This window comes from Microbispora sp. NPDC049633 (assembly GCF_040675265.1).
GTDB lineage: Bacteria > Actinomycetota > Actinomycetes > Streptosporangiales > Streptosporangiaceae > Microbispora > Microbispora maris.
On the sequence record NZ_JBFAOO010000053.1, the window covers coordinates 1 to 42,866 of the forward strand.

The window sequence follows — 42,866 nt, forward strand, 5'->3', positions numbered from 1 at the left end:
CTCTCCGCTTTGTGCTGCTCGGCTCCCCCGCCGGCGGCCACCACCCCCCCGCCGTCGGCGCTTACGGCGACGGCCGGCCGGGCCTGCGCGGGGTGGCCGCCGGCGGAGAAGCCGAGCAGCACATAGCGGCTGGGATCGGCGTTGAACATCGCCGCGTGCCTGCGCACGGCGCTGACGGCGGACATGACGTCGGTGCGCTGGGCCGGCCAGGCCGCGTCGCCCGACAGGCGGTAGTCGAGGTTGACGACGGTGTAGCCGAGATCGGAGTAGCTGCGGGTGATCGAGGTCATGTACTTCTTGTCGCCCGCGGACCACCAGCCGCCGTGAATCACGAACACGATCGGGCGCCGCGGACCGGCGGTGTGCCACCACACGTCCATGATCTGGCGCGCGTGCGAGCCGTACGCGTAGGTGCGGATCCTCGGGCCGTACGGCGGGGCCGACGGCGAGGTGGAGGCCGACGGGGACGGCGAGGGCGACGGGCTCGCGGAGGTCGTGGGGGACGGCGCGGGGGAAGCGGAGGGGCGGCGGACGGGGTCGCCCGCCGAGGCCGCCTGGGCGGCGGACGGGGCGAGCATGAGGGCGGCGAGGGCGGCGGTGCCCATGCCTAAAGCAGATCGGACCGCGGTGGCCACGGCGTGTTCCTCCCCGATGTAGCGTCGTGCGCCGACCGGTCGCCGGGACACGCTAGGTCGGCTGCTGGAAGGATGATGCCAGTAACAACGTCCGCAACGCATGTCAGGAGCCGCTCCTTGGACGTCCTCGAGGGTCTGGATCCCGAGCAGCGTGAGGTCGCCCAGGCGGTGCGCGGACCGGTGTGCGTGCTCGCCGGGGCGGGGACCGGCAAGACCCGCGCCATCACGCACCGCATCGCGTACGCCGTGCAGATCGGGGTCGTCGAGCCGCAGGGCGTGCTCGCCGTGACCTTCACCACCCGCGCGGCGGCCGAGCTGAAGCAGCGGCTGCGCGGGCTCGGGACGCCCGGCGTGCAGGCGCGGACCTTCCACGCGGCGGCCCTGCGCCAGCTCAGCTACTTCTGGCCGAGGGTGGTCGGCGGCGACCCGCCGCAGGTGGTCGAGTCGAAGCTGCCGCTGCTCGTGGAGGCGGCCCGGCGCCTGCGCAGGAACCCCGACCGCGGCGAGCTGCGCGACGTCGCGAGCGAGATCGAGTGGGCGAAGGTCACCCAGGTCGGCCCCGAGGACTACCCGGCCGCCGCCGTGAAGGCCCGTCGCACCCCGCCGATCGCGCCCGAGGAGGTGGCGCGGCTGTACGAGGGATACGAGAGCCTGCGCCGCCAGCGCAACCTCATCGACTTCGAGACGATCCTGGAGCTCACGGCGGCCGTCATGACCGAGCACCGCGAGGTCGCGACGCAGATCCGCCAGCAGTACCGCTACTTCGTGGTCGACGAGTTCCAGGACGTCAACCCGCTGCAGAAGCTGCTGCTCGACACCTGGCTCGGCGGGCGTGACGACGTGTGCGTGGTGGGCGACCCCAACCAGACCATCTACTCGTTCACCGGCGCGACGCCCCACTATCTGACCAACTTCGCCGTCGAGCACCCCTCGGCGGCCGTGATCAGGCTGGTGCGCGACTACCGCTCGACCCCGCAGGTGGTCACGCTGGCCAACCGCGTCATGACGCGCTCACCCCACCGGCTGGAACTGGTCGCCCAGCGGCCCGACGGACCCGAGCCGGTGTTCACCGAGTACGACGACGAGCAGGCCGAGGCGCTCGGCGTCGCGCTCACGGTCAAGAAGCTGATGGCGGACGGCGTGCCCACCCGCGAGATCGCCGTGCTGTTCCGGGTCAACGCCCAGTCCGAGGCGTACGAGCAGGCCTTCACCGACGCCGGCGTGCCGTACCTGCTGCGCGGGGCGGAGCGGTTCTTCGAGCGGCCCGAGGTGCGCCAGGCCGTGGTGCTGCTGCGCGGCGCGGCCCGCTCGGCGGGCGACGAGCCGCTCGCGCCCGCCGTGCACGCGATCCTGTCGGGGATCGGGCTGACCGCCGAGCCGCCCGGGGGCGGCAAGGCCAGGGAGAAGTGGGAGTCGCTCAAGGCGCTCGCCGACCTGGCCGAGGACATGGCGGCCGAGGGCGCCGACCTTCCCCGCTTCGTCGGCGAGCTGGAGCGCAGGGCGATGGAGCAGCACGCGCCGCCGGTCGAGGGCGTGACGCTCGCCTCGCTGCACGCCGCCAAGGGCCTGGAGTGGGACGCGGTCTTCCTCGTCGGCCTCACCGACGGCATGGTCCCGATCGTCTACGCGGAGACGCCGGACCAGGTCGAGGAGGAGCGGCGGCTGCTGTACGTCGGGATCACCCGGGCCCGTGAGCACCTGCACCTGTCGTGGGCGCTCGCCCGCTCGCCGGGGGGCCGCCGCGCCCGCAGGCCGTCGCGCTTCCTCGACGGGCTGTCCCCGCGTACGGCGAGTCCGGCCAGGGCCGAGCGGCAGGGAGGCTCGGGCGGGCGGTCGAAGCGGTCCGCGGCGCCGCTGCACTGCCGGATCTGCGGCCGGACCCTCGCCGCCGCGGCCGAGCAGAAGCTGGGCCGCTGCGCGACCTGCCCGGCGGACTACGACGAGGCCCTGCTCGAACGGCTCAAGACGTGGCGCACCGCGGCGGCGAAGGAGCAGAAGGTCCCCGCGTACGTCGTCTTCACGGACGTCACCCTCCAGGCCATCGCCGAGCGGGGGCCCACCTCTGAGGAGGACCTGCTCTCGATCGCCGGAATCGGACGCGTCAAACTTGAGCGGTACGGCGACGCGGTCCTCGAGCTCTGCCGCGGCGCCGATAGTGTTCCCGATAGTGGTACTGACGAGTAATATCCGCGCGTGCTGGAGGCTCCCGTGAATTCGGCCCTGAAGGAGCTGCTGGACCTGCTCGATCTCGAACAGATCGAGCTCGACATCTTCCGGGGGCGCAGCCCGGAGGAGCGCATCCAGCGGGTCTTCGGCGGCCAGGTGGCGGCGCAGGCCCTCGTGGCGGCCGGCCGTACGGTGCCGTCCGACCGGATGGTCCACTCGCTGCACGCCTACTTCATCCGGCCCGGGGACCCGGCCGTCCCGATCGTCTACAACGTGGAGCGGGTGCGCGACGGGCGGTCGTTCACCACCCGGCGCATCACGGCCATCCAGCACGGCAAGGCCATCTTCTCGATGTCGGCGTCGTTCCACATCGACGAGCCGGGCGTGAGCCACCAGGCCGCCCGCATGCCGGAGGTGCCGGCCCCCGAGACCCTGCCGACGTTCCAGGACCGGATGCTCGACATCGTGGGCGACGAGCCGGGCTGGCGTGAGCTGCTGGCCAGGCCGCGCCCGGTCGACGCGCGGTACGTGAACGCGCTGACCTGGGAGGCCGCTCACGACCCCACCCTGGTCACCGCCGAGAACAACGTCTGGTTCCGGTACGACGCCGACCTGCCCGACGATCCGCTGCTGCACGTCGTGCTCGCGGCCTACGCCAGCGACTTCACGCTGGTGGACACCGTGCTGCTGGCCCACGGCCTCGCCTGGGGATCCTCGGCGGTGTCCGGCGCGTCGCTGGACCACGCGATGTGGTTCCACCGGCCCTTCCGGGCCGACGACTGGCTGCTCTACGCCCAGGAGTCGCCCTGGTCCGGGGCGGCACGCGGGCTCGCCCGGGGGCAGATGTTCACCGCCGCCGGAGATCTGGCCGTCTCCGTGGTTCAGGAGTGCTTGGTTCGGGTGTCGCCCGCGCTCCATCCCGATGTCACGAAGTCGTGAAAATCGCAGGTAGAAAATAGGTTGCCCGCCCTGCCGCGGCGGTTTAGGGTCTTGGACAAGTCAGCCGGACGCTTCGGTCCGGCGAGCGCACTGAAATGGAGGTGAGTCCAGTGAGGAACATGACGACGTCCCGCACGCTGTGGCTCGCCTCCGCATGCCCGGCCGCCATTGTCACGCCGACGAAACTGCGGCGTGGCGAGGCCGCCCCTGCCCAGGCTCTGATCACCGGAGTCGCGGGCTCGGCCGCCTTCGGCGCGTTCGCACGCCCGGCCAGCCACGGCAACCCCGCCCACCGTCCGGTCTATGTGAACCGGCCGATGAGCGATGAGCAGATCCGCACCGCCGCTCTCGGCGGTGCGCAGGGTCCGCACGACGCCTGGAGAGGACCAGTCATACCCTGACCGGTCTCCACCTCCAGGCCGCGGATCCGCACCAGGATCCGCGGCCTTCTTGTTTGTCGGCCACGAATCCACACCCCACAACGAGGACACCCAGACCAAATCATTCGAAGAGGTGACGCAGATGGCGGCCCCGGTCATGGACCTGATCGAAGCCGAAATCCCCTGTCGTACCGACCCCGACCTGTGGTTCGCCGAGTCCCCCGAGGACGTGGAGTTCGCCAAGGCGCTCTGCGGCGGCTGCCCGATCCAGAAGGCCTGCCTGGCCCGCGCGCTGGAGCGCGAGGAGCCGTGGGGCGTCTGGGGCGGGGAGCTCATCCTGAGGGGGGTCGTCGTGCCCCGCAAGCGTCCCCGTGGGCGCCCGCGCAAGACTCCCGTCGCAGCCTGATCAGCAATTCCAGCGAATTTTCCGGAAGGAACCGATCCAGATGAGCATCTCCCCGACCACCGCCCTGTATCTGAATCAAGAACTGGCGCACGAGCGAATACGGACCCTGCACGAGGAGGCGGCGCAGGAGCGGCTGGCCGGCCGGATCAGGAGCGTGCAGAGGGCACGCCGACAGGCCGAGCGCGCGTCCCGGCGGCTGAGCTCCGCGCTGGCGCGCATGTGACGCGATAGCGTCCACCGCGTCGATTCGTCCACAGCTCGTTGAGATGGGCGGTCCCCCACGGGACCGCCCATCGTCGTGTCGTGGCCCGCTGTGGGTGGTACCGCTCTTCCTCACGTCGAGGCACGGACCGCCGGACGCCCGGCCGCGACCCCGAGGCAAAGAAGCGATCACCGGACGCACAGAAGATCGCCTGCCGTGAGAGACCACCGAGATCGCGGGGTATGAGCCCGAGCGTCCCGGGCCGCACGGCCGTACGGGGCGGGTGGAGCGATGCGCGAGCGGTGGGTGGGACTTGGATGGGCGAGCGGACGCCAGGTGCGCTTGATCACGCGGCGGGCGTGCGACGGCCCGCCGCCACCGCGCTCGTGATCGGACTCGTGATCGGACTCGTGATCGGCTTCGTGACGGCACTGTGGGGGACGGCCGCGCCGGGAGCCGAGGCCGCGCCGATGCCCGGAGCGCTCCGGGCCCGCCATGCGAACGGCCACGGTGACGGCCACGGTGACGGCCACGGCGGGACCCAGACCAGCGGCGGAACCGACACCTCGAACGCGCCCTCCATCAAAAGCCCTGTCAAGCAGATATCGGCGGGCCGGCGCAACGTGAACGCGCCCGCGGCCAACAGCGCCGTCACCTTCGCCGGCGTCCAGCAGGTGTCGAGCGTCAGCGTCTTCACCAACACCCTCAACGGCAACTGCAGGAAGGGGATCAACCGCTGCGTGATCAACCAGACCCTGAAGACGGTGGAGAGCCGGGGCGGCGCCGGCAGATGACGCTCAGCTCAGGGTGAGCGCGCTGTCCTCCGACTCGCCCGCCTCGTCGCCGAAGCCGGGCACCCAGCGCACGACCTCGTCGCGGAAGCGGGCGGTGGCGCCGAGCTGGCACAGCACGCCGACGCCCGCCGCGTGCACGCGATGGATCAGCACGTACGACGCGGGCAGGTTGAGCTGGCGGACCACGTTGTTCGGCCGCAGGTCGGCCACTGTCGCCGCCTGCTCGCGCAACCACTCCCTGCTGAAGGCGAACTCCTCGACCCGGGTCGGCTCGACGTACGGCGCGAGGAAGGCCCGCAGGGCGTCGGGGTCGACCTCGATGTGCGGGCGGATGAACCCCTCGTCGCGCAGTCCGCGCACGACGGTGTCCATGTCGCCCTGGTTGAAGATGCGCGTGAGCCTGCCGAACACGACGGGGTAGCCGCCCGGCATGCGGTTGACCGCGCCGAAGTCCAGCACGCCGAGCCGCCCGTCCTCCATCAGCCGGAAGTTGCCGGGGTGGGGGTCGGCGTGCAGCATTCCGACCCGGGCCGGGGAGCAGAACAGGAAGCGGACGAACAGCAGACCGGCGTGGTTGCGCTCCTCCTGTGTGCCATCGGTGATGATCTTGGACAGCGGGGTGCCCGTCATCCACTCGGTGACCAGGATCTGCTCGTTGGCCGCGATCACGGCGGGCACGTGGAAGTCCGGATCGTCGCGGAACTCCTCGGCGAACGCGTGCTGGGCCTCGGCCTCCTTGAGGTAGTCGAGCTCCTCGGCGACCCGCTCCTTCAGCTCGGCCAGGACCGGCTTGATGTCCAGGCCCGGCAACATGGCGCCGAAGAGCTTGCCGAGCCGCGCGAGCTGGTTGAAGTCGGAGATCAGGGCCTTGCCCGCCCCCGGATACTGGATCTTCACGGCGACCGGGCGGCCGTCGTGCCACACGGCGCGGTGCACCTGCCCGATGGACGCCGCGGCGCTCGGCCGGTCGTCGAACTCCAGGAAGTTCTCCCGCCAGTCGTCGCCCAGCTGCTCGGTCAGGACCCGGTGGACGGTGGCGGCCGGAAGCGGCGGCGCGGCGTCCTGCAGGCGCGTCAGCGTCGCCCGGTAGGGTCCGGCGATCTCGGGCGGCAGTGCGGCCTCGAAGATCGACAGGGCCTGCCCGAGCTTCATCGCCCCGCCCTTGAGCTCGCCGAGCACCTTGAAGATCTGGTCGGCCGTACGCCGCTGGATCTCCTGGGTGACGATCTCCGCGGAGGCGCCACCGAGCCGTCTGCCCAGTCCGAGCGCGGTGCGGCCGGCGAACCCGAGAGGGAGCGTGGCGAGCTTTGCCGAGCGGGTCACGGCACGGTGGGGAAGGTCACTCACTCGACCATTCTTAGCGATGGCGTGGACTTTCGACCACAATTTACTGTTCTGATCCCTACGGGACGGGCGGCGACGTCAACGGCAGCCGGGGATTGCGTCAAGTGTGTTCTTCCTCACACAGCCGTCCTCCGTCACGCGGTGCGGCCCGAGACGCCGCCGGGCAGGCAGTCGCACCCGTCGTGGGCGTCCAGGCGGCGGTGCCGCCAGCGCCATCCGGGCGACACCTCCAGCAGGCCCTCCGGCACGCGTCCCTCGTCGAGATAGGCCAGAGCCTGACCGGCCGCCTGCGCGGCCACGAGGCAGGACAGCACGACGTCGCAGGCGATCTCGCCCGCCGGATAACCCCCGAGCCGGGCGCCCACGAGGGGCCAGGACGGGTCCCGGTCACGGCGGGTGAGATCGAGGCAGCGCAGGCAGGGGGTGAGCCCGGGGACGACGAAGGGCCCCACCGATCCGTGGCCCTCGAACGCGCAGACGAGCAGGTGCGCCACCCCCTCGGTGACGATCTCGTGGACCAGCGTGGCGTCGAGCGGGGCGGCGGGCGCGAGGATCACGAGATCCGGGCGCACCCCGCCGTCGGACAGGCGGGAGGCGGCCCGGCCGGGCCAGGCGTTGACGGCGGGGGAGACCCGCCGGGCCGCGACCACGGCGGCCTCCTCGCGGGTCATCCCCGTCTCCGCGCGGCCGATTCCGCCCGGGACCACGTCGCCCGCGGTGGCCGTGCCGGGATCGACCACGCAGATGTGGCCCACTCCGGCGGCGGCGAGCAGGCTGACGATCCGGGCGCCGACCCGGCCCGCGCCGTACACGCGGACCCGCGCCGCCCGGCGCGCCGACAGCGCGCTCATGCCGCCGTCGGTGGCGGTCAGCGACAGCCTGTCCAGGTCGGGACGGAGGCGGTCCCGGTCGGCCAGGGGCAGGTCCGCCAGGGGCTCCGGACGGGCCGCGGCGTCCTCGATCAGGCCGTGCGCGGCGAGCCGGGCGACCACCTCCCGGGCGGCGGCCTCGTCGAGGCCGCTTCCGGCCACCGCCTGCCGGAGGGTGCGGGTGCCGTCCAGGCCGTCGATCAGGCGGCGCACGGGCGGCTCGACACCGGTAAGCACGACGGCCCGCAGCGGATGGACGCCGAACTGCAGCGTGCGGCCGTCCCGTTCGACCCGGCGCAGGACGGGCTTCAGGCGAGGTCTCATAGTCGCCAGACCATGCCATACGCCGGCCAGGCCGGGCGCCGGAACCGGTGGGGCTGTGGATAATTACCGGGGTGTTCGTGGTTGGTGAATATCCGCAACTCCGTAGTTTTCACGCCCGCAAGGTCACGTTCGCCCGATTGACCAGGCAGAACGTGTATCACCCCCTGTGGAATTCGGCGCGTGTCGGCTACCTTTCATATGTGCCCCCCGAGACAGTCGAGGTTCGTCGGAGCGCACGACGGCGGCGAACCGTTTCCGCGTACCGCGATGGAGACAAGACCATCGTGCTGCTTCCGGCCGGTCTGAGCACGACCGACGAGGAGCAATGGGTACGCCGCATGCTCGACCGCCTTGCGGCGAAGGAGCAGCGAAGACGCCCGAGCGACGACGACCTGCTCGAACGGGCGATGGAGCTCTCCGCGCGCTACCTCGACGGCAATGCCGTGCCGGCCAGCGTGCGGTGGGTGGAGAACCAGCTCCACAGGTGGGGCTCGTGCACGCCCGACCACGGCACGATCAGGCTGTCGGCCCGGCTGCGGGGCATGCCGGCCTGGGTCGTCGACTACGTCATCATCCACGAGCTCGTCCACCTGCTCGTGCCGAGTCACGGCCCGCGGTTCTGGGCTCTCGTCGAGCGCTATCCCCGGGCGGAACGCGCGAGGGGCTTCCTTGAGGGCTTCTCGATGGCGGCCAACGGCGTCCCGGAGGAGTGTTGACCCGGATCGTCGCGGTGCTCGTCACGCCGGGCATGGCGGACGCGGCTCCGCCCGGCGTCGATCCGGCCGCGTTCCTGACGGCGATCGCCGAGGACACCTACGAGATGGTCGCCGGGCTCGAACTGGTGCGGCCGGTGATCCTGTCGGCCGGAGTGCCGGGGCTCGAGGACATCGCCTGGCCGGGCACGCCCGTCGTGCCGATCGCCTCTCCCGCCGACGCGTTCGCGGCGCTTCCGCCGGGGGAGGAGGCGGTGGTCGTCAGCGCCGACGCCCCCGACCTGCCGCCCCTGCTGATCGGGAAGCTCTTCCGGGAACTCGGCCGGGCGCACCTCGCGGTCTGCCCGGCGGAGGGCGGCGGCGCGGTCGCCGTGGCGGCGCGGCTGCCGGTCCCCGGCTGGGCCGCGCCGGATCTCGACGAGCCCGACGTCGTCGCGGCGATGCGCCGCAGGGCGCCCGGTCCCCGCATGGTCGCCACGGGTCCCGGCTGGCACCGGCTCAGGAAGCCGCAGGACGTGGCCCGTCTCGACCCCGGCCTCGAAGGCTGGGACAACACCCGGGCCCTGCTGACCTGACTCACAGGCGGTTGGGCAGGCGGAGCTCGGCGGACAACGCCCGGTGGTCGCTGCCCGGGACCGTGTGGACCCCGGTTCGCACAGCCGACGCCCTCTCGTCGTACAGCACGTGGTCGATCGTGATCAACGGCGGGTGCCGCCTGTTCGCGGGCCAGGTGGTGGTCAGGCCGTCGCCGGTGGCGTCGGCCGCGTCCGCGTATCCCCGCCCGAGCACCGCGCGCAGGGCCGCGTGATCGAGGCTCGCGTTGAAGTCGCCTGCCAGGACGCGTACGACGCCGGGGGAGGCGGCCGGGAGCGCCGCCAGCTCGGCGGTCCACTGAGCGACGTCGTCATCGCTCAGCGGCGCGAGCGTGTGCACGTCGACGATCTCCACCGGCGGCCCGGACGGCAGGGCGAGCCGGGCCCTCGGCATCTTGTGACCGCCCTCGGGCGCGAAGCCGGGCGCCTCCGTCAGGGGATGACGCGCGTAGATCCCGCTGCCCGAGGGCCCGGGCCCGTCCTCCAGGTGCCGGTACGGCAGGAGCCTCCCCAGGCCCGCCGCGTCCAGCGCCCCGACGGCCTCGGGAGTGAGCTCCTGGGTGGTGAGGACGTCCGGTTCGAGCCGGCGTACGAGGTCCACCACGGTCGCGGCGTCGCCCGCGCCGAAGAAGAGGTTGACCGTGAGGATCCGCAGCGTCGGCCCGGTGGCCGTGGGGGCCGACCCGGCCGCGCGGGGCAGGACCACGGCCGCCAGGAGGACCGACGACGCCGCCGCCACCGCGATCACGGCCGGCCGCCGGGCGGTAAGCGCGGCCAGGACCGCCACGAGCGACGCGGCCGCGACGTACGGCGTGCCCGTCATCAGCGCCACGGCGGCGCCCCCGAGGCGATCGGCGCCGGCGAGCCGGGCCGCGGCCCAGACCGCGAACGGCGCCGCCGCGACCCACGCCAGGCGCGGTGGCACCCGCAGCCTCCGGCGCGGGGGAGAGACGATCTCGCCGCCCACGTCCAGCTTCGTCATGGGGGTGACCCTAGCCACCGGGTGTGCGGCGCGGTGTGCGGGAGACGTGCACGAACCGTGCAGAAGTCAGGCGCGGCACAGCGACCGGGCGCGGCGGGCCAGGCGCCGCGTGGCCTCGTCGCTCAGTTCCGGGATCTCCTCCACCGGGAACCAGCGCAGGTCGAGGGACTCCTCGCTGATCACCGCCTCGGCCCCCGGCGGCGCGACCGCGCCGTACTCGACATCGAGATGCCAGCTGTGCGGCGGGTGGCACCAGACCTTGTGCCGGTCGAGGGCGAGCGGCCCGTCCAGCAGGACCAGCCCGGGGATGCCCGACTCCTCGGTCGCCTCGCGCAGGGCGACCTGCGCGAGCGTGGTGTCGGACCTCTCGCAGTGCCCGCCCATGGGCAGCCACATCCCGGCCTTGGGGTGCAGGGTCAGCAGCACCCGTTCGCCGTCGTGCGACAGCACGGCCGTCGTCGCCGTGAGGTGGCCGGGAGCGCACTCCCGCCACATCGCGTCGTCGTGGTCGCGCAGGTGCGTGAGGAACTCCTCGCGGAGCCGCTCCTCCTCGGGGGTGGGCGCGACCCAATCGGCCAGTACGGCGTGCGCGTCACGGTGCAGGCTCACCGGCGCAGCCTACCGACAGCCGGCGGAGTCCTACTTGCCGGTCTCCTCCGGGCCCCGCTCCCCGGGCTCCCCGGGCTCACCGGGCTCGTCCAGGGCGGACAGGTCGAACTCGGCCTCGCCCTTCACGAACGACTCGGGGTTGTCCAGGTCGTCCGCCGTCGGCATCAGGTCGGGGTGACCCCAGACGGCGTCCCGGCCCTCGATCCCGCGCTCGTCGCCCAGGGCCTTCCACAGGGCGGCCGCCTCACGCAGCCGTCTCGGGCGCAGTTCGAGGCCCACCAGCGTCGCGAAGGTCCGCTCGGCCGGGCCGCCCGTGGCGCGGCGGCGCCGCAGGGTCTCGGCCAGGGCCACGGCGGACGGGAGCTTGCCCTCGGCGGCGGCGTCGACCACCGTGGCCACCCAGCCCTCGACCAGCGCGAGCGCGGTCTCCAGGCGGGTGAGCGCGGCCTTCTGCCGCTCGGTCTCCTCGGGCTTGAGCAGCTCGCCGCCCCCAAGGACCTCCTGGATCCGCTCCGGGTCGCTGAGGTCGAGCCCCTGCAGCTTGTCCTGCAGGGCGGACACGTCCACCGTGATGCCCTGGGCGTACTCCTCGACCGCGCCGAGCAGGTGCGCCCGCAGCCACGGGACGTGCTGGAAGAGCCGGTGGTGCGCCGCCTCGCGCAGCGCCAGGTAGAGCCGGATCTCGTCCGAGGGCGTCTCCAGGCCGCTGCTGAAGGCGGCGACGCCTCCGGGCAGCAGGGCGGCGGTGTCGGACAGGGGAAGGCCGATGTCGGAGGAGCCGACCACCTCGCGGGCGAGCGAGCCGAGGGCCTGGCCGATCTGCTGGCCGACCATCATGCTGCCCATCTGCCTGAGCATGCCCATGAGCGGCCCGGCCATGGCCTGCGCTTCGGGCGGCAGGCCCGCCCCGCCGAGCGTGCCGCCCATCGTCTCCACCATCTGGGCGGCGACGGGATCGCACAGCTGCTTCCAGACCGGGATCGTCTTCTCGATCCACTCCGACCGGCTCCAGGCCTGCGGGACGGTCACGCCGCTCGGCAGCGTGGTCACCTCGTTGAGCCACAGGTCGGCCAGGTTGAGGGCCTCGACGATCTGACGTCGCTCGCCCTCCATGACGCTCGGATCGCCCTCGGCGACCACGGCGTGCCGTGCGATGTTCTTCGCCATGTCCCAGTTGACGGGCCCGGCCTCCGGGGAGGCGGACAGCATGTCGGCGAACTGCCGCATGGCCGCGGCGATCTGCTCCGGGCTGCCGAACATGGCGAACGGATTGTCGTTGGGGTCGTTTTCGCGACCTGGCAGGTCAGTCACCGCGCCACCTCGTGCAGGATGGAGGAGTCCACATCCGCCACGTTATCCGCCGTGGGGCGGATCAGTGCAAAGTGAGGACCTCGTGCCTACCTCGAAACGCCTGCGTCCCCCCGTCGTCGCCGTCACCGGCGCCGCCTCCGGTCTCGGCCGGGCGTTCCTCGCGAAGGTGGCCTCGTCTGCGGAATTCCGCCGTGTGGTGGCCATCGACGAACAACGCGGCGACGTCCCGGACGTCACCTGGCGGGTCCTCGACATTCGTGATCCGCTCTTGGCGAACCGGATCTCCGATGTGGACGTCCTGGTGCATCTCGGCACGGACGAGTCGCTCGACAGCGACCCCGCCGAGCGCCGCCGCTACAACCTGCGCGCCGCCCAGACCGTGCTCACGGCCTGCGCCGCGGCCCGGGTGCGGCGGGTCGTGCTGGTGACGAGCGCGATGGTGTACGGCGCCGCCGCCGACAACCCGGTGCCCCTGCCCGAGGACGCCCCGGTCGCGGCCGAGCCCGACACCGGCCTGGTGGGCGACCACCTGGAGATCGAGGCGCTGGTACGGCGGTCGCTGCGGGCGCATCCGGGCCTGGAGGTGACCGTGCTGCGGCCCGCCGCCCTGGTCGGGCCGGGTGTCGACACGGTCATCACCCGCCACTTCGAGGCGCCCCGGCTGCTGGTGGTGAAGGGCTGCCTGCCGCGCTGGCAGTTCTGCCACGTCGACGACCTGGTCTCCGCCCTGGAGGCCGCCGCCCTGGGCAGGGTCGGCGGGGTCGTGGCGGTCGGCTCGGAGGGCTGGCTGGAGATGGAGCAGGTGGAGGAGATCTCCGGCCTGAAGCGGTTCGAGTTGCCGGCGGGTGTGACGTTCGGCACCGCGCAGCGGCTGCACCGGCTCGGCATCACGCCGACCGCCGCGACCGACCTGCACTACGTCGTCTACCCCTGGGTGGTCGACGGTGTGGCGCTGCGGGAGGCGGGCTGGAAGGCGGCCTGGACCAACGAGGCGGTCCTGCGGGAACTGCTCGAACTGTCCGCGGGCAGGCACGCGGTCGTCGGCCGCCGCCTGTCGGGCAAGGAGGCCACGATCACCGCCGCGGGCGCGACCGTCGCGGTGATCGGCACGGCGGCCATAGTGCGCGCCGCCCGCCGCAAGCGCCGCACCTGACCGCGCCGCATCTGATCGGGCTCAGGCACTAACCTCGGACCGTGGACGTCATCCGATTGCTGGGCATTCGCGACACCCCGCTGTCCGTGGACGAGGTGCTCGCCGCGGTGGAGGACCACGCCGCGGGAGGCACGGCGGTGTTCGTCGGCACGGTGCGCGAGCAGGACGGCGGCAGGCCGGTGACGCTCCTGTCGTACTCCGCGCACCCGTCCGCCGAGGAGCAGCTGCGCAGGGTCGCGGAGAAGGTGGCGGCCGACCACCGGGTGACGGCGCTCGCGGCCGTCCACCGGGTGGGGGATCTGCGCCTGGGGGAGATCGCCGTCGTCGTGGCGGCCGCCTGCCCGCATCGCGGCGAGGCGTTCGAGGCCTGCCGCAGGCTGATCGACGATCTCAAGCACGAGGTGCCCATCTGGAAGCACCAGGTGTTCGCCGACGGGGGCGCCGAGTGGGTCGGCGCCTGCGATTAGCGCGACGCGGAACGCATAGAGTTCGTCCATGTCCCGACGCGCTCTGACCCTTCTGGTCGCGGGTTTCCTCGCGCTCGCGTTGGCCGTGCTCGGCGCCATGCTCCCCGTGCCGTACGTGGTGCTGAGCCCGGGCCCCACCGAGAACACGATCGGGGACGTCAAGGGCAAACCGGTCATCACTATCTCGGGCCGCGAGACCTACCCCACACAGGGCAGGCTGAGCCTGGTCACCGTGGCCTACCAGGGCGGGCCGGACAACCGTCTCGACCTGATCACCGCGCTGCGCGGCTGGCTCGATCCGACGATCGCCGTGGTGCCGGAGGAGACGCTGTTCCCGAAGTCGACCTCGGCGGAGCAGGTCGAGGAGCAGAACGTCCAGGAGATGACCGACTCGCAGCAGTCGGCCACCGCCGCCGCGCTGAACGCGCTCAAGATCCCCATCGAGAAGGTGGTCACGGTCGCGCAGACCGACAAGGGGACGCCGGCCGACGGGAAGCTCAAGGCCGGAGACGAGATCACGGCGGTGGACGGCGCCGCGGTGGGCGAGCTCGGGTCCGTCGCGGCGTCCGTGCAACGCCACAAGCCGGGCGAGCCGGTGACGTTCACCGTGCGGCGCGGCGGCACCTCGACCGAGGTGCCGGTCGGCACGGTGGCGGGCAAGGACGGCAAGGCCAGGGTCGGCGTGCAGATGCGCGCGAGCTACCGGTTCCCGTTCAAGGTCGACATCAGCGTCGGCGAGGTCGGCGGGCCGAGCGCCGGACTGATGTTCTCGCTGGGCATCTACGACAAGCTGACACCCGGGGCGCTCACCGGGGGCATGTCGATCGCGGGCACCGGGACGATCGACCCGGCCGGCAACGTCGGCCCGATCGGCGGGATCGAGCAGAAGATGGTCGGCGCGCGCCGGGCCGGCGCCACGGTCTTCCTCACGCCCGCGGGCAACTGCGCGGCCGCCGTCAAGGCCGCGCCCTCCGGGCTGCGCCTGGTGCGGGTCGAGACGCTGGACGGCGCGATCAAGGCGATCGACTCCCTGCGCGACCGCTCGGGCGAGGTCCCCTCCTGCCCGGCCGCCTGAGCGTACGCGGCGGGCACGTGGCCTGTGACCTGCCGGTCTTGGCCGTGCGCGGCATCGTGATAACGATCAGATCCGTTACCACGACCACGCTCCTCGCAGTGTAGGTTTCCTAGCACGGACCGTTGCCCTCTGACAATCCTGGCCCTACACAATCCGAGACAAGGGGTTGAGCGTTGAGCTTCCGGAGCCCCGGAGCCGGACGGGCGGTGCGCTTGCCCCGACGGCCGCGCCTTCTGATACCCGTACTGATCGCCGTCGTGGCGATCGTCGTGTTACTGCTGCTCTTCTCGGGGATCTACACCGACTACCTCTGGTACGACTCGGTGAGCTTCTCCTCCGTGTTCTCCACGATGCTGCTCACCCAGCTGGTGCTGTTCGTCGTGGGCGCCGCCCTGATGATCGTCATCGTGGGCGGCAACATGGTGCTCGCGCACCGCACCCGGCCGATGTTCGGCCCGGGCATGTTCGGGGCGCCGCAGGGCGCCGACCGCTACCGGGTCGCACTCGATCCGCATCGGCGGCTGGTCTTCCTGGTCGGCATGGCCGTGCTGGCCCTGTTCACCGGGTCGTCCACGGCCGGGCAGTGGAAGACCTGGCTGCTGTTCGTGAACCGCACGCCGTTCGGGCAGAAGGACGCGCAGTTCCAGCTGGACCTGTCGTTCTTCATGTTCACCTACCCGTTCCTGCGGCTGCTGCTGAACTTCCTGTTCACGGCCGTGATCCTGTCGATCATCGCGGCCGTGATCGTGCACTACCTGTACGGCGGCTTCCGGATCTCCTCGCCCGGCGGGGTGCACGCCACCCGGGCCGCCCGGACCCACCTGTCGGTGCTGCTGGGCGTGTTCGTGCTGCTCAAGGCCCTGGCCTACTGGCTGGACATGTACGGCCTGGTCTTCTCCGACCGCGGGAAGACGTTCGGCGCGTCGTACACCGACGTGCACGCGGTGCTCCCGGCCAAGGGGATCCTCGCGGTCATCTCGCTCATCTGCGCGCTGATCTTCTTCGCCGGCGTCATCCGGCCCGGCGGGATGTTCCCCGGCGTGGCCTTCGGCCTGCTCGTGCTGTCGGCCGTCCTGATCGGCACCGTGTATCCCTCGCTGGTCGAGCAGTTCCAGGTCAAGCCGAACCAGCAGAGCAAGGAGCAGGCGTACATCCAGCGCAACATCGACGCGACTCGAAAAGCGTACGGAGTCGATACGGCGAAGGTCACGGAGTACAGCGCCAAGACCGACGCCGACGCCTCCGTGCTGCAGACCGAGGCGTCGGCCATTCCCGGCATGCGCCTGCTCGACCCCAGCCTGCTGTCGCCGACGTTCCAGCAGAAGCAGCAGATCCGCGGCTACTACCAGTTCCCCGAGCAGCTCGACATCGACAGGTACCCCGTCGACGGCAAGCCGCGCGACACCGTGGTGGCGGTCCGAGAGATCGGCCGCCCGCCGGACGGGCAGCGCAACTGGATCAACGACCACCTGGTCTACACGCACGGCTTCGGCTTCGTCGCCGCGCCGGGCAACAAGGTGGACAGCAGCGGCCTGCCGGAGTTCAGCGAGCGCGACATCCCGCCGGTCGGGGACCTCGGCGACTACGAGCCCCGCATCTACTTCGGTGAGAACTCGCCCGACTACTCGATCGTCGGCGGGCCCGGCTCGGCCAGGCCCATCGAGCTGGACTACCCCCAGCAGGGCCAGGCGGGCGCCGAGCAGCAGAACAACACCGGCCAGGTCAACAACACCTACGAGGGCAAGGGCGGCGTCTCCGTCGGGAACTTCTTCCGCCGGCTGCTCTACGCGGTGAAGTACGGCGAGACCAACCTGCTGCTGAACTCGAACATCAACGACGAGTCCCGCATCCTGTACAACCGCGAGCCGGTGCAGCGCATCCAGCAGGTCGCGCCGTTCCTCACGCTCGACCGCGACCCGTACCCGTCGGTGGTCGACGGGCGGATCGTGTGGATCGTGGACGCGTACACGACCTCCGACTCCTACCCCTACTCCGAGCGCAAGAGCCTGGAGTCGCTCACCACCGACGTCCAGAGCAGCAGGCTCGGCGTGCCGCAGGTGCCGAGGGACGAGGTCAACTACATCCGCAACTCGGTGAAGGCGACCGTGGACGCCTACGACGGCACGGTGACCCTGTACGCCTGGGACGAGTCCGACCCGGTGCTGAAGACCTGGCAGAAGGCCTTCGGCGGGGTCGTCAAGCCCGCCTCGCAGATCAGCGAGGGGCTGCGCGCCCACCTGCGCTACCCGGCCGACCTGTTCAAGGCGCAGCGGGAGATCCTCACCTCCTACCACGTCACCGACGCCAACGCGTTCTTCAGCGGCCAGGACTTCTGGAAGGTCCCGGAGGACCCGGCGACCGGCAAGAGCAAGCAGCCGCCGTACTACGTGACGATGAAGATGCCGGGCAGCGACACCGAGCGCTTCTCGCTCACGAGCACGTTCGTGCCGAACCAGCGGCAGAACATGGCGGCGTTCATGGCGGTCGACGCGACGGCCGCCACGCCGAACCCGCCACTGGAGATCCTCCAGCTGCCGAGCACGACCGCGATCCAGGGTCCGCCACAGGCGCAGAACCTGTTCGAGTCGAACACCACGGTGTCGACCGAGCTGAACCTGCTGCGCGGCGGCGGCACCGACGTGCTGTACGGCAACCTGCTCACGCTGCCGTTCGGCGGCGGACTCCTGTACGTCGAGCCGGTCTACATCCAGCCGCGCGCGGAGACCTCGGGCAAGTACCCGACCCTGCGCCGGGTGCTCGTGCTGTACGGCGAGAAGGTCGGCTTCGGCGCCACGCTGAGCGACGCGCTGGAGCAGGTGTTCGGCGGCACCGTGGCCACGCCGCCGGAACAGAAACCCGACCAGACGGCCAACCAGCCGCCCGGTCAGGTCACGCCGCCGGACAGCGCCTCGGCGCTGACGTCGGCGCTCGACCGGGCCCAGCGGGCGTACGAGGACTCGCAGAAGGCGCTGTCGGCGGACCCGCCCGACTGGAAGGCGTACGGCGACGCGCAGACCTCGCTCAAGAAGGCGCTGGACGACCTGGCGAAGGTGAAGGGCGCGGTGCCCGCCTCGACGGCGTCCCCCGCCCCGAGCGCGAGTCCGAGCGCCGGCGCCAGTCCGGGCGGGAGTCCACCGGCCAGTGCGACTCCCAGCCCCGCACCGAGCGGCTGAGCCCTCCCGGAGCCCCGCGCCCCACACGGCGCGGGGCTCCGGTTTGCCTCCCGCCCGTCGCCGGGATAGTCTCGTAGAGCCGACGCGGGGTGGAGCAGCTCGGTAGCTCGCTGGGCTCATAACCCAGAGGTCGCAGGTTCAAATCCTGTCCCCGCTACCACGAGATGTCGCAAGACATCGGAAACCCCCGGGCCCAAAGCCCGGGGGTTTTCTCATGCCTGGAGTGTGGATCGTGCAGCTCGACGTGGTGATGTGGCCGGATTCGCCGTGGCCCGCGATGCGGGACGAGTGGCTGCACGCCGAGCGTCTCGGTCTCGGCCGCGGCTGGCTGTACGACCATCTGAACCTGAACGGCGACGGCCCGTGGCACGAGGCGTACACCGCCCTCGCGGCCGTCGCGGCGGCCACCTCGCGCATCGGCGTCGGCACCATGGTGACGTCGCCGAACTTCCGCCACCCTGTCACCTCGGCCAAGGCCGCGCTGAGCCTCGACGCGCTCTCCGAGGGCCGCTTCGTCATGGGCATCGGCGCCGGCGGCCCGGGCGGGGACTCGGACGCCTTCGGAGGCGCGCCCCTCAGCCGTGCCGAGCGCACGGCGCGCTTCCGGGAATGGGTCGAGCTGACCGACCTGCTGCTGCGCAGCGAGCGGGCCGACGTCACCGGCCGGTTCTTCTCGGCCCGCCAGGTCGCCGTCGGCGGTGGTGAGCCCCGCCGGCCGCCGCTGGCGGTCGCGGCGACCGGGCGGCAGGGCATGGAGCTGGCAGCCGAATTCGCCGACCTGTGGATCACCCAGGACGTCGCGCAGAATCCGGCCGTCTACGCCGGCACGCCGTACGCGGAGGTGCGCCGCCAGATCGGCCTGCTGGACGAGGTCTGCGCGGAGCGGGGGCGCGCTCCGGGCACGCTGCCGCGGATGACCGTGCTGGGATACGGGGGCGAGCGCCCGCTGGACTCGATCGAGGCGTTCCGCGACTGTCTCGGCAGGTACGCGGAGCTCGGCGTCACGACGCTGGCCGTCCTGTGGCCTCGGGGGGACGGGGCGGCCGCGCGGCTGGCGGTGCTGGAGCAGGCGGCGGCGGAGTGCCTTCGGCTCTGATAGCCGCCGCGGTCACACGGTGTTCGCGGTCACCGGTCACACGGTGCTCGCGGACCTGCCGCGGAAGGTGCGCCGGTAGGCGTGGGGAGTGGTGCCCAGGCGCCGTGCGAAGTGGTGGCGCAGCGTGTCGATCGAGCCGAACCCGGCCCGCTCGGCGATGGTGGCGATCGGTTCGTCGGTGTTCTCGAGATGCCGCTGGGCCAGCAGTACGCGCTGCTCGGTGAGCCACTGGAGCGGTGTGGTGCCGATCTCCTGCTGGAAGCGGCGGGCGAAGGTACGCGGTGACATGTGGGCCCGCCGGGCCATGCCGTCCACCGTCAGTTCCCGGTGGAGGTTGGCCTGGAGCCAGACCAGCAGCGACGCCAGGGCCCCCGCGCCGCGTTCGGGCTCGGCGCGCTTGATGTACTGCGTCTGGCCCCCGTCCCGGTACGGCGGCGCCACCATGCGCCGGGCGATGTCGTTGGCGACGGCGCTGCCCTGCTCCTTGCGCACCACGTGCAGGCAGGTGTCGATCCCCGCGGCGGTGCCGGCGCCTGTGATGACCGGGTCCTCGTCCACGAACAGGACGTCCAGCTCCACCCTGGCCCGCGGGAAGCGGCGGGCGAGTTCCTCGCCGTAGCGCCAGTGGGTGGTGCAGCGGCGGCCGTCCAGCAGACCGGCCTCGCCGAGCAGGAAGGCGCCGGAGCAGATGCTGAGCACGCGGGCGCCACGCCGTACCGCGGCTCGGAGCGCGTCGAACAGCTCCTCCGGGTGCCGTGTGCGCGGATCGGAGGCCGGGACGCCGATCAGGTCCGCCGACGCCAGCCTCTCCAGCCCGTGCGGGGTCTCGACCCGGAAGCCGTGCCTGGTCCGCACGCTCGTTCCCGTGGGGGAGACGACCGCGAAGTCGTACCCGGGCAGGCCGTCGTCGCTGCGGTCGATCCCGAAGACCTCGCAGAACACTCCCAGCTCGAAGGCGTGCCCGCCGTCCAGGGCGAGTACGGCCACATCACGCAGCATCGGGCTTCTCCTCCGGCAGGATGGCAGGAATTTCAGCCTAATGGGCATTCCTGCCTCTCTTCGGGCCGGACCGGGTTTGGGAGGGTGGTGCCATGAGGCCGGCTCACCGGCCGTACGCGGAGCGGCGAGGCCACGACCGCCCCTTCTCTCTCCTTCGACAGACAGGCGAACCATGAGCGACATCCTCACCGTCACCGAAGAGACGTCCGCCAGGGCGGCGCAGGTCCTGCGCGGGCTCGCGCTGGACGAGGACCTCAAGTGGCGGGTCCCGGCGGATCCCGTGCTCGGCCCCCTCGCCCGCAGGGTGGCCCGGCGCTTCGTGGCCGGGGAGAGCATCGAGGCCGCGCTGGAGCGTGTGGCGGAAGTCGTCGGGAGCGGGCACCGGGCGAGCGTCGAGTACATGGGCGAGAGCTGCCGCGACGCGCGGCGGGCTGTGGCCGAGACGGACGTGTTCGTCGACGCCGCCAGGAGGCTCGCCCCGGGAGTCTCGATCTCCCTGGACCTGTCGCACATCGGCCTGGCCGTCGGCGAGGACCTCGCCTTCGACAACGCCACCCGCATCGCCGAGGCCACCGCGGGCGCCGGGCGCGAGTTGATGATCTCGGCGGAGGGCTCCGAACGCACCGACGCCGTCCTGTCGGTGCACCGTCGCCTGTGTGAGCGTTTCGCCCACGTGGGGATCACGGTCCAGGCGCGGCTGCACCGGACGGAGGCGGACCTGCGGGCGCTGCTGGACCTGCGCGGCCGGATCCGCCTGGTCAAGGGCGCCTTCCTGGAGCCGGAGAGCGTGGCCTACACGCGGGAGGATCCCGCGCTGGCCGCCGCTTACCTGCGTCACGCCGAACTGCTGGCGGACTCGGGGCACCCGTGCTCGTTCGCCACCCACGACTGGGAGCTCATCGGCCGCATCGACCGTCACCTCGGCGGGTCGGGGCGCGACGGCGTGCCGTGGGAGTTCGAGACCCTGCTCGGCCTCGGACGCGACCGCCTGGACGCCATGGCGGCGAAGGGGCATCCCACCCGCGAGTACGTCGTCTTCGGCACCGAGTGGTGGCTCTACGTGTGCAACCGCCTGGCGGAGGACCCCCGGCGCCTCTTCCAGGCCATCGTCGACGCGGCCTCGCCGGAGGCGCGACCTGCCGGCGGGCGGGAAACCGATTTGGCGCCGGCCCCGGCGGGGGGTAAGCTAACAAACACAACGACGCGGGGTGGAGCAGTTCGGTAGCTCGCTGGGCTCATAACCCAGAGGTCGCAGGTTCAAATCCTGTCCCCGCTACCAAGAGACGAAGGCCCGGCCTCCGGAAACGGAGACCGGGCCTTCGGCGTTTCCCGGATAAGCCGCGTGCGGGACGGGCACCGCCGCCGGGTCTCGGACAGGAGTGGCGCATGATCACGCTGGATCGCCTGGTCAACGTGCTGGGCGCGTACGGCGTGCGGCTGTGCGGACGGCCCGACAGGCGTACGGCGCGGCTGCGCAGCGTGGCGATCTCGGACGCGACCGACGGCCGGGTCACCGGCGACGTGCTCGTGGCCGTGGGAGCCGGGTCGGTGACCGAGGCGGTGCGGTGGGCGGTCGCGGCGCAGTCCACGGCGGTCCTGGTGCGCGCGGACGCGGCGAGCGAGCGCGAGGCCGCCGCGGCCGGTGAGAGCCTGGACGTCGCGGTGATGCTGGTCGACCCCGCCGTCTCGTGGAGCCATCTGGTCGGCGTCGTCTACGGACTGGTGCTCGAAGGGCGGGAGACCGAGTCGGGGCGCGGGCCCACGGACCTGTTCGCGCTGGCCGACAGCCTGGCCGACGCCGTCGGAGGCGCCGTGACCATCGAGGACCCGCTCTCGCGGGTGCTCGCCTACTCCCGCTCGCAGCAGGCGGGCGACCCGGCCCGGCTGGAGACGATCCTGGTGCGGCAGGTCCCGGAGCGGCTGCGGGAGGTCTTCCGCGAGCGTGGGGTGTTCGCCCGGCTGGCGGCGACGGACGAGCCGATGTTCGTCGAACCGGACCCGCGGCACGGCATGACCGGGCGGATGGCGGTGCCGGTGCGAGCCGGCCGCGAGCTGCTCGGGTCCGTCTGGGTGACGTGCGGCAGCCCCCTGACCGGGACGCGGCACACGGCGCTGGCGAACGGCGCGCGCACCGTCGCGTTGCACCTGCTCCGCTCCCGGGCGAGCGCGGACCTGGAACGGCAGGTGGAGTCCGACCTGGTCGTCCGGCTGCTCGAGGGCACCGCCGACGCCGCGACCGTGGTCAGCCGGCTGGGACTGCCCGCGCGGGAGATGCGGGTGGTGGCGGTGCGCACGCACACCGACGAGGAGCCGCACGCCATGCTCCTGCTGGCCTTCGAACGGGCCACCACCGGTTTCGGGTGGTCCAGGCCCGGGAGAAGCGCGCTGCTCGGCGACACGCTCTACACCGTCCTGCCGGAAGCGGGGGCGGTGGCGGCACGGGAGTGGGTGGCCGCCCTGGCGGCCGGGCTGCCGCCACGGGTGCGCGTCGCGGCCGGAATCGGCGCTGCGGCCCAGCCGGCGGACCTGCCGGCCGGCCGGCAGGAGGCGGATGAGTGCCTGGCGCTGCATGAGAGGGACACCTCGCCCGCCGGTCCGCCCGCCGGTCCGCCCGCCTACGACGAGTCCTGGGACGACATCCTGCTCCAGCGGTTGCGGGCCGCGGCGCGCGCGGGCCGCACCCCCGCGCGCGGGCCGGTGAGCGCGCTGCGCCGTCACGACGCCCTCCACGACACCCACTACGTGGCGACGTTACGGGCGTGGCTGGAAGCCCAGGGCGATCTCGCGGTCGCCGCCGAACGGCTCGGCGTGCACGCCAACACGGTGCGCAACCGGCTGCGCAGGATGAGCGAGGTGACCGCGCTGCACCTCGACGACCCGCGCAAGCGCCTCGCCATGGTCATCACCCTGGCCGCGGAGGACGACTAGGAGGTTGTCCGGACCCCACAACAGGAGCGCCGCGATTGTGCGGCCGCCACAACCGTCCGCGACGCCGTACGGGCCATCCTGAGCAGGAGAGCAGTCGCCTGGTGTGGAGGTGGGGCATGTCCGGCGCCGAGCGCGTGAACGACTGGCCGGGGTCGGTGGTCGTGGTGGGCGCGGGGATCGTGGGCCTGTCCACCGCGTGGTTCCTGCAGGAACGCGGCGTGGAGGTCACCGTGGTCGACCGCCGGGGCGTGGCCGCCGGCGCGTCGTGGGGCAACGCGGGCTGGATCGCGCCCGGCCTGGCCATCCCGCTGAACGAGCCCTCCGTGCTGCGTTACGGCCTGCGCTCGCTGCTCAACCCGGCCGCGCCGCTGCACGTCCCGGCGACCGTCGACCCGGGCCTGTGGGCGTTCCTGACCCGGTTCGCCGCCAACTGCCGGTGGTCGTCGTGGACCCGGGCCGTGCGCGCCGGCCTGCCGCTCAACGACGAGTCCATCGAGGCGTACGAGGTGCTCGCCGCCAACGGCGTCGCCGCTCCCGTCGAGGACGCGCCGATCACCGCCGGGTTCCGCACGCCGCGCCAGGCCGCGGGCCTGCTCCACGAGCTGCGCAGGATGGCCGAGGCCGGGCAGCCGGTCGACCACACCCCCCTGGACGCGCGGCGGCTGGCCGAGGCGGTGCCGCTCGCCTCGCAGGCCCTGACCGCGGGCGTGCGGATCGACGGGCAGCGCTACGTCGACCCCGGGCGCTTCGTGCAGGCGCTGGGCGAGGCCGTCGTCGCCCGGGGCGCCACCGTGGAGACCTTCGAGGTCGCGGACGTGCGCACCGACAACAAGAAGGTCGTGGTGGTGGCCCGGGACGGCGCCGTCCTGTCCGCCGACGCGGCGGTGCTGGCCACCGGCGCCTGGCTGTCCCGGCTGGCGGGCCGCTGGGGCGTACGCGTTCCGGTGCGGGCCGGGCGCGGCTACTCCTTCACCGTGCCGGTGGACCACCCCGTCCCCGGCCCGATCTACCTGCCGGACGTGCGGGTGGCGTGCACGCCCTACCAGGGCGGGCTGCGGGTGGCGGGCACGATGGAGTTCCGCGACCCCGACGCTCCGGCCGTCGAGGCCCGGCTCAAGGCGATCATCGCGTCGGCCCGTCCCCTCCTGCGGGGCGTGCGCTGGGAGGAACGCACCGACGTCTGGGTCGGGCCCCGGCCGGTCACCCCCGACGGGCGTCCCCTGGTCGGCGCGACCGACGCCCCGGGAATCTACGTGGCCGGCGGGCACGGCATGTGGGGGCTCGCCCAGGGCCCGGCCACCGGGCGGCTCCTCGCCGAGCAGATCACCACCGGCAAGCAGCCCGCCGCGCTGCGGGAGTTCGACCCGCTGCGCTGACGGCTCCGTCGCGGCGCCGGGGCGAAGCCGAAGCCTTGGCGCCGCGACGACGGCTTGTCGCCGCGCCACAACAAATAGGCGATCACTGTCGCAGGGCGACATTGAGGGGCGGCCGCCCGGTGGTGAAGGCTCCCCGCATGCAGGCCCGCATCACACTGGAGGACGTCTCCGCCCTGGCCCGTGGCTGCGCCGTGCTCGGCACCGGCGGCGGGGGCGACGTCCGCCCCGGAGCCATCGCCGCCCGGCGCGCGATCCGCGACCACGGCGACGTGCCGCTCGTCACCCTGGACGAGTTGCCCGGGGACGCCCTCGTGCTGCCGCTGTCGGGAATCGGCGCCCCGACGGTCAGCAACGAGATGGTCCACGGCACGGACGAGCCGGTCAGGATCGCCGAGGAGATCGAGCGGATCCTGGGCCGGCCGCCCGCCGCGGTGATGTCCTCGGAGATCGGCGGCGGAAACGGCGTGGCCCCCGTGGCCTGGGCTGCCCGGCTCGGGCTGCCGCTGCTCGACGCCGACGCGATGGGCCGGGCCTTCCCCGAGGTCCAGATGGTCTCGATGTACGTGGCCGGCATCCCCGCCAACCTCGTCGTCATGGCCGACGTCGTCGGCAATGTGGTGACGATCCGGCCGGTCGACGGCCTGTGGTCGGAGCAGATCGCCCGCGCGGTTTGCGTGGCCGCGGGGTCGAGCGCTCTGATGGCCGACTACGTGCTGACCGCGCGGGAGTGCGCGGGCGCGGTGATCGAGGGCACGGTGAGCCGGGCGATCGCGGTCGGGCGGGCGACCGAGGGCGCCGCGGATCCTCTCGCCGCCCTGACCGCAGAGCTCGGCGCGGTACGGCTGATCACCGGCAAGCTGGCCGACCTGGAGCGGAGGACCACCGGCGGATTCGCCCGGGGCACGGCGACGATCGAGGGCACCGGCGGCGACCGGGGCAGGACGCTGAAGCTGGAGATCCAGAACGAGAACCTCGTCGCCGTCGAGGACGGCAGGGTGCGGGCGATGGTGCCCGACCTGATCACGGTGGTCGACACGCAGACGGCCACGGCGATCCAGACCGAGGGGCTGCGGTACGGCCAGCGGGTGACCGCGCTGGCCTGGCCCTGCGACCCCCTGTGGCGTACGCCCAAGGGTCTGGAGACGGCGGGCCCGCGCGCCTTCGGCTACGACATGGACTACCGGCCGGTGGAGGAGATCGCATGAGGGGCGCGTTGCGGGTCGGCATCGACGTGGGCGGCACCAACACCGACGCGGTGGTCCTCGACGACGACGACCGGGTGCTGGCCGCCGCCAAGCGGCCCACCAGCCCGGACGTGACCGAGGGCCTGCGCGCGGCGCTCGACGCGGTCCTCGCCGAATTGCCCGAGCCGGGCCTGGAAAAGCGCGTGAAGCGGGTCATGCTCGGCACCACCCACGCGACCAACGCCATCCTGGAGCGGCGCGCGCTCGGCCGGGTCGCCGTACTGCGCCTCGGCGCCCCGGCGACCACGTCGGTGCCGCCGCTCAGCGAGTGGCCGGACGACCTGCGCGAGACCGTGGCGGCGGGCACCGCGATCGTCCGCGGCGGATACTTCGTCGACGGCCGTGAGATCGCGCCTCTCGACGTGGACGCGGTCAGGAGGTTCGTGGCCGCCACGCCCGCCGACGCGATCGCCGTCACCGGCGTGTTCAGCCCGGCGAGCGCCGACCAGGAGAACCGGGTCGCCGAGATCATCCGTGCCGAGATCGGCGACGTGCCGGTGAGCCTCAGCCACGAGATCGGCTCGCTCGGCCTGCTCGAACGCGAGAACGCGACCGTCCTCAACGCCGCGTTGTACGGCGTGGCGCGCGACGTCACCGGCGCGCTGCGCGAGGCCCTCGCGGCGAGGGGCCTGGAGGCCGAGACGTACTTCGCGCAGAACGACGGCACGCTGATGGCCGTCGACTACGCGGCCCGCTACCCGGTGCTGACCATCGGCTCCGGGCCGGCCAACTCGCTGCGCGGCGCGGCGTACCTGTCGGGGGTGACGGACGCGATCGTGGCGGACGTCGGCGGCACCTCCACCGACCTCGGCGTGCTCGCGGGCGGGTTCCCCCGGGAGTCGGCCGCGGCGGTCGAGATCGGCGGGGTCGCGACCAACTTCCGGATGCCCGACATCCTGTCCATCGCGCTCGGCGGCGGCACGATCGTCGGGGCCTGGCCGCGCTCGGTCGGCTACCGGATCGGCGCGGAGGCGCTCGTCTTCGGCGGCTCCACTCCCACGATGACCGACGCCGCCGTGGCGGCCGGGCGGGGCGACGTCGGCACGCACCCGGTGCCCGAGGAGTGGCGCGACCGGCTGGCCCGGGCCGTACGGCGCGCGGACGAGGCGGTGGCGGACGCGGTGGACCGGGTGACGCTCGGCCGGGTGGACCGGCCGCTCGTGGCGGTCGGCGGCGGCGCGTTCCTGCTGGCCGAGAAGGTGCCCGGGGTGCGCGAGGTGGTCCGCCCGGCGCACGCGGAGGTCGCGAACGCGGTGGGCGCGGCCATCGCGCTCGCCGGCGGCAGGTTCGAAACGATCGTCCCCGCTTCTGGAGGCGGGAGCTCCAGGGCTACATTGATCGGCAACGCCAAGGAGGAGGCGGCCGCGCGGGCCGTCGCCGCCGGGGCCGACCCCGCATCCGTCCAGATCGTCGAGCTCAGCGAGATCCCTCTCAGCTACCTTCCTGAGCCCGCGGTGCGCCTGCACGTCAAGGCCGCCGGCCCCCTCGCCCGGCAGGCCGGATAGGAAAGGAACCCCCTCACATGCGCTGGCACAAGCGTCTTCTCGCCGCGGCAGCCGTGGCCGCAGTGACCCTCACCGCCGCGGCCTGCGCGGGCGGGAAGGTCCGCGGCGCGGAAGACTCCCCTCAGCCGGGCTCGACGGCGGCCCCGGCCGGGGGCGCGGCCGACAGCACGTTCGTGTACGTCCCCAACCTGGACGTCGTCACCGACTGGGACCCCGCGAGCTCGTATTCCAACGAGATCATCGCGATGCAGAACATCTACGAGTCGCTGACCCGCTACAACCCGCAGACGAAGAAGACCGAGCCCCGGCTGGCCTCCTCGTGGACCTCCTCGCCCGACGGCAAGAAGTGGACGTTCACACTGCGCGAGGGCGCGAAGTTCCACACCGGCAAGCCGGTGGACGCCGCCGCGGCCAAAGCCGCGATCGAGCGCACGATGAAGGAGGGCCAGGGAGCGGCCTACATCTGGGGTGCGGTCGACAAGATCGAGGCCAAGGACGCCACGACGCTGGAGTTCACGCTCAAGTACCCCGCCCCGCTCGACCTGATCTCCTCGGCCGGCTACGCGTCGTACATCTACGACACCACGGCGGCCCCGGGCGACCTGAAGAAGTGGTTCGGCGAGGGACACGACGCGGGCTCCGGGCCGTACACGATCGAGAGCTGGCAGAAGGGCAAGGAGACCGAGCTCACGCTCACGGCGTTCGACGGCTACTGGGGCGGCTGGAACGGCCCGCACTACAAGAAGGTCGCCTTCCGGGTCACGCCCGAGCTGACCACCGCCTGGCAGCTTCTGCAGCGGGGCGAGGTGACGTTCGTCCAGCGGCTCAACGCACAGCTGTTCAGCCAGGCGGGCGGCACGGACACGGTGCAGACCGCGCAGACGCCGTCGTTCCAGAACCTGCTCGTGCTGCTCAACACCGCCGACGGCCCGCTCAAGGACGTGAAACTGCGCCAGGCCGTGCAGAAGGCCATCGACTACGACGGTCTCGTGGCGGCGCTGAAGGGCTCGGGCGTAGCGGCCAGCGGGCTGGTCCCCGAGGGCCTGCTCGGCGCCGCCCCCGGCATGACCCCCAAGCAGGACCTCGCCGGCGCCGAGGCGCTGCTCAAGGAGGCCGGTTACGGCCCCGGCGGCAAGCGGCTCGAACTGACGCTGACCTACGCCCAGGGCGACGCCGACCAGGAGCTGCTGGTCACGCTGCTGTCCTCGGCGCTCGACAAGCTCGGCGTCAAGCTGTCGGCCAAGCCGCTGCAGTGGACCACGCAGTGGGACCAGGGCAAGGCGAAGGACCCGTCCAAGCGGCAGGACATCTTCGTCATGTACTGGTTCCCCGACTACGCCGACGCCTACTCGTGGTTCGTCAACGTCTTCCACGGCGAGAAGGACGTGCAGTTCAACCTCTCCTACCTGAAGGACGAGGCCGTCGACAAGCAGATCGACGAGCTGCCCGCGCTGACCGCGACCGACCAGGCCGGCGCGGAGAAGGCGTACGCCGACCTGCAGAACAAGATCATCAATGAGAAGGCCGCGGTGGCGGTGCCGTACGTGCAGAACTACCAGCGGGCCTTCGCCAAGACGGTCCAGGGATACGTGGACAATCCGGCCTACCCCAACGTGGTCTTCGTCTACGACCTGAAGCCCGGCGCCTGACCATGCCGGGGTACCTGATCCGCCGGCTCGGCCAGGCCCTCCTGGTCGTGGCCGGTGTGATCGTCCTCACCTTCGCCGTCATGCGCCTGGTGCCCGGCGACCCGGCTGTGGCGTACGCCGGGCCGAAGGCGACGGCGGCCGAGCTGGCCGAGGCCAGGCGGCGGTTCGGCCTGGACGACCCGCTGCCGGTCCAGTTGTGGAACTACGTGCGCGACCTGCTGGGCGGCGACTGGGGGACCAGCCTGCACACCCGGCAGCCGGTGCGCGACGACCTGCTCCAGGCGTTCCCCGCCTCGCTGGAACTCGTGGGCGCCGCGCTGATCATCGCGCTGGCCGCGGGCATCCCGCTGGGGATCGCCGCCGCGCGCTACAAGGGCCGTCTGCCCGACCTGTCGGTGCGGCTGTCGTCGATGCTGGCCGTGTCGGTGCCGGTGTTCTGGCTGGCGCTGGCCCTGCAGACGGTCTTCGCCAGCGGGCTCGGCTGGTTCCCCGTCGCGGGGGAGTACGACACGTCGCTCGACCGGACCAGCCCCCTGCACCTCTACACCAACATCACCGCCGTGGACGCGCTGATCACCGGTAACTGGCCGATCCTCACGAGCACGCTGTCGCATCTGGTGCTGCCCGCGCTGGTCATCGCGGCGTACCCGGCCGGGGTCGTGGCCCAGATGACCAGGGCCGCCCTCATCGAGGAGTCGTCGCGCGACCACGCCCGGCTGGAGCGCGCGCTCGGCTTCGGCGAGACCGCGGTGCTCACCCGGTTCGCCCTGCGGCCCGCGCTGAACCCGGTCCTGTCGCTGATCGCGCTCGTCTTCGCGTACTCGATCGTGAACGGCTTCCTCGTGGAGGCCGTGTTCAACTGGCCGGGCCTCGGGCGGTACGCCGCCGACTCGATCCGCTCGCTCGACACGCCCGCCATCGCCGGGGTGACGCTGCTGGTCGCCGTGCTGTACGTCGTCGCCAACCTCGCCGTGGACCTCCTCCAGGGCGTGGTCGACCCAAGGGTGAGGGCCCGATGACCGCGCCCGCCCTGCCCGCGCTCCGCCGTACGCCGCTGCGGCGCCTGGCGGGAGTGGACCGCCTCGCGGTGGCAGGGGCCGTGCTGCTGGCGGTCGTCGTGCTGGCGGCGCTGCTCGCGCCGTGGATCGCCCCCTATCCGGAGGACGGCGGCTCGGCCACGCATCCCCTGGAGTCGTTGCTGCCGCCCAGCGGCGCCCACTGGTTCGGCACCGACCAGGTCGGCCGCGACGTGCTCAGCCGGGTCCTGTTCGGCGCCCGCACCTCGCTGCTGATCGCCGTCGCGGTGCTGGCCGTCTCCGGGGTGGCCGGCGTCCTGCTCGGCGTCGTCGCCGGGTACGCCGGCGGATGGGCCCGCGACGTGATCATGCGGGTGACCGACGTCTTCCTCGCCTTCCCCGCGCTGCTGCTGTCGCTGGCGCTCGCCGTGGTGCTCCAGCCCAGCGTGACCACCGTGATCGTGGCGATCGCGGTCACCTGGTGGCCGTGGTACGCCCGGCTCACGGCGTCGGTCGCCGCGTCCGTGGCCACCCGGGGCTTCGTCGACTCCGCGCGCTGCCTGGGCGTGCCCGCCCCGCTCATCGTGCTGCGGCACGTGCTGCCGAACTCGCTCACGCCGGTGCTGGTCCAGCTGTCGCTGGACGGCGGCGGGGTCATCCTCACCGCCGCCGCGCTGTCGTACCTGGGGCTCGGCGCCCACGAGCCGACGCCGGAGTGGGGCCTGATGGTCCAGCAGGGTCAGACGCTGTTCACCACCGACTGGTGGGTGGTGACCTTCCCCGGCCTCGCCATCCTGGTCACCGCGTTCGCGTTCAACGTGCTAGGCGAGGGGCTGAGGGCGAGGCTGACGCGATGACCCTGCTGAGCGTCAGGGACCTGACCGTCAGGATCGGCGACCGGATCATCGCGTCCCTGCCCGAACTCGACGTCTCCGCCGGGGAGTGCGTCGCGATCGTCGGGGAGAGCGGGTCGGGCAAGACGACGACCCTGCTCGCCGCCCTCGGCCTCACCCGGGGCGCGGACGTCTCCGGCCGGATCACCCTCGGCGACGTGGACGTGCTCACGGCGAGTCCCGCCCGGCTGCGTGAGATCCGCGGTTCGCGGGCCGCCCTGGTGATGCAGAGTCCGCAGGCCGCGCTGAACCCCACCATGCGCCTGGGCACGCTCATGCGCCGCGCGCTCGCCCGCCACGGCGTCAAGGGCGCGGACGCGCGCGAGCGGGCCGAGGAGGCCGTCCGCGCGGTGCTGCTCGGCCCGGAGATCCTGCGCCGCTACCCCCACCAGGTGTCCGGCGGCCAGGCGCAGCGGTTCGCGATCGCGCTGGCCCTCGCGCTCGGCGCGCAGGTCGTGCTGGCCGACGAGCCGACCAGCGCGCTCGACGTGACCGTGCAGGCCGAGGTGGTCGCGGTGCTGCGGCGGCTGCGCGACGAGCGCGGGCTCGCCGTGCTGCTGGTCTCCCACGACCTCGCGCTGGTCTCCACGATCGCCGACCGGGTCGTGGTGATGCGCGAGGGCGCCGTGGTGGAGAGCGGGCCCGCCGCCGAGGTGTTCGCCCGGCCGCGCGACCCCTACACCCGCGAACTCGTCGCCGCCGTGCCCGCGCTGCCCGAAGCCGAGGAGGGGGCATGACGCTGCTCGCCGCCGAGGGGGTCACCCTCGCCTACGGCGCGACGGCCGTGGTCCACGACGTGAGCCTGGTCGTGGACGAGGGCGGAGTGGGCCTGATCGGGGAGAGCGGGTCGGGCAAGACCACGCTCGCCCGCGCCCTGCTCGGCCTCGTGCGCCCGCGCTCCGGCGTGGTCCGGTACGGCTCGCGCGACCTGGCCGGGCTCGGCAGGACGGGCCGGGCCGAGTTCCGCCGGGCCGTGCAGCCGGTCTTCCAGGACGGCAGCGAGGCGCTCGACCCCCGCATGACGGCCGGGGCGTCGATCACCGAGGCGCTGACCACCCACCACCGCATGTCGAGGGCCGAGCGGCGGGACCGGGTGGACGCGCTCCTCGCCGACGTGGGACTCGACCCCGCGCTCGCCGCCCGCAGGCCCCACGAGATGTCCGGCGGCCAGCGGCAGCGGGTGGCCATCGCCCGCGCGCTGGCCGTGGAGCCGCGGCTGCTGGTGCTCGACGAGCCAACGAGCGCGCTCGACGTCACCGTGCAGGCCAGGATCCTCGACCTGCTGGAGCGGCTGGCCGCCGAACACGGGCTGGGCTACCTGCTCATCACGCACAACCTCGGCGTCGTCGGGCGGCTGTGCCGTACGTCGTCGGTGCTGTTCGCCGGGCGGGTCGTCGAGTCGGGCCCGACCCGGGAGCTGCTCACCCGGCCGGCCCATCCCTACACCCGGGCGCTGCGTGACGCGGTGCCCCGCCTGGGCGGCGAGCCTCCGCGCGCCACCGGGCGGACCGAGGCGGCGCCGGCGCCGTCCGGCTGCCCGTTCCGGCTGCGCTGCCCCCTCGCGGTGGACCGCTGCCGGGACGAGGCGCCGCGCACGCGCGAGGTCGAGGGGCGCGGGGTGGCGTGCCACCGCGCGGAGGAGGTGCTGGGCCGCGTGTCCCGTGAGGATCGCGATGCGCCGCGTCAGTGACCTGCTCAGGACGCCCGCCGGTCGCAGGCTGACGCTCGTCGCCGGCCCGTGGGACGCCCGCGAGGTCGACAGCGTCGTCCTCGTCGACGAGATGCGCGAGCTGGCCTCGGCCGCCCCCGGCGCGCTGGCGATCCTGTCGCGCCACGCCATGCGGTCGTGCGACGTGCTCGACGCGCTGCGCCTGGCCGGGCGCGGCCGGCTGGCCGCGATCGTGCTGCCCGGCCCGGCCGGCACGACGCCCGAGATCGTGGAGCTGGCCAGGCGGGAGGGGGTCGCCCTGCTCGCCGGGGCCTCCGACCACTCGCTGTCGGACGCCGTGCTCGGCCTCAGCGCGGCCGTACGCGCCGATCCGGGGCTGCTGCTGCGCCGTACGAGGGAGGCGATCGACGGGCTCGGCGCGATGGAGGGCGCGGGCGAGGACGACATCCTGCGCGCGGCGTCCGCCTCCGTCGGGGTCGCGTACGCGGTCGCCGACCTGGCCGACCCCGCGACCAACGCGACCGTGATCCGGGTCGGCGGGCGGCCGGACGGCTACGTGTGCTGGGACGGCGAGGACCCGGCGGCGGCGATCGTCGCCCAGGTCGTCGCGACCACGCTCGGCCGGGTGCGGGCGGCCGCGCGGGAGGCGGAGGCGGCCCGCGAACGCGCGCTGCTGGCCCTGCTCGGCGCGAAGGACACCCGGGCCGCCGCCCGCCGCGCCCGCCACGAGGGCGTGCCGGTGGACGGCTGGCACGTCGCGGTCTTCCTGCGCGACCCCGCCGCGGATCCGGCGCCCGACGTCGCCCGGGGTCCCGGGGCCGCCGATCCCGTGCTGCGCGAGGTGCGCAGGACGGCCGCCGCGATCCTGCCGCGCCTGCCGGGCCCCGGCGGGGCGGCCGGCCTGTCCACGGCGCCGCTGGTCACCCGATGGCAGGACGGCGTGCTCGTGGTGCTCACCACCGACGAGCAGACGGCGCCGGGCGACCCCGGCGCCCTGATCACGGGCCTGGCGGTGGGCGTGGGCACCAGCCAGGAGGGCCCCGACGGGCTGCGCCGTACGGCCTCGCAGGCCCGCGCCGCCGCCGCCCGCGCCGCGGCCGGGGAGGTCGTCAGGTTCGACCGGCTCGGCGTGCAGGCGATCCTCGCGGAGCTGGGCGGCAGCGAGAGCGCGCTGGTCGCCGCCCGCGACATGCTCGCCCCGCTGGACCGCCTCGGGGCACTCAGCGCGCACGCCGTGCCCACACTCAAGGCGTACCTGGACTGCTGGGGCTCCCGGACCCGGGCGGCCGAGCTGCTCAGCCTGCATCCCAACGCGGTGGCCCACCGGATCAGGCGCATCGCCGAGGCCCTCGACGCCGACCTGTCCGACCCGCAGACCCGCTTCGCGCTCCAGCTCGCCTGCCACGTGGTGCTCGGCCACGACTGTCTCCCGGGCACAACAACGCCGTTCTCGTCGTTGTGAGGGCACATCGACGCCGCGCGCGGCCACATCTACGTTGCCAGGCATGACAACGGTCATCGGAGTGGACGTCGGCGGCACCTTCACCGACCTCGTCCTGCACGACGCCGCGACCGGCGAGATCAGGGTCGCCAAACAGCCCACCACGCCGGCCGCGCCGGAGCGCGGGGTCCTCGCGGCGGTCGACGCGGCCGTGCCACGCGACCTGCTCGCCCGCTGCCGCCACTTCGTGCACGGCACCACCGTCGGCCTCAACGCGCTGCTCGAAAGGCGCGGCGCGACCGTCGGCCTGATCACCACGGCCGGGTTCCGCGACGTGCTGGAGATCCGCCGGGGCGACCGCGACGACCCCTACGACCTGTCCTGGACCCCGCCGCCGCCGCTCGTGCCCCGCCGGCTGCGCCTGGAGGTGGCCGAACGGGTGGCCGCCGACGGCTCGGTCGTCCGCGACCTGGAGCCCGGCGGCGTACGGTGGGCCGCCGAGACGTTCGCGGCCGAGGGCGTGGACGCCGTCGCGATCGTGCTGGTGAACTCCTACGCCAACCCCGGGCACGAGGCGCGGGTGGCCGAACTGCTCAGGCGGGCCGGGTTCGCCGGGCCGGTCTCGCTGTCGCACGAGGTCTCGGGGGAGTACCGGGAGTACGAGCGCACCTGCACCACCGTCGTGGACGCCTTCGTCCGTCACCGCATGGGCCCCTACCTGCACAACCTCGACCGCGAACTGCGGGCCAGAGGGTTCGCGGGCGAGCTGCTCGTGACCCGGTCGGGCGGCGGCGCGCTGGCGCTGGCGGAGGCCGCGGCCCGGCCGTTCGAGACGATCCTGTCCGGTCCGGTGGCCGGGGCCGCCGCGACCGCGCGCCTGGCCGCCTCCTTCGGCTCCTCCCTCGGGCTCGGCACGGCCGTCGCCGCCGACGTGGGCGGCACCAGCTTCGACACCGCGCTCATCGAGGACGGACGGCTCCCGCTGCTGTACCAGGGCGAGGTCGTCGGCCTGCCGCTGCAGAGCCCGTGGGTGGACGTGCGGTCGGTCGGCGCGGGCGGTGGATCGGTCGCGTACGCCGACGCGGGCGGGCTGCTGCGGGTCGGCCCGCGCAGCGCGGGCGCCGATCCCGGGCCCGCCTGCTACGGGCGGGGCGGGACAGAGCCCACGGTGACCGACGCCGCCCTGCACCTGGGCATGATCCCCCGCGGGCGCATCTCCGGCGGCATCGAGCTGTCGGCCGAGGAGGCGGCCCGCGCGCTGGCGCCGCTGGCCGGCCCGACCGGCATCGACGGCGTGGACGCCGTCGCGGTGGGCGTCGTCAGGATCGCCGCCGCGCACATGGCCCAGGCCGTGCGCGGCGTCACGGTGGAGCGGGGCGTCGACCCGCGCGGCGCGGCCGTCGTCGCCTTCGGCGGCGCCGGTCCGGTGTTCGGGTGCCTGCTCGCCGACGAGCTCGACGTGGACACCGTGGTGGTGCCGCCCAACGCGGGCAACTTCTCCGCCGTCGGCCTGGTGCAGACCGACGTCGTACGCTCGGCCGCCCGCACGATGGTGCGCCCCCTGGACGACGCGGCGCTGCCGGCGGTCGACGACGTGGCGCGGTCGCTGTTCGAACGGCTCGCGCAGCCGGGAGCCGTACGCGAGGTGGACCTCGACCTGCGCCACCGGGGGCAGGAGCACACGCTGACGATCCCCGTGCGACTCGGCGAGGACGACCTGACGGCCGTGTCCGCCCGCTTCTCCGAGGCCTACCACCGGGCCTTCGGCCACACCCTGCCCGACCCGCTGGAGATCGTCACCGTACGGGCGACCAGCCGGGTCGTGCTCGACGACGAGCGCCCCCTGGTGCCGGCCCCGCCCTCGGGCGAGGGCGAGGGCGGGCGCGGGGCGGGGACGACGCGGCTGTGGTCGTTCCGCCGAAGCGTCTGGGCCGAGGCCCCGGTCGTACGCCGGGAGGACCTGACCGGCGTGGCCGAGGGCCCGCTGCTGGTGGTGGAGCCGACCGCGACCGCCTACGTGGACGCCGGCTTCGCGGTGGAGGCGCACGAGAGCGGCTGCCTTTTGATCACAAGAAAGGACCGGCCATGACCATCGTCCGCACCCGATACACGGAGGCGCACCCGGGCCTGGGCGACGGCGCGGACCCGGTGACCACCGAGATCATCCGGCAGGGGCTCAACGCGGCCGCCGACCAGATGAAGCAGTCGCTGATCCGCACCGCGTTCTCGCCGATCATCTACGAGGCGCTGGACTTCGCCGTCGCCTTCTACGACGCCGACATGTGCATGCTGGCGCAGGCGCCGACGCTGCCGGCGTTCATGGGCACGCTCGGCTTCTGCGTGCGGGAGGCCGTCGAGGGTGTCGGCGGTCCCGGCGCGCTCAGCCCCGGCGACGTCATCCTCTACAACGACCCGTACGGCACGGGCTCCCACCCGCAGGACGCGGCGATGGTGGTGCCGATCCACCACGAGGACACGCTGGTCGCCTACTCGGCGATCAAGGCCCACTGGCTCGACATCGGCGGCAAGGATCCCTACTGCACCGACACGATCGACGTCCACCAGGAGGGCACGATCTTCCCCGGGGTCAAGCTGTACGACGCCGGGCGGCTGGTCAGCGACGTCTACCGGATGATCCTGGCCAACAGCCGGATGCCGGAGATGGTCATCGGGGACATCAACGCCATGGTGGCCGGGGCGCGGACCGGCGCCGAGGCCCTCGGCGCGCTGGTGCGGCGGCACGGCCTCGGCACATTCCGCCGCTGCGTCGCGCGGATGTACGCGCACGGCGAGGCGCTGGTGCGCGGCTGGTTCGAGCGCCTGCCCGACGGGGTCTACCGGGCGTCCAGCGTCATCGACTCCGACGGGGTGAACGGCACGCCGATCCCGTTCGGCGTCGAGGTCGCCGTGGCCGGCTCGTCGGTGACCGTCGACCTGACCGACTGCCCCGACCAGGTCGGCGGGCCGGTCAACTGCCCGCTGCCGTCCACCGTGGCGGCCGTCAGGATCGCGGTGGCCTTCCTCGCGGGTGCGGGCGAACAACCCAACGAGGGCCACTTCCGGCCGCTGGAGCTGGTCACCCGGCTCGGCTCCCTGTTCCATCCCGTACGGCCCGCGCCCTGCTTCATGTACGGCATCCCCTCCGACCACGCCATCGAGCTGATCATCAGGGCGCTGGCCGAGGCCGTGCCCGGATCGGTGCCGGCCGCCAGCGGCGGCGACATCAACGCGCTGGTGTGGTGGGGCAAGCGCGAGGCGACCGGCGAGCCGTGGGCGGACGGCGCGCCGCACCCGGTGGGCCAGGGCGCCTCACGGTCGGCCGACGGCGCGAGCGCGCTCATGTACATCTCGGAGTCGGCCACCCGCTTCACCCCCGCCGAGGTGTGGGAGGCGCGCAACCCCTGGCGGATCGAGCGGCTCGCCCTGGCCGAGGACTCCGGCGGCCCCGGCCGTCAGCGCGGCGGCCTGGGACTCGACCTGTCCTTCCGGGTGCTGGAGGACCAGTACCTCACCTCGGGCCTGGCCAGGACCGCGCTCGCGCCCTGGGGCCTGGAGGGCGGGCTGCCCGGCCGGCCCAACCGGCTCACCGTGGAGTATCCCGACGGGCGCGTCGAGGACTTCTCGCTGAAGACGCGGATCTTCCTGCCCAAGGGCACGGTCGTGCACCTGCGCACCGGCTCCGGCGGGGGGTACGGCCCGCCCGGCGAGCGCGACCCCGAGGCCGTGCGCGCGGACCTGCGGGAGGGCTACATCACCCGCGAGCACGCCCGGCGTCACTATCCCCACGCCCTGTGAGGGTGCTGTGAGGGCGATGTGAGGGCGCTCACAGGGCCTGCAGGCCGCTGATCACCTCGCCGAGAAGCTTCTCGGTGGGGAAGCGCGCGACGTTGGCGGGCGGGCGCACCTTCACGAGACCCTGCTCGTGGAGGTCGCCCACCAGCACCCGTACGACGCCGAGAGGCAGGTCGATCGCCGCGGCGATGTCGGCCAGCGATGCCGGGCGGGCGCACAGGCTGAGGATCATCCACTGCTCGGGACCGAGGCTCACCGGCGTGGGCCCGCCGACCGCGGTGACGATGGCGACGAGGTCGATGTCCTTGCTGGCGGGCCGCACGCGTCCGCGGGTCAGGGCGTAGGCCGGAACGATCGGCCCGGCCTCCTCGTCCAGCCACTGGTCCTGCATGCGCTCCGTCACGTTTCGTCCTCCTCGCCGGTGTTCTCGTTGTCCTGCGGCCCCCGTTTCAGCGAGGCGAGGATGATGTCCTCCGGGGTGACCTCGCCCGCGGCGAGACGGGCGAGGTCGGGATCCTTGGGGCCGACCATGAGCGCGGATGGGAGCAGCACGATGGCGGTCGTTCCTCCGTAGGCCGAGGGCCGCAGCGTCACGCGGATGTCCCGCCGCGCGGCCAGGCGCGCGACGACGAACAGTCCCATGCGCTCGGTGTCCGCGATGTCGAACTCCGGCGGAGCGGCCAGGCGCTCGTTCAACTCGGCGAGCCGCTCCTTGGTCATGCCGAGCCCGCGGTCCTCGATCTCGACCACGAAGCCCGTGCCGACGAGTTCGCCGCGTACCGACACGGACGTGTGCGGCGGCGAGAAGATGGTGGCGTTCTCGATCAGTTCGGCGATGAGGTGGATGACGTCCGCCACCGCGGCGCCGTCGAGCCCGTGGTCCTCCATGGGCAGCACGTTGACCCGGGCGTAGTCCTCCACCTCGGCCGCGGCCCCGCGTACGACGTCGTACATCGGGACCGGCTTGCGCCAGGCGCGGCCGGGGCTGTTGCCGGACAGGATGATCAGGCCCTCGGCGTGGCGGCGCATGCGGGTCGTCAGATGATCGAGCCGGAACAGCTCCTCCAGCACGTCCGGGTCGGTCGTGTGGCGCTGCATGCCGTGCAGCTGGGTCCGCTGCCGGTGCAGGAGCGTCTGGCTGCGCCGCGCCAGGTTGAGGAACACCTGGCTGACACCCCGCTGCAGGCGGGCCTGCCCGATGGCGGCCTCCACCGCGGTCCTCTGGACGGTCGAGAAGGCCCGCCCCACGTCCTGGATCTCGGCGGTCCCGCCCGCCGTCTGGATCGGGGGCGCTTCGGTGGCCACGTCCACGTCGTCGCCCCGCTTGAGCTTGACCAGCATCCCCGGCAGCCGCTCGTTGGCCAGGTCGAGCGCGGCCTGCCGCAGATCGGCCAGCTCACGGGCGAGGCGTCCGCCGACCCGCAGCGAGATCAGGATCGAGGCGACGACAGCCAGCAGACCGAAACCCCCGACCAGCACGGCCCGGCGCAGGATCGAGTCGGCGATCGGCGCGGCACGCTGGGCGAGCAGGGCCGCCGCCTCGGTCTGCGCCTTCTGGAACGAGTCGGCCAGGTCGTCGGAGGTCGACTGCCACACCCGCTGCGTACGCGCGGAGATCGTGGGCGCCGCGATGATCTGCTCCTCCTGGAGCCGCAGCCGCTGGTAGAGCGGGGTGGTGATCAGGTTGACGTGGAGCTGCCGCAGGCCCGCGTCCAGCTCGGGCAGTCCCTGGTCGATGAGGAACCGGCGGTTGCCCACGAGCTGGGTGAACAGCTTGCGCTCCTCGTCGGTGAGGCCGCCGGACGCCCCCGTGGCCGCCGCCAGCGCCTGCTCCCGGGTCAGCAGCTCCTTGGCGTACCCGAGCGAGATCACCACACGCGACTGCTGGTAGATCGGGATGTCGTCGATCAGGGCGAGGCTGTAGTGCATCCGGTAGATCGAGTCGCTGACCAGGTTGTAGGTCTCGATGACGCGCAGACGCTCCGACAGCCCCTCGTCGATCTCCGCGCGGATCTCGTCGATCCGGCTGAGCCCCGCCAGCATCTCGTCGACCTGGGTGCGCATCGCGGCGGTGGTGGCCGATCTGGACGAGTCGGACAGGGCCAGCGTGCGGACCTTCTCCCTGGTCTTGTCGGTCCGCTGGCGCTGCAGGACCATGGCGTCGCGGTTGTTCTTCTGATGCGCGGCGAGGTATCGGGCCGTGGCCAGGCGCTCCGCCTGCAGCTCGACGATCAGGGAGTCGGCGGGCCGCCGCAGTGTCGACCACAGGGTGTTGTACGTGCGCAGGCTCAGGCTCTCGCCGATGGTTACGCCGGCGGTGACCACCCACAGGGCGACCAGCGAGAAGAGGGGGACGAGGAGCAGGCCGATGAGCCGGGACCGGATCGGCCGGTCGCGCCTACGCGGACTCATGGCACCTCGCCCAGTGAGGAACATGCCTCACATAAGACCTTTTGTGACAGAGCTAGAGACTAGCAGCGAGGTGGGCCGGATGAGGGCCCTGTGATCGATTAGCGGGATTTATCGTGTCCAATCGTGATCTTGCAGTAGCGTCGATCATGGTAGACACGGAAAGGACCCGCACGCATGCGCCGTTTCCTCGTGCTGGGAGTGCTGGCCGTGCTGGCCCTGGCTGGTTGCGGCGGCGGTGAGGCCCGGGAGATCTCGGCGGCGAACCTCCCGTCGGCGAAGGACTCCACCTTCGTCTACCTGCACCATCTCGACATCGTCACCGACTGGGATCCGGCGAGCTCGTATTCCAACGAGGTCGTCGCGATGGAGAACATCTACGACTCGCTGACGAAGTACAACCCCAGGACGCGGCGCGCGGCGCCGCGCCTGGCCGAGCGCTGGCAGACGTCGTCCGACGGCAAGGTCTGGACGTTCACCCTGCGCGGCGGCGTGGTCTTCCACACCGGACGGCCGCTGGACGCCGACGCGGTGAAGGCGTCCGTCGAGCGCACCAAGCGGATGGGCGCCGGCGCGGCCTACATCTGGGACCCCGTGCAGCAGATCACGGTCAAGGACCCGCTGACCGTGGAGTTCCGGCTCAAGTACGCCGCCCCGCTCGACCTGATCGCCTCCGCCGGCTACGCCTCGTATATCTACGACACCCAGGCGGCGGGCTCGGGCGACCTGAAGAAGTGGTTCCAGGCAGGCCGGGACGCCGGCTCGGGGCCGTACACGGTGGCGAGCTGGAAGAAGGGGCGCGAGAAGGAACTGGTGCTGCGTGCCTTCGACCGCTACTGGGGCGGCTGGGAGGGTCCGCACTACCGGAACATCGAGTTCCGCGTCACCCCCGACCCCGACCGGGCGTACCGGCTGCTGCTGCGCGGCGAGGCGAGCTACGTGCAGCGGCTGAACCCCGATCTGTTCCGGCGGGCCCGGGCGACCGCGGGCGTGCGGACCCTGCAGGTGCCGTCGTTCCAGAACCTGCTCGTGCTGTTCAACACCGCCTCCGGACCACTCGCCGACATACGGCTGCGCAAGGCGGTGCAGAAGGCCATCGACTACGACGGCCTGGTCGCCGCGCTCAAGGGCGCGGCGGCGCCCGCCTCGGGCCTGGTGCCCGAGGGCCTGCTGGGTCACGCCCCCGGCCTGACCCAGAAGCAGGACCTCGCCGGGGCCGCCGAGCTGCTCGCCAAGGCGGGGTACGGCCCGGGCGGCAACCCGCTGCGCCTGACGCTGACCTACGCGGAGGGGGACGACGACGAGGAGCTGCTGGTGCGCAGGCTCAAGCGCACGCTCGCGGAGCTGAACGTCCAGCTCGACGCCAAGCCCATGCCGTGGAACGACCAGTGGGACCAGGGCAAGGCCGCGGACCCGGCCAAGCGCCAGGACATCTTCGTCATGTACTGGTACCCCGACTACGCCGACGCCTATTCGTGGTTCCTCAACGTCTTCCACAGCGCCGAGCCGGTGTCCTTCAACCTCACCTACCTCAAGAACAGGGACATCGACGCCAAGATCGACCAACTGCCGTCACTGGGGACGAACGACCGCTCCGCCGCCGAGACGGCGTACGCCGGCCTCCAGCGCAGCCTCATCGAGGAGAAGGCGGTGGTGGCCGTGCCGTGGGTGCTGACCTATCAACGGGCCTACCTGGGCAACGTCCAGGGGTTCACCGACAACCCGGCCTACCCCAACGTCGTCTTCGTGCACGAGCTCATCCCCGGCGGCTGAGCCGCAGGCCGCGGGGGTCAGCCCCGCAGCCTGCGGCTGACCCCACCACAGTGAGGACCGCGTGCGGTGCGGGGCCGCCGCGGCGCGGGCTCGTCGAGCTGGGTGAGCATGGCCTGCGCCGCCGTGGCGTCCGACAGAATCCGCTGCGCCTGCTCACCGTCGGGAAGCTGACCGTGTTCGGCCAGCTCGTGCTGGAGGAAGGTGAGGGGCGCCGGATGTCCGGCGGCTTCCGCGGCCACGGAGGCGCGAGCGGCGGTCAGCAACGCGAGGTAGTGCGAGCGCAGGATCGCCTCGCGCGTACGCAACAGCTCCAGGTCGTCGAGCAGGGAGTGCGCGAGCTCGAGCAGATCGCCCGGGCGCGGCGGCTCGGCGGTGATGTGGGCACGGATGTCGTCGAACTCCGACCGCATGATGATGGCCACCTCCAGCGACGGAAGTCCGGGCGGCCGGGTTGGCGCCGTACGGGGACTTCCGCATCGTGTTCGTAGCGCGGGGCGATTGCGAGCGGCTTGACGTTCGGTTGCGTGGGAAGAGGACGGCCCGTCAGAGCCGTCGCGCAGCACGGGGACGACAGCCGCTCACGGCGTTCGTCCCTCACCTCGTGCCTCCCCGATAGTCCGTGCCATGCCGACGTGATCGCCGCGGCGCTAAGTAGATGCTTGAGAGCCGGATCTGGTTGTCCCTCCCCGCTCGTACGTTTTGCCGCATCCCGGGTGCGGGGAGTGCCCTCGGCGGTGACCTGCGGGAACACCCGCGACCGATCGCTGTGTCGCACCGGCGACGCCGCGCCACCCCGGGCCGGCGTCGCCGGGAATAGCTTCCGCGTTGGGGGCGTTGTTCTCGAACCGGGTCATGGCAGTGCCGGGCCCTGGTAATCTTCTGTTGTCGGCGCGGTTCGGCGCACTCCTCTTCGATCACTTCGGTGGTTGTGTTGGCTGTGC

At 72.7% G+C, this 42,866-nt stretch carries 37 protein-coding genes and 2 tRNA genes; 29 read left to right on the plus strand and 10 right to left on the minus strand.

All coding sequences use genetic code 11. The annotated features are described in order from the left end of the window. A partial coding sequence (locus tag AB0J39_RS16420; protein WP_363465031.1) for an alpha/beta hydrolase occupies positions 1–605 on the minus strand: 605 nt, incomplete at its 3' end. A gap of 147 nt (positions 606–752) precedes the next feature. Here AB0J39_RS16420 and AB0J39_RS16425 point away from each other — a divergent pair. The 6 genes from AB0J39_RS16425 to AB0J39_RS16450 all read left to right on the plus strand — a co-directional run bounded on the left by AB0J39_RS16425 (position 753) and on the right by AB0J39_RS16450 (position 5,522). Beyond that, positions 753–2,819, plus strand: coding sequence for an ATP-dependent DNA helicase UvrD2 (locus tag AB0J39_RS16425; RefSeq protein WP_363465034.1), 2,067 nt, complete (start codon positions 753–755; stop codon positions 2,817–2,819). Positions 2,820–2,843: 24 nt separating this feature from the next. Beyond that, complete coding sequence (locus AB0J39_RS16430) at positions 2,844–3,740, plus strand: acyl-CoA thioesterase II (RefSeq protein WP_363465037.1); 897 nt, start codon at positions 2,844–2,846, stop codon at positions 3,738–3,740. Positions 3,741–3,859: 119 nt separating this feature from the next. Then, positions 3,860–4,141 (plus strand): hypothetical protein, encoded by a 282-nt coding sequence (locus tag AB0J39_RS16435; RefSeq protein ID WP_363465040.1) that lies wholly within the window; start codon positions 3,860–3,862, stop codon positions 4,139–4,141. Positions 4,142–4,262: 121 nt separating this feature from the next. Next, entirely contained in the window at positions 4,263–4,526 is a 264-nt protein-coding gene (locus tag AB0J39_RS16440) for a WhiB family transcriptional regulator (RefSeq protein ID WP_055480724.1), read from the plus strand. Positions 4,527–4,566: 40 nt separating this feature from the next. Continuing rightward, positions 4,567–4,749, plus strand: coding sequence for a hypothetical protein (locus tag AB0J39_RS16445; protein WP_363465043.1), 183 nt, complete (start codon positions 4,567–4,569; stop codon positions 4,747–4,749). A gap of 338 nt (positions 4,750–5,087) precedes the next feature. After that, entirely contained in the window at positions 5,088–5,522 is a 435-nt protein-coding gene (locus tag AB0J39_RS16450; protein WP_363465046.1) for a hypothetical protein, read from the plus strand. A 3-nt stretch (positions 5,523–5,525) separates the two neighbouring features. Here AB0J39_RS16450 and AB0J39_RS16455 read toward each other — a convergent pair whose 3' ends face one another. Together AB0J39_RS16455 and AB0J39_RS16460 are read right to left on the minus strand one after the other, a co-directional pair. Further along, positions 5,526–6,869, minus strand: coding sequence for an AarF/ABC1/UbiB kinase family protein (locus tag AB0J39_RS16455; protein WP_363465048.1), 1,344 nt, complete (start codon positions 6,867–6,869; stop codon positions 5,526–5,528). Positions 6,870–7,000: 131 nt separating this feature from the next. Beyond that, positions 7,001–8,059, minus strand: a complete 1,059-nt coding sequence (locus AB0J39_RS16460) for a ThiF family adenylyltransferase (protein ID WP_363465051.1) — start codon at positions 8,057–8,059, stop codon at positions 7,001–7,003. A 200-nt stretch (positions 8,060–8,259) separates the two neighbouring features. Here AB0J39_RS16460 and AB0J39_RS16465 point away from each other — a divergent pair, with 200 nt between their 5' ends. Then, positions 8,260–8,775 (plus strand): M48 family metallopeptidase, encoded by a 516-nt coding sequence (locus tag AB0J39_RS16465; RefSeq protein WP_363465054.1) that lies wholly within the window; start codon positions 8,260–8,262, stop codon positions 8,773–8,775. Beyond that, positions 8,772–9,347, plus strand: coding sequence for a hypothetical protein (locus AB0J39_RS16470; RefSeq protein ID WP_363465057.1), 576 nt, complete (start codon positions 8,772–8,774; stop codon positions 9,345–9,347). Before AB0J39_RS16465 ends, AB0J39_RS16470 begins: the two co-directional genes overlap by 4 nt. Position 9,348: 1 nt before the next feature. Here AB0J39_RS16470 and AB0J39_RS16475 read toward each other — a convergent pair whose 3' ends face one another. The 3 genes from AB0J39_RS16475 to AB0J39_RS16485 form a co-directional block, all read right to left on the minus strand. Next, entirely contained in the window at positions 9,349–10,347 is a 999-nt protein-coding gene (locus tag AB0J39_RS16475; protein WP_363465059.1) for an endonuclease/exonuclease/phosphatase family protein, read from the minus strand. A 66-nt stretch (positions 10,348–10,413) separates the two neighbouring features. Beyond that, the gene (locus AB0J39_RS16480) at positions 10,414–10,956 is read right to left on the minus strand and encodes an NUDIX domain-containing protein (RefSeq protein ID WP_363465062.1); all 543 of its coding nucleotides are present in this window, start codon (positions 10,954–10,956) and stop codon (positions 10,414–10,416) included. 30 nt (positions 10,957–10,986) lie between these two features. After that, positions 10,987–12,216 carry a zinc-dependent metalloprotease gene (locus AB0J39_RS16485; RefSeq protein ID WP_363465125.1) on the minus strand — a complete coding sequence of 410 codons (1,230 nt, stop codon included), beginning with the start codon at positions 12,214–12,216 and terminating at the stop codon, positions 10,987–10,989. A gap of 133 nt (positions 12,217–12,349) precedes the next feature. On the opposite strand from AB0J39_RS16485, the gene AB0J39_RS16490 reads away from it, so the two are divergent. The 6 genes from AB0J39_RS16490 to AB0J39_RS16515 all read left to right on the plus strand — a co-directional run bounded on the left by AB0J39_RS16490 (position 12,350) and on the right by AB0J39_RS16515 (position 19,231). Next, on the plus strand, positions 12,350–13,420 hold the full coding sequence (locus tag AB0J39_RS16490) for an NAD-dependent epimerase/dehydratase family protein (protein ID WP_363465065.1): 1,071 nt from the start codon (positions 12,350–12,352) through the stop codon (positions 13,418–13,420). Positions 13,421–13,461: 41 nt separating this feature from the next. Next, the gene (locus AB0J39_RS16495) at positions 13,462–13,887 is read left to right on the plus strand and encodes a molybdenum cofactor biosynthesis protein MoaE (RefSeq protein ID WP_363465067.1); all 426 of its coding nucleotides are present in this window, start codon (positions 13,462–13,464) and stop codon (positions 13,885–13,887) included. Positions 13,888–13,915: 28 nt separating this feature from the next. Beyond that, positions 13,916–14,962, plus strand: a complete 1,047-nt coding sequence (locus tag AB0J39_RS16500) for a PDZ domain-containing protein (RefSeq protein WP_363465070.1) — start codon at positions 13,916–13,918, stop codon at positions 14,960–14,962. A gap of 206 nt (positions 14,963–15,168) precedes the next feature. Next, complete coding sequence (locus AB0J39_RS16505; protein WP_363465072.1) at positions 15,169–18,135, plus strand: UPF0182 family protein; 2,967 nt, start codon at positions 15,169–15,171, stop codon at positions 18,133–18,135. A gap of 83 nt (positions 18,136–18,218) precedes the next feature. Continuing rightward, a tRNA-Met gene (locus AB0J39_RS16510) sits at positions 18,219–18,295 on the plus strand. Positions 18,296–18,349: 54 nt separating this feature from the next. Continuing rightward, positions 18,350–19,231 carry an LLM class flavin-dependent oxidoreductase gene (locus AB0J39_RS16515; protein ID WP_363465075.1) on the plus strand — a complete coding sequence of 294 codons (882 nt, stop codon included), beginning with the start codon at positions 18,350–18,352 and terminating at the stop codon, positions 19,229–19,231. A gap of 36 nt (positions 19,232–19,267) precedes the next feature. Here AB0J39_RS16515 and AB0J39_RS16520 read toward each other — a convergent pair whose 3' ends face one another. Then, positions 19,268–20,230: a helix-turn-helix domain-containing protein gene (locus AB0J39_RS16520; protein WP_363465078.1), complete on the minus strand. Its 963-nt coding sequence runs from the start codon at positions 20,228–20,230 to the stop codon at positions 19,268–19,270. 172 nt (positions 20,231–20,402) lie between these two features. Between AB0J39_RS16520 and AB0J39_RS16525 the strand changes: the two genes are divergently transcribed. The 14 genes from AB0J39_RS16525 to AB0J39_RS16590 all read left to right on the plus strand — a co-directional run bounded on the left by AB0J39_RS16525 (position 20,403) and on the right by AB0J39_RS16590 (position 37,746). Next, a complete protein-coding gene (locus tag AB0J39_RS16525) occupies positions 20,403–21,455 on the plus strand; it encodes a proline dehydrogenase family protein (RefSeq protein ID WP_363465081.1) in 1,053 nt (350 codons plus the stop codon). Then, a tRNA-Met gene (locus AB0J39_RS16530) sits at positions 21,433–21,509 on the plus strand. Before AB0J39_RS16525 ends, AB0J39_RS16530 begins: the two co-directional genes overlap by 23 nt. Positions 21,510–21,616: 107 nt before the next feature. After that, positions 21,617–23,158, plus strand: a complete 1,542-nt coding sequence (locus AB0J39_RS16535) for a helix-turn-helix domain-containing protein (RefSeq protein WP_363465084.1) — start codon at positions 21,617–21,619, stop codon at positions 23,156–23,158. 116 nt (positions 23,159–23,274) lie between these two features. After that, positions 23,275–24,534, plus strand: a complete 1,260-nt coding sequence (locus tag AB0J39_RS16540; RefSeq protein ID WP_363465087.1) for an FAD-dependent oxidoreductase — start codon at positions 23,275–23,277, stop codon at positions 24,532–24,534. A gap of 137 nt (positions 24,535–24,671) precedes the next feature. Beyond that, a complete protein-coding gene (locus tag AB0J39_RS16545) occupies positions 24,672–25,739 on the plus strand; it encodes a DUF917 domain-containing protein (protein WP_363465090.1) in 1,068 nt (355 codons plus the stop codon). Next, a complete protein-coding gene (locus AB0J39_RS16550) occupies positions 25,736–27,283 on the plus strand; it encodes a hydantoinase/oxoprolinase family protein (protein ID WP_363465093.1) in 1,548 nt (515 codons plus the stop codon). The genes AB0J39_RS16545 and AB0J39_RS16550 overlap by 4 nt, the downstream gene beginning before the upstream one ends. A 17-nt stretch (positions 27,284–27,300) precedes the next feature. After that, positions 27,301–28,932 carry an ABC transporter substrate-binding protein gene (locus AB0J39_RS16555; protein WP_363465096.1) on the plus strand — a complete coding sequence of 544 codons (1,632 nt, stop codon included), beginning with the start codon at positions 27,301–27,303 and terminating at the stop codon, positions 28,930–28,932. A 2-nt stretch (positions 28,933–28,934) separates the two neighbouring features. Next, positions 28,935–29,951 carry an ABC transporter permease gene (locus tag AB0J39_RS16560; RefSeq protein WP_363465098.1) on the plus strand — a complete coding sequence of 339 codons (1,017 nt, stop codon included), beginning with the start codon at positions 28,935–28,937 and terminating at the stop codon, positions 29,949–29,951. Further along, positions 29,948–30,805 carry an ABC transporter permease gene (locus tag AB0J39_RS16565; RefSeq protein ID WP_363465101.1) on the plus strand — a complete coding sequence of 286 codons (858 nt, stop codon included), beginning with the start codon at positions 29,948–29,950 and terminating at the stop codon, positions 30,803–30,805. The genes AB0J39_RS16560 and AB0J39_RS16565 overlap by 4 nt, the downstream gene beginning before the upstream one ends. Next, positions 30,802–31,578, plus strand: a complete 777-nt coding sequence (locus tag AB0J39_RS16570; protein ID WP_363465104.1) for an ABC transporter ATP-binding protein — start codon at positions 30,802–30,804, stop codon at positions 31,576–31,578. The genes AB0J39_RS16565 and AB0J39_RS16570 overlap by 4 nt, the downstream gene beginning before the upstream one ends. Then, positions 31,575–32,531: an ABC transporter ATP-binding protein gene (locus AB0J39_RS16575; RefSeq protein WP_363465107.1), complete on the plus strand. Its 957-nt coding sequence runs from the start codon at positions 31,575–31,577 to the stop codon at positions 32,529–32,531. Before AB0J39_RS16570 ends, AB0J39_RS16575 begins: the two co-directional genes overlap by 4 nt. After that, complete coding sequence (locus AB0J39_RS16580) at positions 32,515–33,972, plus strand: helix-turn-helix domain-containing protein (protein ID WP_363465108.1); 1,458 nt, start codon at positions 32,515–32,517, stop codon at positions 33,970–33,972. The genes AB0J39_RS16575 and AB0J39_RS16580 overlap by 17 nt, the downstream gene beginning before the upstream one ends. A gap of 43 nt (positions 33,973–34,015) precedes the next feature. Then, on the plus strand, positions 34,016–36,040 hold the full coding sequence (locus AB0J39_RS16585) for a hydantoinase/oxoprolinase family protein (RefSeq protein ID WP_363465110.1): 2,025 nt from the start codon (positions 34,016–34,018) through the stop codon (positions 36,038–36,040). After that, positions 36,037–37,746, plus strand: a complete 1,710-nt coding sequence (locus AB0J39_RS16590) for a hydantoinase B/oxoprolinase family protein (RefSeq protein ID WP_363465113.1) — start codon at positions 36,037–36,039, stop codon at positions 37,744–37,746. Before AB0J39_RS16585 ends, AB0J39_RS16590 begins: the two co-directional genes overlap by 4 nt. A gap of 28 nt (positions 37,747–37,774) precedes the next feature. Here the strand turns inward: AB0J39_RS16590 and AB0J39_RS16595 are convergent, their stop codons facing one another. Together AB0J39_RS16595 and AB0J39_RS16600 are read right to left on the minus strand one after the other, a co-directional pair. Next, on the minus strand, positions 37,775–38,146 hold the full coding sequence (locus AB0J39_RS16595) for a DUF742 domain-containing protein (RefSeq protein WP_363465114.1): 372 nt from the start codon (positions 38,144–38,146) through the stop codon (positions 37,775–37,777). Further along, positions 38,143–40,155 (minus strand): nitrate- and nitrite sensing domain-containing protein, encoded by a 2,013-nt coding sequence (locus AB0J39_RS16600; RefSeq protein ID WP_363465117.1) that lies wholly within the window; start codon positions 40,153–40,155, stop codon positions 38,143–38,145. The genes AB0J39_RS16595 and AB0J39_RS16600 overlap by 4 nt, the downstream gene beginning before the upstream one ends. 174 nt (positions 40,156–40,329) lie before the next feature. Between AB0J39_RS16600 and AB0J39_RS16605 the strand changes: the two genes are divergently transcribed. Beyond that, positions 40,330–41,925 carry an ABC transporter substrate-binding protein gene (locus tag AB0J39_RS16605; RefSeq protein ID WP_363465120.1) on the plus strand — a complete coding sequence of 532 codons (1,596 nt, stop codon included), beginning with the start codon at positions 40,330–40,332 and terminating at the stop codon, positions 41,923–41,925. A 17-nt stretch (positions 41,926–41,942) separates the two neighbouring features. On the opposite strand, the gene AB0J39_RS16610 is transcribed toward AB0J39_RS16605, so the two are convergent. After that, complete coding sequence (locus AB0J39_RS16610) at positions 41,943–42,347, minus strand: hypothetical protein (protein WP_363465122.1); 405 nt, start codon at positions 42,345–42,347, stop codon at positions 41,943–41,945. Between the last annotated feature and the right edge of the window lie 519 nt (positions 42,348–42,866).

Bases quoted from the DNA above. Each gene is read 5' to 3' on its own strand.
- AB0J39_RS16435 (WP_363465040.1), top strand. From the start codon at position 3,860: ATGACGACGTCCCGCACGCTGTGGCTCGCCTCCGCATGCCCGGCCGCC.
- AB0J39_RS16440 (WP_055480724.1), top strand. From the start codon at position 4,263: ATGGCGGCCCCGGTCATGGACCTGATCGAAGCCGAAATCCCCTGTCGT.
- AB0J39_RS16445 (WP_363465043.1), top strand. From the start codon at position 4,567: ATGAGCATCTCCCCGACCACCGCCCTGTATCTGAATCAAGAACTGGCG.
- AB0J39_RS16460 (WP_363465051.1), bottom strand. From the start codon at position 8,059: ATGAGACCTCGCCTGAAGCCCGTCCTGCGCCGGGTCGAACGGGACGGC.
- AB0J39_RS16475 (WP_363465059.1), bottom strand. From the start codon at position 10,347: ATGACGAAGCTGGACGTGGGCGGCGAGATCGTCTCTCCCCCGCGCCGG.
- AB0J39_RS16485 (WP_363465125.1), bottom strand. From the start codon at position 12,216: ATGTTCGGCAGCCCGGAGCAGATCGCCGCGGCCATGCGGCAGTTCGCC.
- AB0J39_RS16500 (WP_363465070.1), top strand. From the start codon at position 13,916: ATGTCCCGACGCGCTCTGACCCTTCTGGTCGCGGGTTTCCTCGCGCTC.
- AB0J39_RS16515 (WP_363465075.1), top strand. From the start codon at position 18,350: ATGCCTGGAGTGTGGATCGTGCAGCTCGACGTGGTGATGTGGCCGGAT.
- AB0J39_RS16520 (WP_363465078.1), bottom strand. From the start codon at position 20,230: ATGCTGCGTGATGTGGCCGTACTCGCCCTGGACGGCGGGCACGCCTTC.
- AB0J39_RS16525 (WP_363465081.1), top strand. From the start codon at position 20,403: ATGAGCGACATCCTCACCGTCACCGAAGAGACGTCCGCCAGGGCGGCG.
- AB0J39_RS16535 (WP_363465084.1), top strand. From the start codon at position 21,617: ATGATCACGCTGGATCGCCTGGTCAACGTGCTGGGCGCGTACGGCGTG.
- AB0J39_RS16540 (WP_363465087.1), top strand. From the start codon at position 23,275: ATGTCCGGCGCCGAGCGCGTGAACGACTGGCCGGGGTCGGTGGTCGTG.
- AB0J39_RS16545 (WP_363465090.1), top strand. From the start codon at position 24,672: ATGCAGGCCCGCATCACACTGGAGGACGTCTCCGCCCTGGCCCGTGGC.
- AB0J39_RS16550 (WP_363465093.1), top strand. From the start codon at position 25,736: ATGAGGGGCGCGTTGCGGGTCGGCATCGACGTGGGCGGCACCAACACC.
- AB0J39_RS16555 (WP_363465096.1), top strand. From the start codon at position 27,301: ATGCGCTGGCACAAGCGTCTTCTCGCCGCGGCAGCCGTGGCCGCAGTG.
- AB0J39_RS16560 (WP_363465098.1), top strand. From the start codon at position 28,935: ATGCCGGGGTACCTGATCCGCCGGCTCGGCCAGGCCCTCCTGGTCGTG.
- AB0J39_RS16565 (WP_363465101.1), top strand. From the start codon at position 29,948: ATGACCGCGCCCGCCCTGCCCGCGCTCCGCCGTACGCCGCTGCGGCGC.
- AB0J39_RS16570 (WP_363465104.1), top strand. From the start codon at position 30,802: ATGACCCTGCTGAGCGTCAGGGACCTGACCGTCAGGATCGGCGACCGG.
- AB0J39_RS16575 (WP_363465107.1), top strand. From the start codon at position 31,575: ATGACGCTGCTCGCCGCCGAGGGGGTCACCCTCGCCTACGGCGCGACG.
- AB0J39_RS16580 (WP_363465108.1), top strand. From the start codon at position 32,515: ATGCGCCGCGTCAGTGACCTGCTCAGGACGCCCGCCGGTCGCAGGCTG.
- AB0J39_RS16585 (WP_363465110.1), top strand. From the start codon at position 34,016: ATGACAACGGTCATCGGAGTGGACGTCGGCGGCACCTTCACCGACCTC.
- AB0J39_RS16590 (WP_363465113.1), top strand. From the start codon at position 36,037: ATGACCATCGTCCGCACCCGATACACGGAGGCGCACCCGGGCCTGGGC.
- AB0J39_RS16600 (WP_363465117.1), bottom strand. From the start codon at position 40,155: ATGAGTCCGCGTAGGCGCGACCGGCCGATCCGGTCCCGGCTCATCGGC.
- AB0J39_RS16605 (WP_363465120.1), top strand. From the start codon at position 40,330: ATGCGCCGTTTCCTCGTGCTGGGAGTGCTGGCCGTGCTGGCCCTGGCT.